This is a genomic window from Frateuria sp. (assembly GCF_035944355.1).
Classification (GTDB): domain Bacteria; phylum Pseudomonadota; class Gammaproteobacteria; order Xanthomonadales; family Rhodanobacteraceae; genus Frateuria_A.
Genome location: NZ_DASZBH010000002.1, coordinates 1 through 55,418 on the forward strand (window position 1 = coordinate 1; position 55,418 = coordinate 55,418).

Sequence of the window (55,418 nt, forward strand, 5' to 3'; positions counted from 1 at the left end):
GCGCATCGGCTACCACTTCATCTATCCCGGTGCCGGCTACGGCGGCTCGTGCTTTCCCAAGGACGTGCAGGCGCTGGAGCGCACCGCGCGCACGGTGGACTACCCGGCCCGGCTGCTGGGCGCGGTGGAGGCGGTCAACCACGCGCAGAAGGGCAAGCTGTTCGAGCTGATCGAGCGGCACTACGGCGGGCAGCTGCAGGGCAAGACGGTCGCCCTGTGGGGCCTGGCGTTCAAGCCCAACACCGACGACATGCGCGAGGCGTCCAGCCGGCGGCTGATGGAGCAGCTGTGGGCGGCGGGCGCCCGGGTGCGCGCGTTCGATCCGGAGGCGCGCAACGAAACCCGCCGCATCTACGGCGAGCGGGCGGACCTCACCCTGTGCGAGGACGCCTACGAAGCCCTGGAAGGAGCCGACGTGCTGGCGATCGTGACCGAGTGGAAGGCGTTCCGTGCGCCGGACCTGGCGCGCATCCGCAGCACGCTGAAGGAACCGGCGGTGTTCGACGGGCGCAACCTGTACGACCCGGCGCAGGTGGAGGAGGCGGGACTGGCCTACTACGGGATCGGGCGCGGGCGCTCGCTGAGGACGGCTCGTGTCTGATCTGCCCATGCCCGACTTGTCCATGTCCGAATTGAACCGCCGCCTGGAGGAACTGGAGGTTCGCCTCACCTTCCTCGACGACACGGTGAGCGCGCTGGCCGCGGCCGACGCCGAACAGGCGATGCGGCTGGTTGCGCTCGAGCGCGTGTTGCACGATCTTCGCGCCGAACTGGCTTCGTTGCGCACGGCGCAGGGCAGCGACCCGCACAGCGAGCCGCCGCCGCCGCATTATTGATGTTCTCGTTGCCGGCCGCTCGCGTGCCGGCTGTCAATGCAATCGACCGGAAGATCGATCATGGCCGACTCCCTCCGTGATCAGCTGCTCAAGAGCGGCATCGTCAAGCAGGTGCGCGAGGAACAGCGTCCCAAGCCCCCGCAGCCGTTCCGCGGCGCCCGTCCGCCGCAAGGCAAGGCCAGGCCACACGCGTCGCCAGCGCGCCGGGACAGCAGCGAAATGGATCTGGCCAAGGCCTACGCGATCCGCGCGCAGGCCGAGGCCAGCGAGCGCAAGCGCGCCGAGCAGGAGGCCGCCGAACTGGCGCGCATCAAGCGCGAGCGCAAGGCGAAGATCCAGAAGCTGCTCGAAGGCCAGGCACTCAACAAGGCCGAGGCCGACCAGGTGCGGCATTTCGAGTACGGCGGCAAGATCCGCCGGGTCCACGTCGATGCCGAGCAACTGGCGGCGCTGAACGAGGGCAGGTTGGGCATCGTGCAGCAGAACGGCCGCTACCTGGTGGTCGGCCAGGCGATCGCCGAGCAGGTGCGAGCCATCGATGCGCACCTGCTTGCGTTGCTGGTCGATCCGCAGGCCGCGGCCGATGACGACGGCGTGCCGGACGATCTGATGTGGTGATGCGCGATTAGCCCGACCCGAGGCTTGTGAGGGGCGGCAGGGCAAGGCCTCGCAGCCCGCGGGCTTCCCGCGATCAGGCGGCCGGCGACGCGAGCGCCGGCGAATCCCAACCCTGCTTGGGCAGGAAGCGTTCCCCGTGGCGCTGCGCCAGCTGCTCGAGGCGGGCCCGCACGACGCTGGCGCCCTCGCTGCGGATGTATTGGATGGGGCCGCCACGGAACGGCGCGAAGCCGGTGCCGAAGATCACCCCCGCGTCGAGCAGGTCGGCGTCGTCCACCACGCCGTCGGCCAGACAGGCGACCGCCTCGTTGACCATCGGCAGGATCATGCGGTCCTGGATGTCCGGCGGCGTAGCGTAGTCCGGGTCCACCTCAGGCTTCACCGGCTTGCCGTCCTGCCACACGTACAGGCCCTGGCCGTCCTTCTTGCCGCGCTTGCCGGCTTCGAGCTTGTCCTCGATGCCGGGCGGCAACTCCAGCCCCAGGAAAGGCGCCAGTTCCTTGCCCACCGAGGCGCACACGTCCAGGCCGACGGTGTCGGCCAGTTCGATCGGTCCCATCGGCATGCCGAATTTTTTCGCCTCGCGGTCGAGCACCGGGCCGGGCACGCCTTCGCTGTACAGGCGCAAGGCCTCCAGCAGATAGGGCATCAGGATGCGGTTGACCAGGAAGCCTGGCGTGCCCTTGACCGCCACCGGCACCTTGCCCAGCGCCTTGCAGAAAGCCAGCGCGCGCTTCTCGATCGCAGGGTCCAACCGGTCATGGCGCACCACTTCCACCAGCGGCATCTGCGCCACCGGGTTGAAGAAGTGCAGGCCGAGGAAGCGCTGCGGCGCCGCCAGGCCCTGGCGCAGCTCGTCCAGCGGGATGCTGGAGGTGTTGCTGGCGAGGATCTCCTGCGCCTTGAACTGCGGCTCGATCGTCGCGTACAGCTCGCGCTTGGCCTGCGCGTTCTCGTAGATCGCCTCGATCGCGAGGTCCGCCGTGGCGGCTCCCGCGCCCTCGACGTCCGCGCGCAGGCGGGCCATCGCCGCATCGACCTTGTCCGGGCTCTTGAGCTTTTTCGCGTAGAAGCCGCGGGCGCGGTCCAGCGCGGGCTGGATGAACTTCATCTCGCGGTCCTGCAGGGTTACCTCGTAACCCTTGTAGGCCGCCCAGGCAGCGATGTCGCCGCCCATCACGCCCGCGCCCACCACGTGTACGCGGCGGATGCCGGAATCGACGCCGCCGCCGGCGCCTTTCAGGCGCTCCTGCAGCAGGAACACGCGGATCAGATTGCGCGCGGTGGACGTCTGCGCCAGCTTGGCCACCGAACGCGCTTCCAGCTTGAGCCGTTGCTGCATGCTCGGGCCGCCGCGCTGCCACACGTCGATCAGCGCGAACGGGGCGGGGTAGTGTTCCTTGCGCACCTTCGCGGCGGTCTGCTTGGCGACCATCGGCGCCAGAATCTGGCGCACCGGCCACCAATTGGTGGCCCACGCCTTGGCCCTCCGCGCCACCGGGCGGACGTGCGGCCGGCGCAGCAGGGCGCGCGCCTCGGCCAGCAGCTCGGCCGGCGGCGCCAGGCGGTCGACCACGCCCAGCGCCAGCGCGCGCCGGGCCGACAGCGCCTTGCCAGTGAGCATCACCGTCAAGGCGTCGGTGGCGCCGATCAGCCGGGGCAGACGGGCGGTGCCGCCCCAGCCCGGGTGGATGCCCAGCATCACCTCGGGCAGGCCGATCCGGGTGTTTTCGTCGTCCGCCGCGATGCGCTGGCGGCAGGCCAGGATCAGTTCCGTGCCGCCGCCCATGCAGGCGCCATGCACGGCGGCGACGGTCGGGCAGGGCAGCCGGGCCAGCGACTCGAACACCTGCTGGCCGTGGCGGATGTTCTCCAGCACGCTGTCCTGCCCGGCGTAGCGCACGAATTCCTTGATGTCGGCGCCGACGGCGAAACCCGAGGGCTTGCCCGAATGGATGACCACCCCGGCCGGCTTTTCGATCCCCAGCCGCTCGACGATCTGTTCCAGCTCGTCCAGTACCGCCCGGGACAGGGCGTTGGCGCTGCTGTCGGCGCGGTCGAGCGTAAGGGTGACGATGCCGCCGTCGTCTACGCCCGTCTTCCAGTGATTGAAGCGCAATCCTTCGAACATTGGCTTTAACGAATCCAGCCGGTGGGTTCCGCACCATACCGCTGCGTGCGGATGAATGCGAGTTGATCACCGGGCACCGCCCGCCGGGCATTTTTCCGAACGGTGACGTGGCGCTATTGCGCTTCGCCCGGGACTGCGTAACGTACGCCCGATGAACCCCCTGCTGGCCTCCGCCCCGCCACCGCCCGGCATCGAGATCTTCGAGCGCATCCTGGCCGCACCGGCCGGATTGGTCCTGCTCGAGGGCTGCGACAGCCAGGCGCTGATCGAGCAGTTCCGGGCGATCGTGCGGCGCAGCGGGCAGGCCGTGTACCTGTGGCAGCCGGACCTTGGTCTGGGCAACCTGGTCGATGCCCATGCGCGCGTGCCGGGCAGCCAGCGTCTGGGCGCGGCCTTGCGCTACATGCGGCAGAGCATGCATTTCGGCGTTTACCTCCTGATGGGGCTGGAGCCACCGCTGTCGGCGATGGACAGCACCCTGCTTCGCCAGTTGGCCAAGCCGCCGGCGGGGCACGTGCGCCGGGTCGTGCTGCTGGATGCCTCGCCCGCGCTGGTCGACCACCTGGGCGACATGGCCTTCGCGCTGAAGGGTCAGCCGGACGCGCCGCTGCGGCCGCGCCTGCGCGACGGCCGCTGGCTTGTCGCCTGACGAGGCCCGCGTGAGCGCCGGCATCCTGGTGGTCGCCGCCCAGCGGGACTTGCGCCGGAACGTCTTCGACGCCCTGGATGGCGCCGGCCATCCCAGCATCCATACCGCACGCGGCGTGCCGCACGCCGAGTTGCTGCTCGATGGAAGGCCGCCGCTGGCGCTGGTGGTGGTGGCCTTCGACGGCGACGCCATCGAGGCGCGAACCTGCTGCGAGCAATTGCGGCGCATCCCGGCCTGCGCCGAGGCGCCGATCATCGCGGTTCTGGCCGACGGCGCGACGATCAAGCCGGCGGAACTGCCCGACGGGATCGCCGACTGGCTGTGCGCCTCGCAAGTCGAGTTGGAGCTGGTCGTCCGCTGGCGTCGTGCGCGGCCGCCGGCCTCGTTGCCGTCGCCAGCGGGGCCGGACCAGTACCGCTTCGCGTTCGAGGAGGACGCGAGCGAGTGGCTGATCGTCGACCCGCAGACGGAGCGGGTGCTGGAGACCAGTTCCGCCGTAGCGCGGCACAGCCACACGCAGATCGAGCAACTGGTCGGCCGCGGCCTGCGCGAATTGCTGGCTTTCGAGGGCATCGCCGCCGAACACGTGCTGCAGCAGGCCGATCGGCGCTGGTACGCCTGCCAGCGGCGCTCCAGCCGCGGCGCCGATACCGGCCAGGCCAGTGCACGCAGGATCCGCTACGGCGGCGGTGAAGCCATCGCGCTGATGTTCCGCAGCGACCGCGCCGACGTCCGCGCGGAGGCGGCGCTCAGCCTGCTTTCGCGCATGTTCGCCTCGGCCAGCGGCATCGACACGCAGAAGGTCGCCGCGCGCCTGCTGGTCGACGAACTGGGGCTGGACTACCTGGCGTTGTGGTCGGCGCGGCCGGAGGAGGGGGCCTCCTCGCCCCAGCTGCTGATCCAGCTGTGGCGTGGCGACGACCAGCCCTGGCCGTCGCCCGCCCAGCAGGGTGCGTTGCGCCAGGTGCTGGACGGCAAGGCGGTGCTGCATCCGGTTGATGCGCGCCGGTTGATCGCGGACGATCCGCTGGTGGAACTGCTGGGCGTATCCGGCTTCGCCGGGCTGCCGCTGTTCGACGAGCGGCGCGCCGTGCTGGGTGCCTTGCTGGTCGGCAGCCGCACGCCGTTCGGCGACGTGAGCCTGGTCGAACCGGTACTGCGCTGCGCGGCGGCACGCTTCGCCCATGCGCTGGAGCTGCGCCAGACCCGCGAGCAGGGCCGCGCCGAAGGCCTCATCGACGCGCTTACCGGCTTGCCCAACCGGCTCCTGTTCGCCGACCGCCTGGACACGATCATCCGCGAGGCGCACCGCACCGGCGAGACCTTCGCGGTGCTGTTCGTCGACCTGGACCGCTTCAAGGACATCAACGACACGCTCGGCCACGCCGCCGGCGACCAGGTGCTCAAGACGGTCACCCATCGCCTGTGTTCCAGCGTGCGCGCTTCCGACACGGTGGCGCGCTATGCCGGTGACGAGTTCATCGTGGTACTGCGCCACATCATCAAGAACGACGACGTGCTGCGCGTAGCCGAGAAGATCGTGCAGGTGATGGAGGCGCCGCTCAAGCTCAGCGACGAGGAAGAGCCGCTCAAGGTCACCGCATCGATCGGCGTGAGCTTCTTCCCCGACGACGCCAGCGACGCCGAAACCCTGCTCAAGCACGCAGACGAGGCGATGTACGCGGCCAAGCGGCAGGGTCGCAACAACTTCCACATCTACGAGATCAGCCCCGAGCAGGCGCAGCAGCACGACGTGCTGCTCAAGACCCGCCTGCGCCATGCCGAGGGCAATGGGGAACTGCGCGTGTTCTACCAGCCGCAGGTCGATGCCGAGAGCGAGGACATCGTCGGCATGGAAGCGCTGGTGCGCTGGGAGCATCCGGAACTCGGGCCGATCAGCCCGGGCGTGTTCATCCCGCTGGCGGAGGAGACCGGCCTGATCGTCTCGCTCGGCGCCTGGGTGCTGCGCACCGCTTGCCGCCAGGCGTGCGAATGGGAGGACAAGTACGGCCTCGGCCTGCGCCTGGGCGTGAATCTTTCGGCCGTGCAGCTGATGGAGCCGGACCTCTTGGAGACGGTGTCCGCCGCGCTGGAGGAAACCGGCCTGGATCCGCGCCTGCTGGAGCTGGAGGTCACCGAGAGCATCAGCATCAAGGCGGTGCCCAACCTGGTGGAGAACCTGCACGGCCTGCACCGCCTGGGCTGCCGCATCGCCATCGACGACTTCGGCACCGGCGCCGCTTCGCTGGACTACCTGCGCAAGCTGCCGGCCGACCGCATCAAGATCGACCAGAGCTTCGTGCGCAACATCGGCATCGACCCGGACGACGAGGCGATCGTGCGCGCCACCATCGAGATGGCCCACCGCCTCAAGCGCGGCGTGGTGGCCGAGGGCGTGGAGATCGAGCAGCATCTGAAGTTCCTGCGCGCCAACCATTGCGACGAGCTGCAGGGTTATCTGTTCTGCCGCCCGTTGCCGCACGCCAGCTTCGAGCGCCTGCTGGCCGAGCGCCAGCGCCTGCTGGTCGAGCCCCAGGCCATCGTGGCTTGAGCCGGACGCCTGCCGGCCCCATGACGGTTCGGCCCGGCCGGCCGTGACACCTGCGTGAACTTGCACCGCCACGGCTTGTCTGTAGGCGGCGCGTTACCATCCGGCTGGCGCCACGAGCGATCACGATCTTAAGGAGAACGGCCCGGATGGGCGAAAACGAACTGGATAGCGTGCTGGTCGAGCGTGTCCAAAACGGCGACCGGCGCGCCTTCGACCTGCTGGTGCGCAAGTACCAGCACAAGGTGATCGGCTTGATCTCCCGCTACGTCAACAACTACGCCGAGTGCGAGGACGTGGCGCAGGAGGCGTTCGTGCGCGCCTGGCGCGCGATCGGCTCGTTCCGCGGCGACAGCGCGTTCTATACGTGGATGTACAAGATCGCGGTCAACACGGCGAAGAACCACCTGGTGGCGATGGGCCGGCGGCCGCCGACCGACGACATCGCGGCGGAAGACGCGGTTTTCCTCACCGGCACCGACCGCATGCAGGAGAGCGCCACGCCCGAGCGCGAGCTGCTGCGGCAGGAAATTGAACAAACCGTCTTCGGCACTGTCCAAGCGCTGCCAGAGGAGCTCCGAACCGCCATCACGCTGCGCGAGGTGGATGGACTGAGCTACGAGGAAATCGCCGAGAAGATGGGCTGCCCCATCGGCACGGTGCGTTCGCGGATCTTCCGTGCGCGCGAGGCGATCGATCAGCAACTGCGGCCGCTATTGTCGGACCGCGAGGATCATTCGACATGACGCAAGCCCAACGTGAAGACCTTTCCGCCGGCATCGACGGCGAGCTCGCCCGCGACGAAATGCGCTTCCTGCTTCGTCGGTTCGAGCACGACGGCGAACTGCGGCAGGCATGGACGCGCTATCACCTGGCGCGCGATGGCCTGCGCCGGCAGTTGCCGGCGGTGGCATCGGCGGGCTTCGTGGAACGGGTTGAACGGGCGATCGCGCAGGAGGCGGCAGGCCGCGCCGCGCGCCGTGCACCGCACTGGCTGCGCTGGTCGGCCGGCGGCGCGATCGCTGCGGGCGTCGCGGTAGCTGCGTTGATGATCGCCCGGCCGGTGAGCGACGAGGACCATGTCGCGGCGAGCGTGGCGCAAACCAGCCCGGCCGCCGGAATGGCGCTGCCATCCCAGCCCGCCGCGCCGGCCGCGGTGCCGCCGTGGCTCAGCGCCGACAATGCATCGCGCTACAGCCAGCAGGCTGCAGCCACTTTGGGCGAGAGCTACGGCGAGGCGGCGATGTTGCCGTATGCGCGCAGCCTGTCACCCTACCGCCTGCAATCGGCACGCTCGCTCGACAACCAGAACGGCTACCTGCTGCTGGTCGATCCCCAGCAGGCGGCCGCCGCCGCCCGCTTCCAGCGCCAGGCGGCTGCCGGCGCCCGATGACCCGGTCCGCGTTGCTCCTGCCGCGGCCCATTTCCCTCTAGCTTCCGGCCGGCCCGCCTTGCGGGCCTGGCACGGTCGCGCCCGTATTGCTGCCATGAAGGAGGAATGTCCATGAATCGAATTCCGTTGCGTACCCTGGCCTGCTGCGTGCTCATGGGCCTGGTGGCCACCGGCTGTGCGCAGGCGCAGCCGCCGGACGCACAGGCGAACGCTCCGGCCGCCAGGTCGATGCCGGCGCCGGCCGCAATGGGCGCGAGCCTGCCCGACTTCACCGGCATCGTGCAGAGGAATGCGCCGGCCGTGGTGCACGTGGAGGCCAAGTACAACGGCCAGCGCCGCCAGCCGCGCATGCAGGCAGGCATGCCGGACGATCCGCAACTGGACCTGTTCCGGCGCTTCTTTGGCATGCCCATGATGCCCTCGCCCGAAGAGCAGGAGCACACCTCGCTGGGATCGGGTTTCATCCTCTCCAGCGACGGCTACATCCTGACCAACAACCACGTGGTCGACGGCGCCGATTCGGTCAGCATCCGCCTGCAGGATCGCCGCACGCTCACCGCCAAGGTAGTCGGCACCGACCCGAACTACGACATCGCGCTGCTCAAGGTCGACGCCAAGGGCCTGCCGGCGGTCGCCGTCGGCGACTCGCGTACGCTCAGGCCGGGCCAGTGGGTGCTGGCGATCGGCTCGCCCTTCGGCCTGGACTACACCGTGACCCAGGGCATCGTCAGCGCGATCGGCCGCAACCTGGGTTCCGGCGACCAGCCCTACACCTCTTTCATCCAGACCGACGTGCCGATCAACCGCGGCAACTCCGGCGGCCCGCTGTTCAACCTGCAGGGCCAGGTGGTGGGCATCAACTCGCAGATCTATTCCAATACCGGCGGCTACCTGGGGGTGTCGTTCTCGATTCCGATCGACGTGGCGATGAACGCCGTGCAGCAGATCAAGGAGCACGGCTACGTCACCCGCGGCCAGCTCGGCGTGACCGTGCAGCAATTGACGCCCGACATGGTCAAGGCGTTCGGGCTCGATCGCGGCCAGGGCGCGGCGGTGACCAACGTGCAGGATGGCAGCGGCGCGGCCAAGGCCGGCATCCAGCCAGGCGACGTCATCCTGAACTACAACGGCCAGCCGATCGATTCGGCCGCCGACCTGCCGCCGCTGGTCGGCATGACCAAGCCGGGCACCAAGGTGCCGGTAGAGATCCTGCGCAACGGCAGGAAGCAGACGCTGCAGGTGCCCGTGGGCGAGGCGCCTCACGGCAAGAGCGGATCGAGCGGCAGCGACCAGTCGTCGGCCCAGTCCGGTTCGGCCGCCCTGGGCCTGTCCGTGCGCGAGCTGGATGCTGACACTCGCCAGCAGCTCGGCTTGCCGGCGGGCGAGGGCGTGGTCATCGGCGACGTGACCGGCCCGGTGGCGGCCCGCGCCGGCCTGCAGCCGGGCGACGTGATCCTGCGGGTGAACCAGCAGGCGATCGGCAGCGTGTCCGCGTTCCAGGCGGCCACCCGCGGCCTCAAGGCTGGCGATACCGTGCTGTTGCTGGTGCGGCGCGGTGACCAGACACAATTCGTGGCACTGACGTTGCCGTCGGGGAAGTAGCCGCTGTCTCGCACGTCCGGTCGGCGAGCCTTCCCCCGCGTGGCGGGGGAAGGTTTCCGGGGCAGCCCCGCAGGCAGGCTCGCCCGACGGTCGTCGGGCTGCCATTCCATGCGACAATACCGGGTTCGTATCGCCATCCCGGCGGTCCGCGGCCTGCCAGCGCGCAGCCTGCGAAAGCCTGACCAGCGTATTCCATGGAACTGATCCGCAACTTCTCCATCATCGCGCATATCGATCACGGCAAGTCGACTTTGGCCGACCGCATCATCCAGATCTGCGGAGGCTTGAGCGAACGCGAGATGGAAGCGCAGGTGCTCGACAACAACCCGATCGAGCGCGAGCGCGGCATCACCATCAAGGCGCAGTCGGTGTCGCTGCCGTACAAGGCGCGCGACGGCAAGACCTACCAGCTCAACTTCATCGACACCCCTGGCCACGTGGACTTCTCCTACGAGGTCTCCCGCTCGCTGGCCGCCTGCGAGGGCGCGCTGCTGGTGGTCGATGCCGCCCAGGGCGTGGAGGCCCAATCGGTCGCCAACTGCTACACAGCGGTGGAGCAGGGCCTGGAAGTGGTGCCGGTGCTCAACAAGATCGACCTGCCCACCGCCGACCCGGAGAGGGTCAAGGGCGAGATCGAGGCGGTGATCGGCATCGACGCCGCCGATGCGGTGGCGATCAGCGCCAAGACCGGGCAGAACGTCACCGAGGTGCTCGAGGCGATCGTCGCGCGCATCCCGCCGCCCCAGCCACGCGATACCGACCGCCTGCAGGCGCTGATCATCGACTCGTGGTTCGACAACTATCTGGGCGTGATCTCGCTGGTGCGCGTGATGCAGGGCGAGATCAGGCCCGGTGACAAGCTGCTGGTGATGTCCACCGGCCGCGTGCACGAGGTCGACGACGTCGGCGTGTTCACGCCCAAGCGCAAGAAGCTGGACAAGCTCGGCGCCGGCGAGGTGGGCTGGATCAATGCCTCGATCAAGGACGTGCACGGCGCGCCGGTCGGCGACACGCTGACCTTGGCCGCCAAACCCGCCGAGAAGCCGCTGCCCGGGTTCCAGACCATGCAGCCGCGCGTGTTCGCCGGCCTGTTCCCCGTCTCGGCCGACGACTACCCGGCCATGCGCGAGGCGCTGGACAAGCTGCGCCTGAACGACGCGGCGCTGTTCTTCGAGCCGGAATCCTCCGAGGCGATGGGCTTCGGCTTCCGCTGCGGCTTCCTGGGCATGCTGCACATGGAGATCGTGCAGGAGCGGCTGGAGCGCGAGTACGACCTGAACCTCATCACCACGGCGCCGACGGTCGTCTACGAGGTGCTCAAGACCGACGGTTCGGTGCTGGCGCTGGACAATCCCGCCAAACTGCCGCCGGTGCCGCAGATCGATGAGATCCGCGAGCCGATCATCCTGGCGAACATCCTCACGCCCCCCGACTACATCGGCAACATCATCACCCTGTGCGAGGAAAAGCGCGGCGTGCAGCGCTCCATCCAGTACCTGGCCACGCAGGTGCAGATCAGCTACGAAATGCCGCTGGCCGAGGTGGTGCTGGACTTCTTCGACCGCCTGAAGTCGGTCTCGCGCGGCTACGCCTCGATGGACTACCACCACGAGCGCTTCGAGGCGGGCCCGTTCGTGCGCGTGGACGTGCTGATCAACGGCGACCGCGTGGACGCGCTCAGCCTGATCGTGCACCGCAGCCATGCCGACCGCCGCGGCCGCGAACTGGTCGAACGCATGAAGGACCTGATTCCGCGCCAGCAGTTCGACGTGGCCATCCAGGCCGCCATCGGCGCGCAGATCATCGCCCGCTCCACGGTCAAGGCGCTGCGCAAGAACGTGTTGGCCAAGTGCTACGGCGGCGACGTCAGCCGCAAGAAGAAGCTTCTGGAAAAGCAGAAGGAAGGCAAGAAGCGCATGAAGCAGGTCGGCCGCGTGGAAATTCCGCAGGAGGCCTTCCTTGCCGTGCTGAAAGTGGATAAATAGTGAAGCGGGCAACGGGGAACGGGGAACGGGGAACGATCGGGTCGCACTACGGCTCGCGTTCCCCGTTCCCCGTTCCTTAGTTTCCCGCTCCCATAGGAGCCCCGCATGGAATTCGATTTTTCGGCCATCCTGCTCGCCCTGACCGTGCTGTTCGGCGTGGTGTGGGGACTGGACCGGCTGTTTCTCTACAAGAAGCGCAAGGCGCGCCTGGATGCGGCCGGCGAGGCCTATCGCGACCCGGCGCCGGTGGACTGGGCGCGCTCGCTGTTCCCGGTGGTGTTCGTGGTGCTGGTGCTGCGTTCCTTCGTGGCCGAGCCCTTCCGGATTCCCTCCGGCTCGATGATGCCGACCCTGGACGTGGGCGATTTCATCCTGGTCAACAAGTTCGCCTACGGCCTGCGCATGCCGGCGTTCAACGACAAGTTCCTCAGCCTGGGCGAACCCAAGCGCGGCGACGTCGTGGTGTTCCGCTTCCCGGGCTATCTCTGCCAGGACGACAACGGGAAATGGACGCGCAGCGGCGACATCAGCTGCTCCGATCCGCACGCGCCGGTGCCCAACCAGAACTGGATCAAGCGGGTGATCGGCCTGCCGGGCGACACCATCGAGTCGCACGGAGACCAGTTGCTCATCAACGGCAAGCCCGTCGCCGCCGACCTGATCGGGCCGTTCCAGGGACGCCCCAACGGAGACGAATCGCGGCTGATGCGCGACTACGGCGCCACCGTGTGGACCGAGCACCTGCCGCGCTCCACCGGCGCGGGCAACATCGACCACATGATCGCCCGCATGCCGGCCTATTCGATGCCGTTCTCGATTCCCAACGACAAGGTGCCAGCCAAGGTCCCGGCCGGTTGCTACATCGTGATGGGCGACAACCGCTACAACAGCACCGACAGTCGCTGGTGGGGCTGCCTGCCTGAGCAGAACCTGGCCGGCAAGGCGTTCCTGATCTGGCTGAGCTGGAAGGGCGCCGGCAACGGCTGGATCGACTTCCCCCGCATCGGCAAGATCATCCACTGAGGCAGGACGTGACGGGCGCCGCTTTGGCGCCCATGACGGCCGCCGGCGCGGTGCACGAGAATCACCCACAGAGCGAGGCAAGCCGCCCGGGCGGCATAGCGAGGGGACTATGAAGAGCAAGCAAGCGGGCATCACCCTGATCGGGTTCCTGGTCGTGCTGGCCGTGGTGGCCTTCTTCGGCTACATGGCCATGAAGCTGGTGCCGGCCTACACCGAGTTCATGGGCGTATCCAAGGCGATGAACCAGATCGCCACCAGCGGCACGGAAGGCAAGTCGCTGGACGACATCCGCCGCGACCTGATGTTCAAGATGGGCTTCCAGTACGTGGACGACGCCACCATCCGTCCGCAGGACATCACCATCGACCGCTCCAGTGGCACCAGCGTGCTGCACGTGAGCTACGAGAAGCAGATCCCGTTCGTCTACAACATCGATTTCCTGCTGCACTTCGACAAGAGCGTGCCGCTGCGGGGCAACGTGGCGCTCTGACCGCACGTGAAGCTGGACTACCGTTTCCGCGATCCCGCGCTGGCCGAACTGGCCCTCACGCACCGCAGCGTGGGCCGGCCGAACAACGAGCGGCTGGAGTTCCTCGGCGATGCGCTGCTCGGCGCGGTCGTCGCGGAGATGCTCTACGAGGCGCACCCGCGGGCCAGCGAGGGCGAGCTTTCCAGGCTGCGCGCGCAGCTGGTCAACGGACAGGCGCTGGCGGTGCTGGCGCGCGAGCTGGAACTGGGCGAGCGGCTCAAGCTCGGTCCGGGTGAGCTCAAGAGCGGCGGCTATCGGCGCGATTCGATACTTGCCGACGCCTTCGAGGCGTTGATAGCGGCGGTCTACCTCGATGGCGGCTTCCAGAGCTGCCGCGCCATCGTCCGCTCCCTGTTCACCCAGCGCGTGGCGGACCTGCCCAGGTCGTCCAAGGATGCCAAGACGCGCTTGCAGGAATGGCTGCAGGCACGCGGCCTGCCGCTGCCGCTCTACGAACTGATCGGCAGCCAGGGCGACGACCACGCGAAGATCTTCGACGTCGCCTGCAGCATCGCCGAGCCGTCGCCGCTGCGGGTCCATGCGAGCGGTCCCAGCCGCCGTGCGGCCGAACAGGAAGCCGCCGAGATGGTGCTCGCCTATCTGGACGACTTGCAGCCGCCCGCCTGAACCCTTCATTCCCTGCCGCTGGCGCCGAGGGCCTGGCGGCGCCATGCTCCGTTACCCGCCAGCCAGGCTCCATCCCCATGAATGACCCCATCGAAGCCGGCGATCTGCCGCATCAGGATTTCCGTTGCGGCGCCGTCGCGCTGGTCGGCCGCCCCAACGTAGGCAAGTCGACCCTGCTCAATGCGCTGATCGGTTTTCGCCTGTCCATCGTCAGTCCGCGCCCGCAGACGACCCGCCACCGCATCCTGGGCATCGCCACCGGCGAGGCGGGCCAGGTGATGTACGTGGACACGCCCGGCCTGCACCGCGGCGCCAAGCGCGCCATGAACCGCAGCCTGAACCGCGCCGCACGCACCGCGATGGCCGAAGTGGACCTTGCCGTGCAGCTGATCGAGGCCGGCCGCTGGACCGACGAGGACGAAGCGCTCTACGCGGCGCTCGTCGAGCAGAACGTGCCGCGCCTGCTCGCCATCAACAAGGTCGACCTGGCCAAGGACAAGGGCGCGCTGCTGCCGTTCGTCGCCGAGCTCACCGCCCATCACCAGTTCGAGGACATCCACTACGTCAGCGCGCTCAAGCAGAAGGGGCTGAAGGAGCTGGAGCGGGCGATCCTCGAACGCCTGCCGGTGCGTCCGCCGGTGTTCGGCCCGGACGAGATCACCGACCGCAGCGAGCGCTTCCTCGCCGCGGAAATGGTGCGCGAGCAGCTGATGCTGCGGCTGGACCAGGAGCTGCCCTACGCCACCACGGTCGAGATCGAGCAATTCACGGACCGCGACGACGGCGTGGCCGAAATCCACGCGGTGATCTGGGTCGAGCGCGACGGCCAGAAGGCGATCGTGATCGGGCAGGGCGGCGCGCAGCTGAAGGCCATCGGCAGCGCCGCGCGCCGCCACATGGAGCGGCTGTTCGAGCGCAAGGTCTTCCTCAAGCTCTGGGTGAAGGTGCGCGAGGGCTGGGTGGACGACGAGGCGATGCTGAAGAAGCTGGGGTACACGGATTGAAGCGGGGAATAGGGAACGGGGAACGGGGAACGCGAAGCCTTCCGGCGAGTTGGCTTCGTTGACCGGGTTGGTTGAAGATCAGCCCGTTCCCCGTTCCCCGTTCCCCGTTCCCCGTTCCCCGCCATGCTCCTCTCCCAGCAGCCCGCCTACGTCCTGCATTCGCGGCCTTACCGCGAGACCTCGCTGCTGCTCGAATGCCTGACACGCGACCATGGCCGCCTCGGCGTGGTCGCGCGTGGCGTGCGGCGCGAGCGCGCACGGCTGCAGCGGGCCCAGCTCGAGCCGTTCCAGCCGGTGGCGCTGGACCTGCTGGTGCGGGGCGAGCTGGCGACCCTGCGCGGTGCCGAGCCTGTCGGCGCGCCCCTGCGGCTGGTTGGCGACGCCGGCCTGGCGGGGCTCTACCTCAATGAACTGGTGGTGCGCCTGACCGGCCGCCAGGACCCGCAGCCGGAACTGTTCGAGGCCTATGCGCGCACGCTCGCGCGGCTGGCCGTGCCCGACGCGCTCGCCTGGCAGCTGCGGCGGTTCGAGCGCGACCTGCTCGGCGCCATCGGCTATGCGCTGCAACTGGAATACGAGGCGGACAACGGCGAGCCGCTCGCGCCGGAAGGCTGGTACCGCTACCAGGTCGAACATGGCGCGGTCGCCTGCGCGGCAGGCGCGACGAGGGCGCTGCGCGGCGCCCACCTGCTGGCGCTGGCGGCGGACCGGTGCCCGGACGCCGCCGGCCTGGCGGCGCTGCGCCGCCTGATGCGCGAAGTGATCCGCTTTCACCTGGGCGGCGGCGAGTTGCACGCCTGGCGCGTGCTGGCCGCTGCGATGTCGCGCCGCTAGCGCCAGTTTCTTCAGCGATCGAGCGCCGCCAGGGTCACAGCCAGCGCTCGTCGGAACCGATCTTGCGCGCCCAGGGCGACCGATCCGTCGGCCTCGACCTGGCGCTGCAGGTGCATGGCTTGCGCCGACAAGGCCGGCGCGCCGCAGAATCCGCAGGCCGAGCGCAGGCGATGCAGCCGCTCCACCAGCCGTGCCGGCTCGGTGCAGAGGCGGTCGAGTTCCTGCAGCAGCGCGGCCAGCTCCTCACGCAGCAGGCCGCGCAGGGCCTGCATGGTGCCGGCGTCGCCACTGCTGGCGAGTCCGGCCGCGTCGTCCAGCAGCGGCGCGTGGCGTCCGCTGCTGCGCGCCAGCGCGATCAGCGGACGCAACGCATCCAGCTGGCAGGGCTTGAGCAGTACGTCGCTGAAGCCGGCGGCCAGCAGTTGCCGACGGTCCTCGGGCGAGAGCTCGGCGCTGGTGGCCACCGCCAGCGCGTCGGCCGAGCGGGCCTGGGCGTCGGCGCGCAACGCCACGAGCACCTCGCGCGCTCCGGCGCCCGGCATCCGGCAATCGAGCAGCAGCAGATCGAAGGTTTCGATGGCCGCCTGCGCCAGCGCCAACTGCCCGTCGGCGCATTCGCGCACCTGCGCGCCCAGTGCGCGCAGGCCGTCGCCGAGGAAACGGCGGCTGGCCGCATCGTCGTCGGCCACCAGCACGTAGGGAAGGGGAAGGCGCGCTGCGGGCGCATGGCGCAGGGGAGCGGCGGTGGGCATGACACGATCCATGTCGTTCAGCTGTCTTTGGCAAAATGATGGCACATGCTCCCCTTTGTCCGCCGCCTGCTGCTGTGCATGGGTCTGCTGTTCGCCGCGGCGTGGGTCGTGCCGGCCCGCGCGGACGTCGAGCTGAGCGCCAGGGTGATCGCCGTGCCCGGCGTCGAGCTGCAGCAGGTCAACCTGCACGTCGGCGAGGACGGCAAGGGCGGCTTGTCGCTCAAGCTCCACGCGGGGCGGGCGGACGTCCCGTCGATGGGCTGGCGTCGCGTCGGGCTGGATCTGCAGGGATCGCTCTCGCGCGACATGCAGATGCGCTGGCTGCTGGACGGCACCCTCGCGCTGCGCGGGGCGCCGGGCAACGCCCTGGGCAACGCGGACGTGCGCCTGGTCGTCGATGCCCGCGCCAACACGCTGCAGGCCGACCTCACCCAGGCGAAGGCGCGCGCCAGCGCCTGGATGCCGCTGGACCAGACCAGCCACGCCCAGATCACCCTCAAGAACCTTCCGGCCAACTGGCTGGCCGGGCTGCTGGGCACGGTGTGGTCGGGCCGGCCCACCGGCGGCCGGATCGACGCGGAACTGGCGCTGGACGTGCATGACGACGGCATCCAGTCCTCCGGCGAGTTCGGACTGGCGGGGGTGGGCTTCGATACGCCGGCGGGCACGCTGGCCGGGCAGGGCGTGAGCGGGAGCGGGCGGCTGGGCATCGACACGCAGGGCGGCCCGGCGCGGATGACCCTGGATGCGACGCTGCGCGGCGGCGAGCTGCTGCTCGGTCCGCTCTACGCGAAGCTGCCCGGACACCCGGTCCAGCTGAACGTCGCGGCGACCGCCGCCAGCGGCACGCTGGACATCGGCCGGCTGCGCGTCAACGACCCTGACGCGCTGCAGCTGGACGGCGCGCTGGCCTTCGACGCCAGGGGCAACCTGGCCAAGCTGCGCCTGGAACGCTTCCAGGCGCGTTTCCCGGCCGCCTACGAACGCTACGGCTCGGCCTGGCTGGACACGCTGGGCATGCACGATGTCCGCACGACCGGTGCGCTGAGCGGCAACCTCGACCTGCGCGCCGACGGCCCGCACGGTTTCGCCTTTACCGCCGACCACCTGGGCCTGGCCGCCGCCGACGGCCGCGTGGCGATCGACGACCTCAACGGCGGCCTGGACTGGTCGGCGCAAGCGGATCGCCCGGCCACCGTGCTGGGCTGGCGCGGGCTGCAGCTGTACCGCCTGCCGTTCGGCCCGGCGCAGGCGCAATGGCGCAGCCAGGGCGGCGCGCTTGCCTTGGCCGAGCCGCTGGCGATGGCGCTGTTCGGTGGCGCGGTGCGCGTGGGCGAACTGGACTGGCGGCCGGCTGCCGCCAAGGGCCAGCGGCTGGAGACCTCGCTGGCGGTCACCGGGGTGGACATGGCCGCCTTCAGCAAGGCGATGGGCTGGCCTCAGTTCCCGGGCACGCTGGGTGGCGCGATCCCGTCGCTGCGCTGGGTGGACGACACCGTGGAGCTGACCGGCGGCCTGTCGGTCAACGTGTTCAACGGCTTCGTCGACATCACCCGGCTCGCACTCGCGCAGCCGCTCGGGCCCAGTCCAGTGCTCGCCGCGGACGTCAGCCTGCGCCAGCTGGACCTGGCCGCGATCACCAGCGTGTTCGACTTCGGCAGCATCACCGGGCCGCTGCAGGGCAGCATCGACAACCTGCGCCTGGTCGACTGGAAGCCGGTGGCGTTCGACGCGCGCCTGCTCGCCGACCAGGGCGGGCGGATCAGCCAGCGCGCGGTCAACAACCTCACGTCGGTGGGCGGCGGCGGCATCGCCGCCGGCCTGCAGGGCGCGGTGCTGAAGCTGTTCAAGACCTTCGGCTACAAGCAGATCGGCCTCAACTGCACGCTCACCGGCACGGTGTGTCACATGAGCGGACTGGAAAATACCGGCGACGGTTACACTATCGTCGACGGCAGCGGCCTGCCGCACCTCGACGTCATCGGCCACCAGCACGAGGTCGATTGGCCGACCCTGGTGAACCGACTGAAGGCGGCCACCGAAGGTGGCGGGCCGCAAATTCGCTGACCTACGGGAGTTCCCCATGCGCAAGCTCGCCTGCACCCTGCTCATCGCGATGGCGGCCGCCCTGGTCGGCTGCGTCACGATCAACGTGTATTTCCCCGAGGCCGCCGCGCAGAAAGCCGCCGACCGCTTCATCGGCACCGTGATCGACCAGGGCGCCGCGCCGGCCAAGGACGCCAAGCCCGCGCAGCCGGCGCAGCCGGCGCAGCCGCCCGCGCAGCCTTCGGCCATGCTGCTGGACCTGCTGGTGCCGGCCGCCCAGGCGGCCGAAACGCCGGACATCCGTGTGCAGACGCCTGCGGCCGAGGCGATCCGTGGACGCATGCAGGCGCGCTTCGCCGTCACCCTCAGGGCGCTGCTCGACGCCGGTGCGGTGGGTTTTACCCGCGACGGGCTGGTCGCCGTGCACGATGCCGGCAAGATTCCGCTGAGCCAGCGCGCGCAGGCTTCCGCGGCGGTGGCCGAAGAGAACAACGACCGCAATGCGCTGTACCGCGAGGTCGCGCGAGCCAACGGCCACCCGGAGTGGGAGCCGCGGATCCGCGATACCTTCGCCAAGGGCTGGATCGAGCGCGCGCACGCCGGCTGGTATTATCAGGACGCCTCGGGCGCCTGGAAGCAGAAGTAGCCCACGCCCGTCCTTCCCTTGCCGATGCTGCGCCCGGGTCGCCCGATCCGGGCGCAGGTGTTTTCACGAGTGCCATGAAAGAGTTCGAAGCCACCATTACCGACCTGGCCCATGATGGCCGCGGCGTCACCCGCATCGATGGCAAGACCGTCTTCGTCAGCGGTGCGCTGCTGGGCGAACAGGTCCGCCTAGGGATCCGCAAGCGCCATCGCAACTTCGACGAGGCGCAGACGCTGGAGGTGCTCGAGCGCTCGCCCCACCGCGTCGAGCCGCGTTGCGCCCACTTCGGCCAGTGCGGCGGCTGCTCGCTGCAGCACCTGGACGCGCCGGCGCAGATCCAGGCCAAGCAGCGCGTGCTCTCGGACAATTTCGCGCGCATCGGCAAGGTCGAGCCTACGCGCTGGCTGGAACCGCTCAGCGACGCGCCCTGGGGCTATCGCCGCAAGGGGCGCCTTTCGGTCCGCGCCGTGGCGAAGAAGGGCCGCGTGCTGGTCGGCTTCCGCGAGGAATCCAACCCGCGCTTCGTGGCGGACATCGCCCACTGCGACGTCGTGCATCCGGCGCTCGGGGAAAAGATCGGCCTGCTCGCCGAACTGATCGGCGCCCTGGACGGCGCGAACGACATCCCGCAGATCGAATTCGCCGCGGGCGACGACACCATCGCCCTGGTGGTGCGCCACCTCGCGCCGCTGAGCGAGCGCGACACGCAGGCGCTGGTCGCCTTCGGCCAGGCGCACGGCTTCGCGATCTACCTGCAGCCGGGCGGCGTCAGCAGCGTGCATCCGCTGTGGCCCGAGCAGCCGCGGCTGACGTTCCGGCTGCCGGCGGGCGAGAGCGTGGCCGATGTCGAGCTGGAATTCGAGCCGCTGGATTTCGTGCAGGTCAATGCCGGCATGAACCGGCGCATGCTCGCCCGCACCATGGAGCTGCTCGATCCGCAGCCGACCGACCGCGTGCTCGACCTGTTCTGCGGCCTGGGCAATTTCACCCTGCCGATCGCGCGCCGCGTGGCCGAGGTCGCCGGCGTGGAAGGCGAGCACGGGCTGGTCGAACGCGCTGGGGCCAACGCCGGGCGCAACGGCATCGCCAACGCGCATTTCCACGTCGCCAACCTGTTCGAAGACCAGCGCGGCAGCGCCTGGGCGCGCGCGTCCTGGGACAAGATCCTGCTCGATCCGCCGCGTGCCGGCGCCGAACAGGTGCTGGACTACCTGCCGCGCAAGGGCACCGACCGCATCGTCTACGTGTCCTGCCACCCGGCCTCGCTGGCGCGCGACGCCGGCCTGCTGGTGCACCGCCATGGGTTCAAGCTCGCCGCCGCCGGCGTGATGGACATGTTCCCGCACACCGCACACGTGGAATCCATCGCGCTGTTCGAACGGCGCTGATTGCCCGATCCTTGTTCCATGGAACGCGCCCGACCTGCCGGCGCAAGGGGGCGAAGTGGCGAAGCCGGCGCCGACGGGGCGAGCGCCGTGGACGGCGTGGGTAAGGGCAAGCGGCTGGCTTGCCCCGCCATCGCGCCCAAGAGCGCTCCGTCCGCCCGTCGTCATCTTCCCCGCGTCGCGGGTGAAGGACCGGAAACGAACATCGAGGAAGGCCGGGTTGCTCGCCATGACGCGCCGCAGCGCCTATCCTTGTCGACCCCCTTGGGCTTGCGCTGCGATGGCCACCGAGATCGAACGCAAATTCCTGTTGGCCGACGAGCGTTGGCGCCAGGCCATCGTGCGCAGCGAGCGAATCGCGCAGGGCTACCTGGTCGGCGCCAGGGCGCTGCACCAAGGTCAGGCCCGCGCTTCGGTGCGCGTGCGGCGCGCGGGCGAGCGGGCGTGGCTGAACGTCAAGAGCGCCACGCTGGGCATCGAGCGCGCCGAATTCGAGTATCCGGTGCCGCTGGAGGATGCCCAAGCCATGCTGGCCTCCCTCTGCGACGGCGTGCTCGAGAAGATCCGCCACTACGTCGAGGTCGAAGGCACCGTGTTCGAGGTCGATGAATTCCTGGGCGACAACGTCGGCCTGGTGGTCGCCGAGGTCGAGCTTCCCGCCGCGGATGCCGCATTCCCGCGTCCGGCCTGGCTCGGCCGCGAGGTCAGCGCGCTGGCGCGCTACTACAACGTCAACCTGGTCGCGCACCCGTTCGCCCGCTGGTCCGACGCGGAACGCGCCGCTGCCGACGGAGAACCCCCATGTTGCTGATAGGCCTGGCCGGGCTCGAGCTCCAACCGCGCGAGCGCGGCTGGCTGGCCGCGCCCGGCATAGCCGGTGCGATCCTGTTCGCGCGCAACTATGCCGACCGCGGACAACTGATGGCGCTGGTCGAATCCATCCGCGAGGCGGGCGGCGAGCAACTGCTGGTGGCGGTCGACCAGGAAGGCGGCCCGGTGCAGCGCTTCCGCGACGGCTTCACCCGGCTGCCGGCCCTCGCGAGGATCGGCGCGGTCTATGCCCGCGACCCGGAGAACGCCGTGCGCCTGGCCGAGGAGCACGCCTGGGTGATGGCGAGTGAACTGCGTGCCTGCGGCGTGGATTTCAGCTTCGCGCCCGTGGTGGACCTGGCCCGCGGTAGCGCCGCGATCGGCCCGCGCGCCTTCCACGACGACCCGGCCATCGCCGGCGAACTGGCCCAGGCCTACGTGCGCGGCATGCATCTGGGCGGCATGGCGGCGGTGCTCAAGCATTTCCCCGGCCACGGCTCGGTGGCGGCCGATACGCACAAGGCACAGGCGATCGACCCGCGTCCGCTGGAGGTGATCCGTGCGGTCGACATGCATCCGTTCGCCGAGGCGATCGAGGCGCACGCCGAGGCGGTCATGATGGCGCACGTGATCTATCCGGACGTCGACGCCCAGCCGGCGGGCTACTCGCGGGTGTGGATCCAGGACATCCTGCGCGGCGAGTTGGGGTTTTCCGGCGTGGTGATCAGCGACGACATCAGCATGGCGGCCGCGGGCGCCGCCGGAGGCGTGCGCGCGCGCGTGCAGTCGCATCTGGCCGCCGGCTGTGATCTGGTGCTGGCTTGCTTCCCGGACGTGGTGGAGGAGGCGATCGCCGCGCTGCCGCCGCGCTCCGACGAGGCCATGGAACGGCTCGCGCCGCTGCGCGGCGCCATCGGCGCGACCTGGGCAGGTCTCCTGGACAACCCGCAACGCGACCGCTTCATTGCGCGCATCGGCGCGCTCGACGAACCCGAAGAAAACGCATGAGCACTCCGCTCCCCCCGCTGGCGCAAGCGCTGGCCCATGCCGAGGTGCTGTTCGAGCGCGCCGAACTGGAAACCGTGATCGCCGATCTGGGCCGGCGCATCGACGCCGCCCTGGACGGCGAGCGGGCGGTGTTCCTGACCGTGATGAACGGCGCGCTGATGTTCGCCGGGCAGCTGGCGCTGGCTATCCGCACCGACCTGGAATTCGACTACGTGCACGCCACCCGCTACCGCGGCGCCACGGCCGGCAGCGACCTGTGCTGGCTGCGCGAGCCGCAGGCGGCGCTGGCCGGACGCACGGTACTGCTGGTCGACGACATCCTGGACGAGGGGCACACGCTCAAGGCGGTGCGCGACGACTGCATGAAGCGCGGCGCCCGTCGCGTGCTGATCGCCAGCCTCTGCCGCAAGCTGCACGACCGCTGCGTGGCCGGCATCGCCTCGGACTTCAATGGCGTGGAGCTGCCTGATCGTTACGTGTTCGGTTACGGCATGGACTACCACGAGCAGGGCCGCAATCTGCCGGCGATCTATGCGCTGAAATCCGAATGAGCACGGGAGCGGGCATGACCGAAGCGAACATCGACCTGGCCGTCATCGGCGGCAGCGGCCTGTACCGATTCCCCGGACTGGAAAACGTCAGCCGGCGTGCGCTGGAAACCCCCTACGGCCCGGCATCGGGCGAAGTGGTGCTGGGCGATTTCGCCGGCAAGCGGCTGGCCTTCCTGGCGCGCCACGGCGAGAGCCACACCCTGGCGCCACACCGGGTGAACTACCGCGCCAACCTGTGGGCCTTGCACGCCCTCGGCGCGCGCCGCGTGGTCGGCGTCAACGCGGTCGGCGGCATCCGGGCGGACATGGGGCCGCGCACCGTGGTGGTGCCCGACCAGCTGATCGACTATACCCATGGCCGCATCACCAGTTTCTGCGACAGCGAGGGTGTCGAGGTCAGGCACATCGACTTCAGCGAACCCTATACCGCCTCGTTGCGCCAGGAGCTGCTGGCGGCCGCGGGGAAGGCGGGTATCGCCGTGATCGACGGGGGCTGCTACGGCGCCACCCAGGGTCCCCGGCTGGAGACCCGCGCCGAGATCGTACGCATGAAGCGCGACGGTTGCGACCTGGTGGGCATGACCGGGATGCCGGAAGCGGCCCTGGCGCGCGAACTGGATCTCCACTATGCCTGCCTGGCCCTGGTCGCCAACTTCGCCGCCGGTTGCGGCGAAGAGGCCGAAATCAGCATCGAGGAAATCTTTGCCCACCTGGCGGCCGCCACGGCGCAGGTCCCGGTATTGCTCAAGGCGATGCTGTCCTGATCAGGTATTTCCTGGCGCTTGGCTTCAGGGCAATGCGTTCGCAGGGTGGGGTTATTACCGCCGCCCCGCGGCCATACGATCGGCCGGCATCGAAATTAAACCCGCATATTGCGCTTTGCCCATAAACATGTTGATACTTTCGCCCGTGCCAGGGGCGGCTGACCAAGGGGAAACGGCGGTCCAGCGCAAAGCCTTGGTGCATCCAGTCCTAGTCAGAGGTTCACGCAATGCGTTTCGGTACGGTCAAATGGTTCAACGACGCCAAGGGTTTCGGTTTCATCGCGCCTGAGGACGGTGGGGAGGACGTGTTCGTCCATTTCTCGGCCATCAACTCCAAGGGCTTCCGTAGCCTGCAGGAAGGCCAGCGCGTGAAGTTCGAAGTCACCACGGGCCCCAAGGGTGCCCAGGCTTCGGGCGTGGAAATCGCTGCCTGATTGCGTTGTGAGCGTCCTGATGTAGAAAAGCCCCATGCTTCGGCATGGGGCTTTTTATTGCTCGCGGGCCCATGCGGTAGCGAAGCTCGCTACCGCACATGAGTCGGGGATTCAGCCCATCAGGTTCTGCTGGTCCAGCCAGCGCTCCGCGTCCAGCGCCGCCATGCAGCCGAAGCCGGCCGAGGTGATGGCCTGGCGGTAGACGTGGTCGGCCACGTCGCCGGCGGCGAACACGCCCGGCACCGACGTCATCGTGGCCATGCCGCTGGTGCCGCTGCGGATCTTGATGTAGCCGTCGTGCATCTCCAGCTGGCCTTCGAAGATGCCGGTATTGGGCGTGTGGCCGATGGCGACGAAGAAGCCGGTCGCTTCGATGTCGCGGGTGGCGCCGGAATTGACCTCCTTCACCCGCACGCCGGTCACGCCGGAGGCGTCGCCCAGCACTTCGTCGATGGTGCTGTTCCAGACCAGCTCGATCTTGCCGGCGGCGGCCTTCTCGAACAGCTTGTCCTGCATGATCTTCTCGGCGCGCAGCTTGTCGCGGCGGTGCACCAGGGTGACCTTGCGCACGATGTTGGCCAGGTACAGCGCCTCCTCCACGGCGGTGTTGCCGCCGCCGACCACGACCACGTCCTGCTCGCGGAAGAAGAAGCCGTCGCAGGTGGCGCAGGCGGACACGCCACGGCCCTTGAACTTCTCTTCGCTGGCTATCCCCAGGTACTTGGCGGTGGCGCCGGTGGCGATGATCAGCGCGTCGGCGGTGTACTCGCCCGAGTCGCCCTTGAGCCGGAACGGGCGCTGGCCCAAGTCCACCTGGTGGATGTGGTCGAAGATCATCTCGGTATGGAAGCGTTCGGCGTGCTCGGCCATGCGCTGCATCAGCGCCGGGCCCTGCAGGCCTTCGACGTCGCCCGGCCAGTTGTCCACTTCCGTGGTGGTCATCAGCTGGCCGCCCTGCTGCAGGCCGGTGACCAGCGTCGGCTTGAGGTTGGCACGCGCCGCATACACCGCAGCGGTATAGCCCGCGGGGCCGGAGCCGAGGATCAGCAGGCGGCTGTGCTTGGGGGTGGTCATCGCTATAATCCTTCGGTTTGCTGGCGGCTTTGGTCGAAAGTTCGCTCCCGATGGCCGCGGCGTTACCTGCCGCACCGAGGGGCTGGCGCTTGGAACCCGCAAGGATGGGGAAGGGCGCACCGCGATTCAAGGCTTGCCGCTCGTGTTTCCCCATCGTCGACGCCTTGCGCCGGCCCAACTCCACAGGACAAGCCAAACCATGCGTATCGGTATTCCTTCCGAAACCAAGACCCTCGAAGGTCGCGTCGCCCTCGTTCCCGCCGCCGCCGCCGACCTGGTCCGCCGCGGCCATGAGGTGTTCATCCAGTCCGGCGCGGGCGAGAAGAGCGGCTTCTCCGACGAGGCCTACACCAAGGAAGGCATCAAGGTCGTCCCCGACGCGGCCGCGCTGTACGAAAAGGGCGAGCTGATCGTCAAGGTCAAGGAGCCGGTCGCCGGCGACCTGGCCCTGCTCAAGAAGCACCACCTGCTGTTCTGCTACCTGCATCTGGCGGCCGAGCCGGAACTCACCAAGCGCCTGCTCGAGATCGGCCTGACCGGCGTCGCGTTCGAGTCGGTCGAGGAGAACGGCGGCCTGCCGCTGCTGCTGCCGATGTCGGTGATCGCCGGCCGCATCGCCACGCAGATCGGCACCACGCTGCTGCATCGTCCGCAGGGCGGCAAGGGCAAGCTGCTGGGCGGCATGGCCTCCACGCCGCGCGGCAAGGTGGTGGTGCTGGGCGCCGGTGCCGCCGGTGGCAACGCCGCCGCGCTGGCCGCGGCCGCCGGTGCCAACGTGGTGGTGTTCGACAAGCGCCAGGACCGCCTCGCCGAGATGATGGCGATGGGCCCCAACGTGACCGCGCTGTACGCCTACGAATCCTCGGTGGCGCAGGAAGTGCGCGACGCGGACCTGGTGGTCGGCGCGGTGTTGATCCCCAGCGCCAAGGCGCCGCGCGTGGTCACCGAGGACATGGTCAAGACCATGGAGAAGGGCTCGGTGCTGGTCGACATCTCGATCGACCAGGGCGGCTGCTTCGAGACCTCCAAGCCCACCACCTGGAAGGAGCCGATCTACGACGTGCACGGCGTGACGCATTTCTGCGTGACCAACATGCCGGGCGCGGTGCCGCAGACCTCGTCGGTGGCGATCTCCGCCGCGATCCTGCCCTACGTGCAGCGCCTGGCGGCCGGCAACCAGTGGCGCGAGCACGCTCCGCTGGCCGGCGGCATCAACGTCGACGGCGGCAAGCTGGTGCATCCGGCGCTGCAGGGCATGGTCTGAGCCGTAGCGCGTGAACTCGCATCCCTTCCCCCGCGGGTGAGGGTGTCTGCAGGCGGATGAGGGGGCGGGCGGAGCGTGACAGTGCGCCCCGCCCGGACCCTTACCCTCGCCCTTCTCCTGGCGGGAGAAGGGCGACTCTCGAAACTGCGCCTTTCCAGAAAAATCAAGCTTCTACCCCCTCACCGCCCTGTGTAGACTGGGGCGAAATCTCGAGGGGAATCCACTCCGGTGGCGCGAAGCGCAGCAAACGTAAAGAAGGCGACCCAGTCCACTGGCCTGAGCGAAGAAGCCAAGCGCCGTCTGCGCGAAGCCGGCGCCTTGCTGCTGCTGCCGTTGGCGGTGTACCTGCTGGTCTGCCTGGCCAGCTACAACGACCAGGATCCGAGCTGGGGCCATGTCGGCACGGTCGATCACGCGCGCAACTTCGGCGGCGCCGTGGGCGCCAACATCGCCAACCTGCTGCGCTACATCTTCGGGCTGGTCTCCTACTGCTTCCCGCTGCTGCTCCTGCTGCTGGGCGTGCAGGTGCTGCGCCAGCGTGGCGAGCAGGCCGAGCACCCGTGGGAGTCCTCGCTACGCCTGATCGGTTTCGTGTTTTTCTTCATCACGGCGCCGGCGCTGCTGTACCTCAACTTCACCGAGGCGGTGCTGCCGCAGGGCGTGGGCGGCATCATCGGCCAGTGGGTCGGCCACGGCCTGCTGCAGGCCTTCGGCGAGAAGGGCGCCCCGCTCCTGTTGCTGGCGCTGTTCCTGATCGCGGTGACGCTGGCCACCGGCCTGTCGTGGTTCAAGGTGATGGACTGGACCGGGCAAGGCACGCTGATGCTGGTCGGCTGGCTGCGCGGCAAGCTCAAGCAGGCGCCGGAAGTGGCCAAGGCACAGCAGGCGCGCGCCGAGCGCGAGGTGGTCAAGAAGGCGGAGGCGGTCAAGCAGGCCAAGCGTGAGCCGGTGCGCATCGAGACGCCGCCCGCGCCGGTGGCCAAGAGCGAGCGTGCGAAGCTGGAGACGCAGATTCCGCTGTTCGTCGGTGCCTCGCAGCCCGGCGAGCTGCCGCCGCTGTCGCTGCTGGACGAGGCGCCGGAGCAGGGTCCGGGCTATTCGGAAGAAACGCTCGAGGTGCTCTCGCGCCAGGTGGAGCTCAAGCTCAAGGATTTCCGCATCGAGGCCAAGGTGGTCGGCGTCTATCCGGGTCCGGTGATCACCCGTTTCGAGCTGGAGCCCGCCGCCGGCGTGCGCGGCTCGCAGGTGTCCAGCCTGGACAAGGACATCGCCCGCGGCCTCTCGGTGGTGAGCGTGCGCGTGGTCGACGTGATCCCTGGCAAGAATGTGATCGGTCTGGAGATCCCCAACGCCAAGAAACAGATCGTGTACCTGTCCGAAAGCCTGCGCTCGGACAAGTACGACCAGATGAAGTCGCCGCTGGCGCTGGCGCTGGGCAAGGACATTGGCGGCCGTCCGGTGGTGGCCGACCTGGCCAAGATGCCGCATCTGCTGGTGGCCGGCACCACCGGTTCGGGCAAGTCCGTCGCGGTCAACGCGATGGTGCTCTCGCTGCTCTACAAGGCGAGCCCGAAAGACGTGCGCATGATCATGATCGACCCGAAGATGCTGGAGCTTTCGGTCTACGAGGGTATCCCGCACCTGCTTGCGCCGGTCGTGACCGACATGAAGGAGGCGGCCAACGCGCTGCGCTGGTGCGTGGCCGAGATGGAGCGCCGCTACCGGTTGATGGCCGCGGTGGGCGTGCGCAACCTGGGCGGCTTCAACAAGAAGGTCAAGGACGCCGAGGCGGCCGGCCAGCCGCTGCTGGATCCGCTGTTCCGGCCCAACCCCGAGATGCCCAACCTGGCGGCCGAGCCACTGGAGCCGCTGCCCTACATCGTCATCATCATCGACGAATTCGCCGACATGATGATGATCGTCGGCAAGAAAGTGGAGGAGTTGATCGCGCGCCTGGCGCAGAAGGCGCGCGCCGCCGGCGTGCACCTGGTGCTGGCCACGCAGCGGCCGTCGGTGGACGTGATCACCGGCCTGATCAAGGCCAATATCCCGACCCGCATAGCCTTCCAGGTGTCGAGCAAGATCGACTCGCGCACGATTCTCGATCAGTCTGGGGCGGAAGCGCTGCTCGGCCACGGCGACATGCTCTACCTGCCGCCCGGCACCGCCACGCCCGAGCGGGTGCACGGCGCCTTCGTCGACGACCACGAGGTGCACGGCGTGGTCGCCTGGCTCAAGGCGCAGGGCGCGCCGCAGTACATCGAGGGCGTGCTGGAGGAAGTGCAGGCCACCGCCGACGGCAAGTTCATCAACGACTCGGGCCTGCCGCAGGACGGCGAGGAAGGCGGCGACGCCGACGCGCAGCTCTACGACAAGGCCGTGGCCGTGGTCACACAGACCCGCCGCGCCTCGATCTCCGGCGTGCAGCGCCACCTGCGCATCGGCTACAACCGCGCCGCGCGGCTGATCGAGCAGATGGAACAGGACGGCGTGGTCAGTGCGCCGCAGCACAACGGCAACCGCGAGGTCCTGGCGCCGCCGCCGCCGAAGTGATGCTTCATTCTTCTCCCGCCTGTGGGGACGTGCCCGAAGAGCGGATGGGTAGTCCGGAGCGAAGGCTGACGGCTTGTCGCGAGCGCCCCTTGCGTGGAAGCCACCCGCTGCGTCCGCCCCCTACAATCACCTTGAGCCCCGATTAAGCAACTGCCACCCAAACTCGCCGCACGTTCTCAAGGGACAGGGTCCATGAACCGCCTCGCCGTTACCTTTCTCGCTACGTTCGCGCTGTCCCTGGCGAGCCTGGCCCATGCCGCCGCGGGCCCTGCACGCCAACGGCTGGACGCCTTCGCCAATGGCCTGCATTCGCTCAAGGGTCACTTCACGCAGACCCTCACCGACGCCAGCGGGCAGGGCGCCAAGACCAGTTCCGGCACGCTCGCGCTGGAGGCCCCGCGCGAATTCCGCTGGGACACCGTGGCGCCCTACAAGCAGACCATCGTCGCCGACGGCAGCCGCGTGTGGCTGTACGACCCGGAGCTGGAGCAGGTCACCGTGCGCGTGCAGAGCACCGAGGAGGCGCACAGCCCGCTCACCGTGATCACCGACGTCAAGCAGATGGACCGCGACTTCAAGGTCACCGAGCAGGGCGAGCGCGACGGCCTGACCTGGCTGCGCATGACCTCCAAGGCCAAGGATCCGCAGTTCGACTACGCCGACCTCGGCTTCGACGCGCAGGGCCTCAAGCGCATGGTGTTCCGCGACCAGCTCGGCGCGATCACCGACATCCGTTTTTCCGACTGGCAGCGCAACGTCGAACTGCCGCCCTCGACCTTCAACTTCACCCCGCCGCCCGGCGCCGACGTGATCGGCGACTTGCCGGTGATGACCACCCACCCGCTCAAGGACTGACCGGCCATGCCCGTGCTGCGCCAGTTGCCGCGCTGGGCGTGGATCGGCGGCGGCGCGCTCGCCTTCGTCGCCGGTCTGATCAACGCCGCCGGCTACATGGGCTTCCGGCACCAGTCGATCAGCAACCTGACCGGCTCGACCACGCTGCTGGGCATCTCCGTGGGTACTGGCGACGGCCGCGAGACGCTGCATTGGGCCCTGTCGTTGCTGGCCTTCATGCTCGGCGCCATGGCCAGCGGCGCCATCGTGCAGAAAAGCACGCTCAAGCTGGGCCGCCCGTACGGGGGCGCGCTGCTGCTCGAATCGCTGCTGCTGTTCGCCGCCGTGCCGCTGCTGGACCGGGAATGGTCCGTGGGGCTGTGGCTTGCCGCGATGGCTTGCGGCCTGCAGAACGGCTTGGTCAGCGCCTATAGCGGCGCGGTGTTCCGCACCACCCACGTCTCGGGCATGTTCACCGACCTCGGGATCTACCTGGGCCATCGCCTGCGCGGGCTGGAGGTGGATGCCCTGCGCGTGCGCGTGTGCGTGCTGGTGATCGGCAGCTTCATGTCCGGCGGCCTTGCCGGCGCGCTGCTGTTCGAGCGCCTGCGCGAACGCAGCCTGCTGATCCCGGCGGTACTGACCGGCCTGTGCGGCGCGCTCTACAGCTTCTACAGCCAGCGCAGCGCAGCTTCCTAGGAAGCCCCTGTTCCAGGTGACAGCTTGTGCGCAGCCGGGCCGCTATATCATTCCCCGGATGCCCGATACCGCTTCCCTGTTTCCCGAATCCGACGCGCTCAAGCCGCTGGCCGAGCGCATGCGGCCGCGCAGCTTCGACGAGATCGTCGGCCAGCCGCGCCTGACCGCCGCCGATTCGCCGCTGCGCCGCGCGCTGGAGGCGGGCAGGGTGCATTCGATGGTGCTGTGGGGGCCGCCCGGCTGCGGCAAGACCACCCTCGCGCTGCTGGTGGCGCGCTATGCCGACGCCGATTTCCGCGCCATTTCCGCCGTGCTATCCGGCCTGCCGGACGTGCGCAAGGCGCTGGCCGAGGCCGAGGCCAACTTCGCCCAGGGTCGCCGCACCGTACTGTTCGTGGACGAGGTGCACCGCTTCAACAAGGCGCAGCAGGACGCTTTCCTGCCGCACATCGAGCGCGGCGTGATCGTGTTCGTGGGCGCCACCACCGAAAACCCGTCCTTCGAGCTCAACTCGGCGCTGCTCTCGCGCTGCCGCGTGCACGTGCTGGAGGCGGTGTCCGCCGAGGCCATCGTGGCCGCGCTGGAGCGCGCGCTGGTCGACGGGGAACGCGGCCTGGGCCGCTTGCACCTGAAGGTCGAGGCCGAATCGCTGCAGCTGATCGCGCGGGCCGCCGACGGCGACGTGCGCCGCGCGTTGACCCTGCTGGAGATCGCCGCCGAACTCGCCGACGAGGGCCGCATCGACGACGCCACCCTGACTCAGGTGCTGGCCGACCGCACGCGTCGCTTCGACAAGGGCGGCGAGCAGTTCTACGACCAGATCTCGGCGCTGCACAAATCGGTGCGCTCCTCCGACCCGGACGCCGCGGTCTACTGGCTCTGCCGCATGCTCGATGGCGGCTGCGATCCGCTCTATCTGGCGCGTCGCATGACCCGCATGGCGGTGGAAGACGTCGGCCTGGCCGAGCCACGCGCCTGGCGCATGGCGCTGGACGCCTGGGATACCTACGAACGCCTCGGCAGCCCCGAGGGCGAGCTGGGGCTGGCGCAGCTGGCCATCTGGCTGGCCATCGCGCCCAAGAGCAACGCCGCCTACATGGCCTACAACAAGGCCCGCGCCGCCGTGCGCGAAACCGGCACGCTCGAGGTGCCGATGCACCTGCGCAACGCGCCGACCAAACTCATGAAGGGCCTGGGCTACGGCAAGGGCTACCAGTACGACCACGACGCCGCCGGCGGCGTCGCCCTCGGCCAGCAATGCCTGCCCGACGCGCTGGACGGTACCGTGTTCTACGAACCAGTCGACCGCGGCCTGGAGCAGAAGCTGCGCGAAAAGCTGCTTTCCCTGCGCGAAGCCCGTCGCCAGGCCCGCGAGAAATAAGCGCCCGCTCCCGTTGGCTGGAAAAAGGATGGGGCAGAGAGATCCGGTCCCCGCTACCCGCCGCCAGAATGCGCTCCGGGTTTGCTCGCTCACATCACCCGCGGCGATAATCCGAGGTTCAATCCTCCAACGGATCGCCCTCATGCTGGACCCGACCCTGCTGCGCTCTCGCCTGGCCGAGACCGCCGCGCGCCTGAAGCAAACCCGCGGTTTCGAGCTGGACGTCGCCGCCGTCGAGGCGCTGGAGGGCGAGCGCAAGCGGCTGGCCACCGAGACGCAGGACCTTCAGAACCTGCGCAACACCCGCTCCAAGGCGATCGGCCAGGCCAAGGCCAAGGGCGAGGACGTGGCGCCGCTGATGGCCGAAGTCGCCGGCATCGGCGACAAGCTCAAGGCTAACGAGCAGGCGCTGGGCGAGGTGCAGTGCAAGCTCGCCGGCATCGCGCTCGGCATCCCCAACCTGCCGCACGAGACCGTGCCGCTGGGTCGGGACGAGCACGACAACCAGGAGATCACCCGCTGGGGCGTGGTGCGCACGTTCGATTTCCCGGTGAAGGATCACGTCGAACTCGGCGAGCGCCACGGCTGGCTCGACGGCGACGCCGGCGCGCGGCTCTCCGGCGCGCGTTTCACCGTGCTGCGTGGCCAGCTCGCGCACCTGCATCGCGCGCTGGCGCAGTTCATGCTCGATCTGCACACCGCCGAACACGGCTACCTCGAGTGCAACGTGCCGGTGCTGGTCAATGCCGACAGCATGCAGGGCACCGGCCAGCTGCCCAAGTTCGAAGACGATCTGTTCGCTACCCAGGTGGGCGAGTCCAGGCGCTACCTGGTGCCCACCGCCGAAGTGCCGCTGACCAACCTGGTGCGCGACACCATCTTGGATGCCGATGCGCTGCCGGAGCGCTTCGCGGCGCATACGCTGTGCTTCCGCGCCGAGGCCGGCAGCTATGGCCGCGACGTGCGCGGCATGATCCGCCAGCACCAGTTCGAGAAGATCGAGATGGTGCAGATCGCCCGGCCTTCCGAGTCCTACGCGCAACTGGAGGAGTTGGTCGGCCACGCCGAGAAAGTGCTGCAGCTGCTCGGCCTGCCGTACCGCAAGGTGCTGCTGTGCACCGGCGACATGGGCTTCGGCGCCGCCAAGACCTACGACCTGGAAGTGTGGCTGCCCAGCCAGAACACCTACCGCGAAATCTCCAGCTGCTCCAACTTCGAGGACTTCCAGGCGCGCCGCCTGCAGGCCCGCTGGCGCAACCCGGAAACCGGCAAGCCCGAACTGGTGCACACCTTGAACGGCTCCGGCCTCGCCGTCGGCCGTACCCTGATCGCGGTGATGGAGAACTACCAGAACGCCGACGGTTCGATCACCGTGCCGGAGGCGCTGCGGCCCTACCTGCGCGGCCTGGAACGGCTGGTCTGAAAAACACGCGGGGCGCCCAAGCGCCCCGCGGGTCCGATCAGGTCGGCGTGGCCTCAGTGGCCGATGTCCTTGCTGACTTGGTTCTCCTGCTGGTTCAGCGTGCGCTGCTCCTGCTTGGTGAGGTGGCCTCCGTTCTGCTTGGCCATGTCGCGCTCCTCCTGGCGGATCTGACGATCGTCCTTGTGCATGGCAGCCGCCTGGCTCTTGGTGAGATCGCCCTCCTTGCGCTCCTCGTGGATGCGCTTGTTCTGGTGCTGCAGGCGATCGTTGACCTGGTCGCGGCGCGGGTGGGTCTTGGCCCAGCGGCCGTCGGCGTGGGCGGGCGAAAGGATGGCGCCGGCAGCGAGCAGGGCAACGGTGCACAGGATCGGCTTCATGTTCATGGGAACCCCCGAGTGGTGGATATCGGCAAGCGACCGCCGCTGGCCGTGGGACGCATCCTAGGCGAGCCGGGGTTCCCCGCAAGATGGCTCGAACGTTCGCATACGGCCGCCGCTCAGCTATCCCGCGAGCCGCTAAACGCAAGAACCTGCACGCCTTCGAGGCCGTCAACCAAAGCGCCGATCGCGCGTGCCGCCGCGATGGACAAGATCCCCGTCGACCGTACAATGCCCCGGTCCATCGCCGGCCAGCAGGCCGGCGGAGCTGTCCACCGGAGAGATGGCCGAGCGGTTTAAGGCACCGGTCTTGAAAACCGGCGAAGGGTCAAACCTTCCGTGGGTTCGAATCCCACTCTCTCCGCCATAATGTGCGATAAGCCTTTGCTTTCATTAATTTTTCGAAATGCTGTGGCATTTAGGCTATACGTCACCCCATACATAGCGAAATGATAGCCTTCCAGCCCGTTCGGGCGAACCCAGGAGAGGCAAATGTTGGGAGAAACAGTCGCCGCGCTTGGTGGGGTGAAGTCCGCCATAGAAATCGTTAAGACCATTTTGCAGGCGAAGTCCGAGTCGGACCGCCTGTCAGCGATAGGCGAACTTCAGGCGGCTCTGATCGAGATCCAGCAGCAAGCTATGGCGCTGCAGGCCACGGTGGCGGAGTTACAAGACAAGGAAGCGGGTTTGCGTCGAGAGAACGAGGCTCTTCGACAAAGAGCGTCGGATCTATCCAGGTATCAGCTCTTACAATTTCCCGAAACCGGAGCTATTGCCTACGAATTGAAGGATGAGCTTCGGACGCAGGGCGAGGTCCGACACTTCCTCTGCGCCAACTGCTACCAGAAGGGAGAGAAAGCCATTTTGCAGCAGCATGAGCGTTCTTTGGTTTGCCAGTCCTGTACGAATAGGATCTACACCAAAAAGATGCCGCCACTCCGGATATCGTCACCAGACTTTTAGCTCGGCGAACTCGATCTGAGCGGGACCAGCACCAAAACGGTCATCGCGCATCAGTTCGCCCCTCGCTACGAATCTCGCTCGCGGGTCGCCACGCCTGAGGCAGCAACGGCTTAGCCTCTTTGTCATTGGCCCGACGAGTTCCCCGCGCAAAGTCGTTCTCCTTCGACCTCCAGGCCGACTGGCGCCCGTTCGCCGATCCGCCAGCAGAGGGCAGCGATTGGATCTACTACGGAACGGCCACGCTCAATGGCGAGACAGGCGCGCTTGCCTGGCCCAGGCACGGCGTGCCGCGGTTCGTGATCCGGGGTCGCGCCTCAGTCGAATTGCAGCTGTGGGAGCGCATAGACCTGCACAGGGCCGTGGATATGAAGACGGCGCCAGGCTGGGAGGGCGTGCCGCGGTGGCCGTCGTCGCGCGGCGAGCCTTGGGCTAGATAGCTTGGACCGTCGCAAGTGCTTGGTTGTCCCTGTTCTCGACTGCATGATTGAATATGTGCTGCGAAGATTGGGGGCCGCGTATGCGCATGGTTTCGTCCGCGTTAGTTGCGTTTTTCTGCGTTTGGCCGGTTTCCGGTTTCGGCGCTCAGAATGCTGACGTACTTCCCGGGGCGGTCTATAAATGCCAAACGCCGGGCGGCAAAGTGGTTTACAGCAATGTGTTTACCGGCGAGAAGCATTGTGCGGCCCTATTTACCTATCTCGTTCTAAACACCGCGAGGCCTGGCCTCGCCGGCTGGAGGCCGTTCTATCGGGACGATGACATAGCGTTGCTGATATACGACGACCGCACAGTTGTTCTGGGCACGTCCGCATCTAGCTGGGTCATGTACAGCCTTACGAAATCCAGCCTCGCTCCAAGAAGCCACAGGCCTTACACGCGCGCGATCGCGAAGGTAACTGCTGATTGCGTGCGCCATAACCTAGACACTTCGACCATCCAGTATTGGGATGTAACCGGTCCGAACATCACGGCCGTAGAGGTCGGCGTTGGGGGGCACGAAGAGGTTGCACCCAACACGAGTGAGGATCTCGTCGTGGCTGAGGTGTGCAAAGGCCCACCCAAGAAGGATAAAGGCAAAAGCCAGAAGTAGCGCCCGGCCTGGCGCAGCGTCTGGTGTTGGAAGAGCATCGCCGTGATCGCGCCCACCATGGGGACGGCCAATCAATGGGTGGTCAGTAGCTCTGCAGCGAAGTGCACTCCGCCGCCTGCCTTTCCCACAGTGACCGCTTGCTGTCACGAATTAGGCGTAGGATGGCTCTCCCGCGGTCGCTGGATGCATGACCATGGCACATGACGAGCAGATCCAGGCGAGGTTGGCGCTGGCCCACCGTTTGCTGGCGCTGGAGATCGAGCATCGGGAGCGCGTTCGCGCCGAACGCCTGGACGATTCGGACGCCGAGAAGGCGGTGCGTTTGCGACAGGCGGGTATCGAACGGATGCAGCGGGTGCTGGCGCGGCGCCAACCGGCCGTCCATTTGCGGGCCGGTTGATCCGCGCCGGTGCGCGGCGGCGGGTGCTACCGCACCCGCGTGATGTTGCCTTGCGCGTCCACCTGGACGATGTCGCCCTCGCGGATGCCGGTGGCGTCGGCGACCTGCACCGACGTCGTCGTGCCGTTGCCCATCTTCAGGTGGACGATCCAGGCATCGTTGCCGTTGCCGGTCCGGTTGCCGATGGCATGACCGGCGAAGCCGCCGCCCACCGCGCCGCCGACGGTGGCGAGTTCGCGGCCCTTGCCCCTGCCGATCTGGTTGCCGAGCACGCCGCCGGCGATCGCGCCGATGACGGCGCCGGCGGTGCCGTGGCCGCTGCCCTGGTTGACGGTGTGTTCGATGCTCTGCACGGTGCCGCACTGGTCGCAGCGAACGTAGATGCCGTCGGAGCGCACCAGCACGCCGCTGCGTGCATAGGACGATTGCGCCTGGGCCATCGGCGCGGTAGCGAACGCAAGCGCGGCTGCCAGTAGGACGAGGATCGCTTTCATGGCCAGTGCTCCTGCCAGGAGGGAATGGAACCTTGGCCGACCGCGCCTGAAACGGGCGTCAAGGTTCGGGCAAGACGCTGGCTTCACCGCGCTCGCCTGGAGCTTTCCCGATCTTTCAGCGCCCGCGGCAACCTGGCCAGCAGCCTGCGCGCGGGGTCTGCCCGGGCGTCAGAGGCTGATGCCTGCCGCCCTCAGACGCCGTTGAGGGCCAGGTGCAACGCGATGCTCGCTGCATAGCCGAGCGCGATCGCCCAGCTCCAGCGCAGGTGGCTCATGAAGGTGTAGCGCCCGCCGGAGGCGCCCATCAGCGCCACGCCCGCCGCCGAGCCGACCGACAGCAGGCTGCCGCCGACGCCGGCGGTGAGCGTGATCAGCAGCCACTGCGACCCGTCCATGGGCGGGTTCATCTGCAGCACCGCGTACATGATCGGGATGTTGTCGACCACCGCCGAGAGCACGCCCATGCCGGCGTTGGCGAGGGTGGCGCCGGACGCGCCGTAGAACGCGTGCGAGGCGAGCTCGAGGTAGCCCAGCGCCGCCAGCCCGCCCACGCAGCCGAATACGCCGTAGAAGAACAGCAGGGTGTCCCACTCGGCGTTGGCGATGATGCGGAAGATCGAATAGGGCTCCTCCTCGATGCCTTGCGCCAGCGCGTAACCGCGCTGGCGACGGTCGATGCGCGAGGCCAGCAGATTGAGCAATGCCAGGCCGGTGAGCATGCCGTAGGCCGCCGGCATGCCCAGCCACTGCTTGCCGATCACGGTGAGGGCGATGGTCAGTGCGAAGGTGAGACAGATGCCGATGCCGCCCGGTTTGACGCGCACCTGCCCGGGCACGTGTTCGGGCCATCCGCCGGGCAGCGCGAAGTGCATGACGAGGGCCGGTACCAGCCAGTTGACGAGGGCGGACGGGAACAGCCGGAAGAATTCGAAGAACTCGGCCTTGTGCGCCTGCCACACCATCAGCGTGGTGATGTCGCCGAACGCGCTCCAGGCGCCGCCGGCGTTGGCCGCCACCACCAGGTTGACCAGCGCCAGCGTGGCGAAGCGCGGCTGGCTGCCGCCCACCGCCAGCACCACGGCCGACATCACCAGCGCGGTGGTGAGGTTGTCCAGCACCGGCGACAGAAAGAAGGCGAGGGCGCCGGTGATCCAGAACAGCGCACGGTAGCCCAGCCGCCGCTGCGTCAGCTGCGCACGCAAGGCCTCGAACACGTTGCGCTCGCCCAGTGCGGTGACGTAGGTCATCGCCACCACCAGGAAGAAGAAGATCTCCGCGTACTCGAGGAACATCGCCTCGAACGCCCCGCGCGCAGCGGTCGAGTTCTCGCCGCGCGTCTGCCAGGCGATCAGCCCCCAGATCAGCGCTGCGGCGAGCATCACCGGCTTGGACTTGGCGATGCGGATGTGCTCCTCGAGCATCACCGCCACGTAGGCCAGAACGAACAAGGCCAGCGCGAGCCAGCCGACCGGGTGGCCGGTCAGGTGGAAATTGGCGCCGGCTTCGGCGGCGGCAGCCGGCACGGGGAACAGGCCAGCCAGCACGGCCAGCAAGGGGAACAAACGCATGGATGGCTTCCCGGAAAACGCCCGCCAAGGTTAGCAGGCGCAACCGCGCCGTCCGGTTCAGGCCTCGGCGGCGGCCGGCTGGCGGGCAGGGCGGGCGGCGCTCAGCCGGCCGAACACGCGGCTGGCCGAGGCGGTGACCGCGGCGAGGATCAGCACGGTCCAGCGGAACGCCGCCACGTAGTCGCTGTGCGCGTGCCCCTGCAGCAGCGACTCCATCAGCAGCGTGGCCAGCGCGATGCCGAAGCTCATCGACAGGTACTGCGCGGTGGACGCCATCGACGAGGCCATCGAGGCGTGCTTGATGTCCAGGTCGTGATAGATCAGCGTGTTCATCGCCGTGTACTGCATGCCGGCGAAGGCGCCGTAGAGGAACACCATCAGCGCGATCAGCCACATCGGCGTGCCGCGGCCGAACAGCGCGAACGAGGCCAGCAGCAGCGCGACCAGCAAGGTGTTGCCCAGCAGCAGCCGGCGGTAGCCCAGCCGCGCCAGCGCGCGGTTGACCAGCCACTTGGCGCTGATCGAGCCGAGCGCCTGCGGCACCATCATCAGGCCCGCCAGCAAGGGCGACCAGCCGCAGCCGACCTGCAGGAACAGCACCAGCAGCAGGAACATGCCCGAGATGCCCAGCCGCGTGAACAGGTTGCCGGCCAGCGCCACCCACACGCTGCGCACCTTCAGCAGCGACAGGTCAGCCACCGGGAACGCGGCGCGCCGGCTGTGCCAGACGTAGATCAGGCCGATCAGCAGCGCCAGCGCGGTGTACTCGCCGACACGCCCCCACGCCACGTGTTCGGCGCCGAGCAATTCGGAGGCCGTCAGCAGCAGCGCGGACGCGGCGCCGAACAGCAGAAAGCCGGGCAGGTCGAAGCGGTTGGCGTGGCGCAGCCGGTAGTCGGGCATGTCCTGCTTGTTCATCCACAGGCCGGCGATGCCGACCGGCACGTTGATCAGGAAAATCAGCCGCCAGCTGGTGAACTCCACCAGCGCGCCGCCCAGCAACGGCCCGAGCACGGAGCCGAGCAGGCCGAAGGTGGCCACCGTACTCATCACGTGCACGAACTCGTGCTTGGCGATGCTGCGCACCAGCACGTAGCGGCCCACCGGCATCAGCGCCGCACCGCCGACGCCCTGCGTCACGCGCGCGGCGACCAGTTCGGGCAGCGTCCGGGAAACGCCGCAGAACAGCGAGCCCAGGCCGAACACCGCGATCGCGGCACCGAACACGCGACGGGTGCCGAAGCGGTCGCACAGCCAGGGGCTGGCGGGGATCAGGATCGCCAGGGTCAGCACGTAGCTGGTCAGCGCGCTGCGCATGCCCAGCGGGGTGACCGCAAGCGCGTCGGCCATGGCAGGCACGGCCGTGTTGACGATGGTCGAGTCCAGCGCCTGCATGAAGAACGCGGCCGCGACCAGCCAGATCAGGCCGCGATAGCGCTCGCTCGTGGGGATGTCCGATGGGCCTTCAGTCGCTGCGGGGAGAGGAACGGGAGCGGCGGCATCGGGCATGACGGCCATGTTACCCGCTGGGGCGGCTTGCTTTCCCTGGGTTGCGACACCAAAGTCAGACGACGTTTCATTCCGAAACGCACTCACGAACCCATCACACGCGCTGGAACGTGCGCGCTCCGGCGCGCGTGCTCATCTCCAGGAGACCTCGCCATGAGTCGGCCCGCCATCACCTTGTCCCGCCTGGATGTGGAGCGCATCGAGAACCTGCTCGACCGGCTGCCGCCCGAACAGGCCCAGCAGCACGCAGCCCTGCGCGACGAGCTGGACAGGGCCGAGCTGTGCGAGCCCGAGGCGGTGCCGCCGGACGTGGTGACCATGAATTCCACCGTTACCTTCGGCGACGAGCAGGCCGATGACCGGCTTACCGTGACCCTGGTCTATCCGGCGGCGGCCGGCAAGCCGGGCACCGTTTCGGTGCTGGCGCCCGTGGGCAGTGCGCTGCTCGGGCTGGCCAGCGGCCAGGAGATCGACTGGCCGATGCCCGGCGGCCAGCCGCGCCGGCTGCGTGTGCTCGATATCGCCTACCAGCCCGAAGCGGCGGGCGATCTGCACCGCTGACGTCGATCGCTGGTCGTTCAGGGCTTGAAGTGATGAACGAAGCCCACGCTGAAGCCGCCCGGCAACCAGCCCACGATCAGCGGCGAGTCGCGGTGCGAGGCCCAGATGCCAATGCCGGTGCCGATCGCCGCGCCCGCCAACACGTCGCTCTGCCAGTGGCCGCGCACCTTCATGCGCGCCACTGCGTCATAGGCCGGCAGCAGGGCCAGCGCATAGACGGCCGGGTGATCCTGGCCATAGTTGGCGATGAAAGGAGTGACCGCGGCCGAGATGGCCGCCACCTCGCCGCTGGGGAAACTCTGGGAGTGGCCCTTGAAGAAGCGGTTGGGGTCGTCGGTCTGCGAGGGCCGCTCCCGGCGGAAGGTGTACTTGAGCGCTTCGGTACTGACGCCGGTGATCACCATGGCGTCGACCGAGCGCCAGAAAGTATCGCCCAGCTTGTCCTGGTCGCCGAACGCCAGCGCGCCCACGCCGACCGTGACGATCGTGCCGTACATCAACGCGGTCTGGTTGCCACGCTTCCAGATGCCGCTGTTGTCGTAGTGCAGGCGATGGTCGATACCGAACGGACCACCGCCGGCTGTGGCGGTGCCTGAAACGGCCAGGGTGAGCAGGCAAAGGAACAATCGCAAAGCGCGCATCGCACACCTCCCACGGAACGAGCCCCCGCCGCCCGCCTCACGGCACGCTAGCTCGGCGGCCTTTCGGTTCCCTTAGCGTCCACATGCCGGCGTGATGGGCGTGTCGCTAAACTTCCGGCCATGCACCCGAAACCTTCCACATGGCAGACCCGCGCCGCCGAACTGCGCGAGCGCATCGAGCAGGCCAACTACCGCTACCACGTGCTCGACGACCCGGACATCACCGACGCCGAGTACGACCGCCTGATGCGCGAACTGGAAGCCCTGGAGGACGCCCACCCGGAGCTCGCCGGCACCGATTCGCCGACGCGCCGCGTCGGCGCACGCGCGCATGGCGGCTTTGCCGAGGTGCGCCACGCGCTGCCCATGCTGTCGCTGGCCAATGCCTTCGAGCAGGAAGGCGACAGCGAACGCGAGCGCTTCCGCGAGATCGCCGAGTTCGAACGGCGGATCGAGCAGGCGCTGGACCGGCGCGAACCCTCCTTCTCGGTCGAACCCAAGCTCGACGGCCTGGCGATCAGCCTGCGTTACGAGCAGGGCGTGTTCGTGCAAGGCGCCACGCGCGGCGACGGCGAGACCGGCGAGGACGTCACCGCCAACCTGCGCACGGTGCGCGCGATCCCGCTCAGGCTCCGCGGCAGCGGCTGGCCCGGCGTGCTCGAAGTGCGCGGCGAGGTGATCATGCTGCGCAGGGATTTCGAGGCCTTCAACGACTACGCACGCACGCACGGCGAGAAGCCGCTGGCCAACCCGCGCAACGGCGCCGCCGGTTCGCTGCGCCAGCTCGACCCGGCGGTGACCGCACGGCGCCGGCTCAGCTTCTTCGCCTATGCGGCCGGCGTGGTCGAGGGCGGACAGCTGCCGCCGACGCACTCGCAGACGCTGGCGAAACTGCGCGAGTGGGGCTTCCCGATCTCGCCGGAGGCCGACGTGGCACGCGGCTTCGACGGATTGATCGCCTACTACACGCGCATCGGCGAGCGGCGCGACGCCTTGCCCTACGACATCGACGGCGTGGTCTACAAGCTCGATGACTACGCCGGCCAGCGCGAGATGGGCTTCGTCTCGCGCGCGCCGCGCTGGGCCATCGCGCACAAGTTCCCCGCGCAGGAGCAGAGCACGCAGGTCGAGGCGATCGAGATCCAGATCGGCCGCACCGGCGCAGCCACGCCGGTGGCGCGGCTCAAGCCCGTGCAGGTGGCCGGCGTCACCGTCACCAACGCCACGCTGCACAACGCCGACCAGATCGCGCGGCTGGACGTGCGCGTGGGCGACACGGTGATCGTGCGCCGCGCCGGCGACGTGATTCCCGAAGTGGTGCGCGTGCAGGCCGAAAACCGCCCGGCCGGCGCACGGCCCTGGAGCATGCCGGCGCAGTGTCCGGTCTGCGGCTCGGCGCTGATGCGCGAGGAGGGCGAGGCCGCCTGGCGATGCAGCGGCGGCCTGGTGTGCCCGGCGCAGCGCAAGGAGGCGCTGATCCACTTCGCCTCGCGCCGCGCGATGGACATCGAGGGCCTCGGCATCCGCTTCGTCGATGCGCTGGTCGAACTGGACTACGTGCGTACGCCGGCCGACATCTACGCTCTGACCGTCGAGCGCTTCGTGGCGATGAAGCAGGCCATCGACGAGCGCGAGGGCACCACGCCCGAGACGGTCAAGGCCGGCAAGATCGCCACCAAGTGGGCAGAGAACCTGGTCGCCGGGATCGACGCCAGCCGCCGCACCACCCTGCCGCGTTTCCTGTTCGCGCTGGGGATCATGCACATCGGCGAGAGCACCGCCAAGACGCTGGCCACCTGGCTGGGCCGCCTGGACCTGGTGCGCAGCATGCCGGCCGCCGTGCTGCGCGTGCTGCCGGACATCGGCGAGGAGGTCGCCTCTTCGATCGCCGGCTTCTTCGCGCAGGAAGGCAACCAGCGCGTGGTCGACGCGCTGCTCGCCGCCGGCGTCACCTTCAGCGACGAGGCGCCGCCTTCGCCGCGCCTGCGCGAGAGACTGGGCCTGGCCGTGCTGCTGGACCACGCCAAGGTGCGCGATCTGGGCCCCAAGCGCACGCGCCAGCTGGTCGAGCACTTTCCGACGCTGGAGCGCCTGCTCGCCGCCGGCCCCACGCACTGGATCACCGCCGGCCTGCCGCAGGCGGCGGCCTCCCACCTCGAAGCCTTCCTGGCCGACGAGGCCCGGCTTGCGCCGCTGCGCGAGGCCGAGGCGGCCATCGAGCGTCTGCTCGCCGCCGTGCCGCAGGCCGATGCGGCCAGTGCGCCTCTGGAGGGCCAGACGGTGGTGCTCACCGGCACGCTGCCGACGCTGAGCCGCGACGAGGCCAAACAGCGGCTGGAGGCGCTCGGCGCCAAGGTGGCCGGCTCGGTGTCCAAGAAGACCTCGTTCGTGGTGGCGGGCGAAGCGGCCGGCTCCAAGCTGGACAAGGCGCAGGAGCTGGGCGTGCCGGTCTGGGACGAGGCGCAGCTGCTGGCCTTGCTGGCGGAGCATGGCGGGTGAGAAGCCAAGGCCTCCCCCTCTCCCCAGCCCTCTCCCCCGGTTCAGCCGGGGGAGAGGGAGCAGGATGCGGCGAGCTTTTAACTCCCTCTCCCCCGGCGCCGCCGGGGGAGAGGGCTGGGGAGAGGGGGAGGCCTTTAAACCAGGGAGAAGACGCGATGGACCGCGCCAAACAACTACGCAAGACCCAAACCGACGCCGAAGCCAAACTCTGGTCCCGCCTGCGCGCCGCCCAACTCGGCGCCAAGTTCCGCCGCCAGCACCCGGTCGCCGGCTACTACGCCGACTTCTGCTGCGTGGAGCACCAGCTGATCGTGGAGCTCGATGGCGGGCAGCATGGCGAACAGCGGGCGTATGACGCCCGTCGTACGAGCATGCTCGAGCAGGCCGGCTTCAAGGTGCTGCGCTTCTGGAACGATGAGGTGTCGTTGCGGACGGACCACGTGTTGGAGGCGATCGTTCATGCTCTGGGCGAAAGGCCTCCCCCTCTCCCCAACCCTCTCCCCCGGCGTCGCCGGGGGAGAGGGGGCCAAAAGCTTGCCGCACATGACTCCCTCTCCCCCCGCGCGGCGGGGGGAGAGGGTTGGGGAGAGGGGGAGGCCCTGGCTTCCGCCCTGCGCCTGCGCGCCCACGTGTATCGCCTGGTCCGCGACTTCTTCGCCGATCGCCACGTGCTGGAAGTGGAAACCCCCATTCTCTCCGCCGCCGGCAACACCGACCCGAACATCGAAAGCTTCAGCACCATCTTCAGCGGCCATGTCGACGCGGGCGCGCGCGAACGCTGGATGCGCACTTCGCCGGAGTTCCCGCTCAAGCGCCTGCTCGCCGCCGGCGTGGGCGACTGCTACGAACTGGGCCGGGTGTTCCGCAACGGCGAGGCGGGCGGGCGGCACAATCCCGAGTTCACCATGCTCGAGTGGTACCGGGTCGGCTGGGACCATCGGCGACTGGCGGACGAGGTCGTTGACCTGGTGCAGGCGGCGCTCGGCGTCGTCGGCCGCCGGGCCCAGGTGCAGACCTGGAGTTACCGGGAGCTGTTCCTGGACCGGCTGGGACTGGACCCGCTCAGCGCGCCGCTGGACGCGCTGCAACGGCCGCTGGCCCAGTCCAACATCGATCCGCAGGGGCTCACCCGCGACGACTGGCTGGACCTCTTGATCACGCACCGCCTGCAGCCGGCCTTTCCGCGCGACCGCATCACGGTGATCCGCGACTACCCGGCCAGCCAGTGCGCGCTTGCCCGCATCCGCCCCGACGATCCGCCCGTGGCGGAACGCTTCGAGCTTTACCTGGGGCCCCACGAACTGGCCAACGGCTACCACGAACTCAACGACGCGGCCGAGCAGCGGTCCCGCTTCGAACGCGACAACGAAGTACGTCGCCTCCGTGGCCTGCGCGAAGTGCCGCTCGACGAACGGCTGCTGGCCGTGCTGGATGCGATGCCGGCCTGCGCCGGCGTCGCGCTGGGCATCGAACGGTTGCTGATGTGCCTGGCCGGCACCGATGCCATCGCCGACGTGCTGGCATTCCCTTTCGCCGAGGCCTGAGCCGCCATTGACGCTGCGCCCGCGCCTGCGCACAGTGGCCGCTTCCCGCTACCACGAGAAGCAATCCATGCGCCCGAGCGTGCCCGGCATCCTCCTGATCGTGATCGGCCTCCTGTTCCTGCTGCGCAATTTCGGCTTCGACCTGCACCTGGGGCAGTTGCTGGCGACCTGGTGGCCGCTGGCGGTGATCGCCGTGGGCGTGAGCATGCTGTTCAAGAACAAGCGTTACTGAAGGCGGCCCGGGCAGATGAACGCCACGACGCTTCCCCTGGACGCCGGCCGCCCGCTGGGCAGGGCGGACGCGCGCACCCTGGCGCTGGCTGCGCTGGGCGGCGCGCTGGAGTTCTACGACTTCGTCGTCTTCGTATTCTTCGCGGTGCCGCTCAGCCAGTTGTTCTTTCCGCCGGACAGCGCGCCGTGGCTGGCGCAGCTCAAGGTCTACGGCATCTTCGCCGCCGGTTACCTGGCCCGTCCGCTGGGCGGCATCGTGATGGCGCACTACGGCGACAAGCTCGGACGCAAGCGCATGTTCACCCTGAGCGTGTTCCTGATGGCCGTGCCGACGCTGGGCATCGGCCTGCTGCCGGTGTATGCGCAGGTCGGCATGCTGGCGCCGCTGCTGCTGTTGCTGTTGCGGGTCGTGCAGGGCGTGGCGGTGGGTGGCGAGGTGCCGGGGGCGTGGGTGTTCGTGGCGGAGCATGTGCCGCCGCGGCGTATCGGTTTCGCCTGCGCGAGCCTCACCTCGGGGCTGACCGTGGGCATCCTGCTCGGCTCGCTGGTGGCGGCGGGGATCAACCGTGCGCTGGCGCCGGCGGCCTTGCTGGACTACGGCTGGCGGCTGCCTTTCCTGGTCGGGGGCGTGTTCGGATTTTTCGCCGTTTGGCTGCGCCGCTGGCTCAGCGAGACCCCGGTGTTCGAGGCGATGCATGCGCGGCGCGAGTTGGTCGACGGCTTGCCGCTGGCGCGGGTGGCGGCAAGCCACCGGCCCGCGGTCGTGCTGTCGATGCTGGTGACCTGGATGCTCACCGCGGCGATCGTGGTGCTGATCCTGATGACGCCCTCGCTGGTGCAGACCGTGTTTCATGTGGCACCGGCGCGGGCCTTCCTGGGCAACAACGTGGCTTCCTTCGCGCTGGCGCTCGGCTGCCTGTGCTTCGGCGCTCTGTCCGACCGCATCGGACCGGAGCGGGCGTTGCTGTTCGGCGCGGCCGCGCTGCTGCTGGCCGGCTACGCGCTGTACCTGGATCTCGCCGCCGGCGGTGCGCATTTCATCGGGCTGTACGCGCTGGCCGGTTTCGCGGTGGGCGTCGTCGGCGTGGTGCCGGTGTTGATGGTGCAGGCGTTCCCGCCGGCGGTCCGCTTCTCGGGGCTGTCGGCGTCGTACAACCTCGCCTATGCGCTGTTCGGCGGCTTGACGCCGCCGTTGATCGGGTTGCTGGTGGCGCGGTTCGGCGTGCTTGCACCGGCGCACTACGTGGCGGCGACCGCCGTGCTCGGCATGGCGGTGGCGCTGGTGCTGCTCAGGCGCCAGCGGGTGGCTCGCTAGGCGACGCTAGAACTCGAGTTCCTGCGCCGCGCACAGGTAGTCGATCATCGGCGCCACGCGCCGGAAGCTCTCGACCACCCAGGGCAGCAGCTCCGAGGAGCAGGCGAACGCGTCGTCGAAGTTCTCGCCGGCGGCGAAGTCCTTGCGCTTGAGGTCTTCGATCAGCTCGTGTTCCGGGTCGAACCCGCGCGGCGGGCGGCTCAGCGATTCGCCCCAGAAGCTCAGCCGCTCGCGGAAGGCCTTGCCCTGGGTGGCACGCTTCCAGGCGCCCGGGTTGTCGGCGAGGAAGGCGCGGATGTTCTTCAGCGTGTCCGGCTCCGGGTGCCACATGCCGCCGCCGGCGAAGCAGTCGCCGGGCTCGATGTGCAGGTAGAACGAAGGCGCCGGAATCTCGTGCCGCCGCGCGTGGAAGAAACGCGAGCCCTGCCAGGTCTTGTAAGGCAGCTTGTTGTTGGAGAAGCGCGTATCGCGATGGATGCGGAACAGCGAGCCGCCGTTCCTGCGCGCATCGGCGCGGTAGTGCGCGCTGATCCCGGCGAGCGGCGCGGCCATGTCGGCGATCAGCGCGAGAAAGGGCTCGCGTACGTGGCGTTCGTAGTCGGCCTTGTGCGCGGTAAACCATTCGCGGCTGTTGTTGCGGCCGAGCGCGCGCAGGAAGCGGAAGGTGGCGGGGGTGAAGTAGGTATTGGGCATGCGCCCATTATCGGCGAATACGGGAGCGCGCTCCTGTCCCGGGTCAGCCCAAGGCCGGCGCGGGCAGGGGCGCCAGTTCGTGGCCCCAGGCCTCCAGCGAATCGAGCAGCGCGGTCTGCTCGGGCCGTTCCTGGCGCAGCACGGCGATACGCGCGAAGTACTCATCCAGCGTGCGTGCGGTGAGCGGAGTGGGGCGGGTCAGGCGCGAGATCCTGAAGGCCTCCCAGCGGGCGCGCTCGTCCGCGTCCAGGGTGTCGGGCCAGTTGCGGGCGCGGTAGCGGAACAGCAGTTCGGCGTAGCGCGGGTCGCGGAACGGGAGGCTCTGCTGGCCCAGTTGGCCCGGTGGCGTGGCGCGCACCTGGGCCAGCAGGCGCTTGTCCGCATCGGGCAGGAAGCCGCCGTAGAGAGCCAGCTCCGGATCTTCCGGCGGCGCCAGCTCGGCGGCGCGGGCAAACACGCGGCGCAGCTTGTCGACCAGGCCCTCGGCGGCGCGCAGCAGGGCGTGGTGGCGCAGGCAGCGCTCCAGATCCAGCTTGAGCCGACCGTGGTCGACGTCCCTCAGCACCGACAGCGGCGCCAGCGCCGGTGCACGGTTGGCGCGCACGGTGCGCAGTGGGATGCGTTCGATGCCCTCGGGCAGATCCGCGCGCGCCGTGAAGATGCGGTCGGCGATGTCGTCCTCGTCCAGTTCCAGCCAGGGCGCGGGGTCGCTGTCCAGGTCGTAGACGATCACCTCGCCCGGCCGGGAGGGATGCGGCGCCAGCGGCGCGATCACCGCCAGGCAATGGCGGCTGGCCGGGTAGCGCGAAGAGACGTGTACCAGCGGCGTCATCCCGGCCACGTCGAGCAGGCCGAACACCTTCTGCTTGCGGCGCAGCTCGAAATGCCAGTCCCATAGCCGCGGCTGGCGCGCGCGGATCAGCCGCGCCAGGTCGATCAGGGCGTACACGTCCGACAGCGCGTCGTGCGCACGGTCCTGCTTCAGGTGGTTGGCGGCGGCCAGGTGTTCGAGCCTGAAGCTGGGCGTGCCGTCCTCGCGGGTCGGCCAGGCGATGCCCTCGGGACGCAGCGCCTGGCACATGCGCACCAGGTCGATCAGGTCCCAGCGCGAATTGCCGTTCTCCCACTCGCGCGCGTACGGATCGTAGAAATTGCGGTACAGCAGTTGACGGGTGAACTCGTCGTCGAAGCGCAGCGAGTTGTAGCCCACGCCGCAGGTGCCCGGCTGCGCGAGCTGCTCGTGGACGCGGGCGGCGAACTCCGCTTCGCCGACGCCCTCGCGCTCGGCCTGCTGCGGCGTGATGCCGGTGATCAGGCAGGCATCGGGGTCCGGCGCCATGTCCCGCGGCGGACGGGCGAAGAACATCACCGGCTCGCCGACGATCTCCAGTTCGGCGCTGGTGCGGATGCCGGCGAACTGCGACGGGCGGTCGCGGCGGGTATCGGCGCCGAAGGTCTCGTAGTCGTGCCAGAGGAAGGTCTGCATCGCCCGATGATCGCATGGCGCCGGGCCGGGCTGCGCTAGACTGCGCCCTCCAAGGAGGATGCATGAGCCATTCGAACGAAGACAATCTGATCTGGATCGATCTGGAGATGACCGGCCTGGATACGGACAACGATTCGATCCTCGAGATCGCCACGATCGTGACCGACAAGGACTTGCACGTGCTGGCCGAAGGCCCCGTATTCGCGATCCGCCACGAGGTCGACCGGCTGGAATCGATGGACAGCTGGAACCGCAACCAGCACCGCAAGTCGGGCCTGTGGCAGCAGGTGCTCGAATCGACCACCGACCACGCCCAGGCCGAGCAGGCCACGCTGGACTTCCTGAAGGACTGGACGCCGCCCGGCAAGTCGCCCATGTGCGGCAACTCGATCTGCCAGGACCGGCGCTTCCTGCACCGGCAGATGCCGCGACTGGAGCGCCATTTCCACTACCGCAACCTGGACGTCTCCACGCTCAAGGAACTGGCCCGGCGCTGGGCGCCGGCCATCGCGCGGGGCCTGAGCAAGGAATCGGCGCACACCGCGCTGTCGGACATCCGCGATTCGATCGACGAGCTGCGCTATTACCGCCTGCACATGGGCACGCTGGGCGGGCAGGACTGAGCGATCGATATGTTCGCCGATCCCTTTGCCACCGTGCTCGATTGCGCCGGCCGTCCGCTGGCGCTCGACCGCCCGCGCGTGGTCGGCATCCTCAACGTGACCCCCGATTCGTTCTCCGACGGCGGCGCCTTCGCCGATACCGATGCCGCCGTGGCGCACGGCCTGGCGATGGCGGAGCAGGGCGCCGACATGCTCGACGTGGGCGGCGAGTCCACCCGTCCGGGCGCGGCCGAGGTGTCGGTGGAGGAGGAACTGCGGCGTGTCATCCCGGTCATCGAGCAGCTGGCCGCGCGCACCACGCTGCCGATCGCGATCGATACATCCAAGCCCGAAGTCATGCTCGCCGCGGTGGCCGCAGGCGCCGGCATGATCAACGACGTCTACGCGCTGCGCCGCGAAGGCGCGCTCGATGTGGCGGCCGAGCTGCGCGTGCCGGTGTGCCTGATGCACATGCAGGGCGAACCGCGCGGCATGCAGGACGATCCGCGCTACGACGACGTGGTGGGCGAGGTGCACCGTTTCCTCACCGACCGCCTGTTCACCTGCGAACTGGCCGGCATCGACCGGCGGCGCGTACTGGTCGACCCGGGCTTCGGCTTCGGCAAGACGCTGGAGCACAACCTGGCGCTGCTGCGTGCGCTGGAACGCTTCGCCGACCTCGGTGCAGGCGCCTACGTGGGCCTGTCGCGCAAGTCGATGATCGGCGCATTGACGGGCCGGCCGGCCGGCATGGCGCGCGCGTCCGGTTCGGCGGCGGCGGCCTTGATCGCCGTACAGCGAGGCGCGCGCATGGTGCGTGTACACGACGTCGCCGCGACCGTCGACGCGCTGGCCGTCTGGCGTGCGGTGCGCGAAGGCGAGGCGCCGCCGCGCCGCGACGCGGGGCCGCCGGCTCCACGCTGGCCCGACGAAGACTGAGCTACTTAAGGTGCCGTCCGCCCCGTGGCGTCACCACCAGGAACGATGATGAGCACACGCAAATACTTCGGTACCGACGGCATCCGCGGCCTGGTCGGGCAATGGCCGATCAGCGCCGACTTCATGTTGCGGCTGGGCCGTGCGGCGGGCGCCGTGCTGGCGCGCGACGCGCAGCGCAAGCCATTGGTGCTGATCGGCAAGGACACCCGTGTCTCCGGCTACATGTTCGAGTCGGCGCTCGAGGCCGGCCTGGTCGCTGCCGGTGTGGACGTGGGACTGCTGGGGCCGATGCCGACGCCCGCCGTGGCCTTCCTGACGCGCTCGATGCGTGCGGCCGCCGGCATCGTGATCAGCGCCTCGCACAATCCGCACCACGACAACGGCATCAAGTTCTTTTCCGCGCTGGGCGAGAAGCTTTCCGACGAAATCGAGCAGGCGATCGAGGAGGAAATCGAGGCCGCCTTCGCCACCGTGCCCTCGGAGCAGCTCGGCAAGGCCACCCGCGTGGCCGACGCGGTGGCGCGCTACGCCGAATACTGCAAGGCGACGGTGCCGGAGGAGTTCACCCTGCGCGGCACCCGGATCGTGCTGGACTGCGCGCACGGTGCGACCTACCAGGTGGCGCCCAAGGTGTTCGCCGAGCTCGGTGCGGACGTCACCGCGATCGGCAACACGCCCGATGGCTTCAACATCAACCGCGAGGTCGGCTCGACCCACCCGCAGACACTGCAGCAGGCGGTGCTGGCGCAGAGGGCCGATATCGGCATCGCCTTCGACGGCGACGGCGACCGGGTGATCCTGGTCGACCGCAACGGCACCATCGCCGACGGCGACGACATCCTCTACGTGCTCGCGCGCAGCCTGTTCGCGCGCGGCTGCCTGCGCGGTCCGGTGGTCGGTACGCTGATGAGCAACTACGGCCTGGAGCAGGCGCTGGCCGAACTGGAGGTTCCGCTGATCCGCGCCAACGTGGGCGACCGCTACGTGCTGCAGCAGCTCAAGGCGCACGGCGGCATCCTCGGCGGCGAGACCTCCGGCCACATCCTGTGCCTGGACCGCGCCACCACCGGCGACGGCATCATCGCCGCGCTGGCGGTGCTGGAGACGCTGGCCGCCTCCGGCCAGGACCTGGCGCTGGCTCGCCGCGGCCTGCAGAAGCTGCCGCAGGTGATGGTCAACGTGCGCGCCCAGGGCGCGCGCGAGGCGCTGGCCAGCAGCACCGTGCGCCATGCACTGACCGAGGTCGAGCGCACGCTGCAGGGGCGGGGACGCGTGGTGTTGCGTGCGTCGGGCACCGAGCCGTTGGTGCGCGTCACCATCGAGGGCGCCGATGCGGGTGAGGTGCAGCAGTTGGCCGGCTGGCTTGCCGACGCCGTAAAATCCGCCGCGCACGTGCACATGACGGAAAATCCATGAGGCAAGTCCCCACGCTCGACATCCGCCGCTACGACTCCGATCGCGACGCCTTCGTAGCCGAACTCGGCGCCGCCTACCGCCGGTTCGGTTTTTGCTGCATCAGCGGGCACGGCATCCCGCGCGAACTGATCGACGGCGCCTACCAGGCCTTCGAGCAGTTCTTCGCTCTGCCGACCGAAACCAAGATGAAGTACCACGTGCCCGGCTCCGGCGGCGCGCGCGGCTACACCCCGTTCAAGGTGGAAACGGCCAAGGACAGCCGCTATCCGGATCTCAAGGAATTCTGGCACGTCGGCCGCGAGATCCCGCGCGATTCGAAATTCGCCGAGGTCATGCCGCCCAACCTGTGGCCGGAGGAAGTGCCGCAGTTCAAGCCCTGCGGCTATGGCCTGTACGAGGCGCTGGACCAGCTCGGCACCCGCGTGCTGCGTGCGCTGGCGTTGCACATCGGCCTGCCCGAGGACTATTTCGAGGACAAGACCGACCAGGGCAACTCGATCCTGCGCCCGATCCACTACCCGCCCATCATTGATGAGAGCAGCATTGACGAGAGCCGCACTCAGGCGAACATCCCCAACGTACGCGCGGGGGCTCACGAGGACATCAACTTCATCACCCTGCTGGTCGGCGCCAGCGCCGAGGGCCTGGAAGTGCTGAGCGAGGGCCAATGGCTGCCGATCACCACCGAGGGCGACGCCATCGTGGTGAACATCGGCGACATGCTGCAGCGGCTGACCAACCACGTGTACCCGTCCACTTCGCATCGCGTGGTCAACCCGCAGAACGAGAACGCGCGCAAGCCGCGCTACTCGGTGCCGTTCTTCCTGCATCCCAATCCCGACGTCGTGCTCGATCCGCTGCCCGAGTGCGTCACTGCGGACAACCCCAGCCGCTATGACACCTCGCTCACCTCGCACGAGTACCTGATGCAGCGGCTGCGCGAGATCAAGCTGATCTGAAGCGCCTCGCTCGCTTTCCCTCGGCAAGGGACGGACCCGCTCGTGTCTCGAGGCGCATGACTTCCGATCGATGCGCCGGATCACTTCGCCACCTAGCGTTGCCTGGGCTCCCATGGAACAGGCAACGCCATGCGCTACTTCCCCTTGTTGTTTCTGCTGGCCACAAGCTCGGCCGGCGCCGTCGAGTCGCCCATGCGCGCCCTGGATTACTTCCAGGGCAGTTGGCGCTGTGAAGGCGTGTTCCCGGCGAGCGGCCGGCACATCGCCTCGCAGATGCGTTACGCCGGCGACCTGCAGGGCGCCGCGCTGGTCAAGCACCACGAGGACCGCGCTCCCGCCAGCTACCGTGCCATCGAAGCCTGGGGCTACGACGTCAAGGGCGGGCGTTACCAAGCGGTGCTCCTCGACAATTTCGGCGGCACCCGCCGTTTCGCCTCGACCGGCTGGCAGCACGGCAGGTTGACGTGGGATTCGGCGACCGAGGTGGTTCCGGCCCAGCGCTTCGTCTACGCCAGGCTGGACGCGCAGCATTATCGGGTCGACTGGGAGGTCGACCGCGACGGCAGGGGTTTCGCAATCGGTGACACGCTGACCTGTACGCGCGAAGGGTGAGCGCGATCTCCGTCGCGACCCGGCGAGCGCCCACGCCGTCCACAGGAAGACCGCCCTCATCCGCTTGCCGGCGATGCCTTCCAGCCTCGGTACCCGCTCGCGCTGTGGACGATCTCGCGCGGACGCACGGAAGCGGTGGCGCAGGCGGCGCGACCGCGGGTTGTCAATCGAGCTGGCGGTAGCGTCTGGATTCGCGCGCCGACACCCACAGCGCCAGGCGGTCCGGCATCAGCTTGGCCAGCGCCTTGATCGTGCGGTTCACCCGGCCGGTCACCTGCACCACGGTACCCCGCTCGACGGCATCGATGCCCTCGCGAACCACCGCGCCGGCGTCCTGCCACATGATGCGGGGCAGCTTACCGACCAGCGCGCGCGTGCCGGTCACGTCGTGGAATTCGGACCAGGTGAAACCCGGGCAGAGCGCGCAGACGTGCACGCCCAGGTGGCGGTTCTCCAGCGCCAGCGACTGGGAGAACTTGATCAGGTAGGCCTTGCTTGCCGCATACAGCGTATGTCCGGCCGAACCCGGCACATGGCCCGCCAGCGAAGCGATGTTGACGATGCGGCCGTAGCCGCGCTCGCGCATGCCCGGCAGCAGTCGCCATGCCAGCTCGGTCGGCGCGTGGAGCAGCACCTGCAGGAAATCGGCATGCACGGACCAGTCGCTGGCCTCGAAGGTGCCGGGTACGCCGTAGCCGGCGTTGTTGACCAGCCAGTCCACGGCCAGGCCCTCGCGCTGCAGTGCCTCGGCCAGCCGGCGCGGCGCGCCGGGATCGGCCAGGTCCGCCGGCATGACATGGACGGATACGCCGTGCCGGTCGCGCAGTTGGCCTGCCAGGGCGTGCAGGCGCTCGGCCCGCCGCGCCACCAGCACCAGGTCGTGGCCGCGCACGGCCAGCTCCTGCGCGAAGGCGGCGCCGATGCCTGCCGAGGCGCCAGTGACCAGGCTCAATGGACGTTCGGCAGGCATCGGGCAGGTGTCCTGGTGGAAAGGCGCTCCATCATGGCCGAGTGTCCGTCCACCGGCCAGCACGCGTTTGCCGCCCTGCAGGGCGATCGCTATCCTTGCCGTTTTCAACGGATGGCTTCGCATGCGCAGGAAACTCATTGCCGGCAACTGGAAGATGCACGGCAGCCGCTCGATGGCCGCCGCCCTGGTTGACGACATCGCCGCGCAGCGCCCGCAGCATGCCGACGTGCTGGTGTTCCCGCCGTTCCCCTACCTGGCCGAACTGGCCTCGCGCGCCGGTAACAGCGGTATCGGCTTCGGCGGCCAGGACGTCAGCGAGCACGAAGGGCAGGGTGCCTATACCGGGGAAGTTTCCGCCGCCATGCTGGCGGACGTGGGTGCGCAATGGGTTCTGGTCGGCCACTCCGAACGCCGCCAGTACCACCGCGAGAGCGACGAGCTGGTGGCCCGCAAGTTCGCTGCCGCCTGCGCCGCGGGACTCACGCCCATCCTGTGCATCGGCGAGACGCTGGAAGAGCGCCAGGCCGGGCAGACCGAGACGGTGCTGACCCGCCAGCTCGGCGCGGTAATCGCCCGTTCGGGCATCGCGCCCTTCTACACGGCTGTCGTCGCCTATGAACCGGTGTGGGCGATCGGCACCGGACACACCGCCACGCCCGAGCAGGCGCAGCAGGCGCACGCGTTCATTCGTAGCCAACTGGAAACCGAAGATGCTATGATCGCCCGTCTGACCCGGCTGCTTTACGGCGGCAGCGTCAAGGCGGCGAATGCCGCGGCATTGTTCGCGCAGCCGGACGTGGATGGGGGCCTGATCGGCGGTGCCTCGCTCACCGCTGGCGATTTCCTCGGCATCTGCGCCGCGGCGCATTGAAGCCCTACGGACTCCTAAGAACATGTTTGTCATCTTCAGCGTGTTTTACATTCTGATCGCCGCGGCGATGATCGTGCTGATCCTGATGCAGCGCGGCGCCGGCGCCGATGCAGGCTCGGGTTTCGGCGGCGGCGCATCGGCGACGGTGTTCGGCGCGCGCGGTTCGGCGAGCTTCCTCACCCGCGCCACGGCGGCGCTGGCGGCGCTGTTCTTCCTGCTCAGCCTCGGCATGGGTATCTACCTGAGCCGCAACGGCGCGCCGCAAAGCGCGCAGT

53 protein-coding genes, 1 tRNA gene and 1 pseudogene (1 of these 55 running past the window's edge) are annotated in these 55,418 nt (G+C 68.8%); 44 read left to right on the forward strand and 11 right to left on the reverse strand.

The window, feature by feature from the left end; all coding sequences use genetic code 11:
* The 3 genes from VGU03_RS00680 to VGU03_RS00690 form a co-directional block, all read left to right on the forward strand.
* Positions 1–601: UDP binding domain-containing protein (locus VGU03_RS00680; RefSeq protein ID WP_327477778.1), on the forward strand; the 601-nt coding region annotated here is incomplete at its 5' end.
* A 7-nt stretch (positions 602–608) separates the two neighbouring features.
* Positions 609–836 carry a SlyX family protein gene (locus VGU03_RS00685; protein WP_327477779.1) on the forward strand — a complete coding sequence of 76 codons (228 nt, stop codon included), beginning with the start codon at positions 609–611 and terminating at the stop codon, positions 834–836.
* A gap of 60 nt (positions 837–896) precedes the next feature.
* Positions 897–1,454: a DUF2058 domain-containing protein gene (locus VGU03_RS00690; RefSeq protein ID WP_327477781.1), complete on the forward strand. Its 558-nt coding sequence runs from the start codon at positions 897–899 to the stop codon at positions 1,452–1,454.
* 73 nt (positions 1,455–1,527) lie between these two features.
* On the opposite strand, the gene VGU03_RS00695 is transcribed toward VGU03_RS00690, so the two are convergent.
* The gene (locus VGU03_RS00695) at positions 1,528–3,585 is read right to left on the reverse strand and encodes a 3-hydroxyacyl-CoA dehydrogenase NAD-binding domain-containing protein (protein WP_327477783.1); all 2,058 of its coding nucleotides are present in this window, start codon (positions 3,583–3,585) and stop codon (positions 1,528–1,530) included.
* Between the two features lie 151 nt (positions 3,586–3,736).
* Here VGU03_RS00695 and VGU03_RS00700 point away from each other — a divergent pair, with 151 nt between their 5' ends.
* The 11 genes from VGU03_RS00700 (at position 3,737) to recO (ending at position 15,779) form a co-directional block, all read left to right on the forward strand.
* Complete coding sequence (locus VGU03_RS00700) at positions 3,737–4,234, forward strand: hypothetical protein (RefSeq protein ID WP_327477784.1); 498 nt, start codon at positions 3,737–3,739, stop codon at positions 4,232–4,234.
* Positions 4,235–4,244: 10 nt separating this feature from the next.
* On the forward strand, positions 4,245–6,785 hold the full coding sequence (locus VGU03_RS00705; protein ID WP_327477785.1) for a putative bifunctional diguanylate cyclase/phosphodiesterase: 2,541 nt from the start codon (positions 4,245–4,247) through the stop codon (positions 6,783–6,785).
* A 146-nt stretch (positions 6,786–6,931) separates the two neighbouring features.
* Complete coding sequence (gene rpoE / locus VGU03_RS00710) at positions 6,932–7,528, forward strand: RNA polymerase sigma factor RpoE (RefSeq protein WP_327477786.1); 597 nt, start codon at positions 6,932–6,934, stop codon at positions 7,526–7,528.
* Positions 7,525–8,175 (forward strand): sigma-E factor negative regulatory protein, encoded by a 651-nt coding sequence (locus VGU03_RS00715; RefSeq protein WP_327477787.1) that lies wholly within the window; start codon positions 7,525–7,527, stop codon positions 8,173–8,175. The genes rpoE and VGU03_RS00715 overlap by 4 nt, the downstream gene beginning before the upstream one ends.
* A 111-nt stretch (positions 8,176–8,286) precedes the next feature.
* Positions 8,287–9,777, forward strand: a complete 1,491-nt coding sequence (locus VGU03_RS00720) for a DegQ family serine endoprotease (RefSeq protein ID WP_327477788.1) — start codon at positions 8,287–8,289, stop codon at positions 9,775–9,777.
* 194 nt (positions 9,778–9,971) lie between these two features.
* A complete protein-coding gene (gene lepA / locus VGU03_RS00725; protein WP_327477789.1) occupies positions 9,972–11,762 on the forward strand; it encodes a translation elongation factor 4 in 1,791 nt (596 codons plus the stop codon).
* Positions 11,763–11,867: 105 nt separating this feature from the next.
* A complete protein-coding gene (gene lepB / locus VGU03_RS00730) occupies positions 11,868–12,785 on the forward strand; it encodes a signal peptidase I (protein WP_327477791.1) in 918 nt (305 codons plus the stop codon).
* A gap of 109 nt (positions 12,786–12,894) precedes the next feature.
* Complete coding sequence (locus tag VGU03_RS00735) at positions 12,895–13,275, forward strand: DUF4845 domain-containing protein (protein WP_327477793.1); 381 nt, start codon at positions 12,895–12,897, stop codon at positions 13,273–13,275.
* Between the two features lie 6 nt (positions 13,276–13,281).
* Positions 13,282–13,941, forward strand: coding sequence for a ribonuclease III (rnc, locus tag VGU03_RS00740; protein ID WP_327477794.1), 660 nt, complete (start codon positions 13,282–13,284; stop codon positions 13,939–13,941).
* A 77-nt stretch (positions 13,942–14,018) separates the two neighbouring features.
* A complete protein-coding gene (gene era / locus VGU03_RS00745; RefSeq protein ID WP_327477795.1) occupies positions 14,019–14,945 on the forward strand; it encodes a GTPase Era in 927 nt (308 codons plus the stop codon).
* Between the two features lie 123 nt (positions 14,946–15,068).
* On the forward strand, positions 15,069–15,779 hold the full coding sequence (gene recO, locus VGU03_RS00750) for a DNA repair protein RecO (protein ID WP_327477796.1): 711 nt from the start codon (positions 15,069–15,071) through the stop codon (positions 15,777–15,779).
* An 11-nt stretch (positions 15,780–15,790) separates the two neighbouring features.
* Here recO and VGU03_RS00755 read toward each other — a convergent pair whose 3' ends face one another.
* A complete protein-coding gene (locus VGU03_RS00755) occupies positions 15,791–16,531 on the reverse strand; it encodes a response regulator (RefSeq protein WP_327477797.1) in 741 nt (246 codons plus the stop codon).
* A 45-nt stretch (positions 16,532–16,576) separates the two neighbouring features.
* Here VGU03_RS00755 and VGU03_RS00760 point away from each other — a divergent pair, with 45 nt between their 5' ends.
* From VGU03_RS00760 to VGU03_RS00795, 8 genes are all read left to right on the forward strand, one after another.
* Positions 16,577–18,598, forward strand: a complete 2,022-nt coding sequence (locus VGU03_RS00760; protein WP_327477798.1) for a hypothetical protein — start codon at positions 16,577–16,579, stop codon at positions 18,596–18,598.
* Between the two features lie 16 nt (positions 18,599–18,614).
* Positions 18,615–19,223 carry a YdbL family protein gene (locus tag VGU03_RS00765; RefSeq protein ID WP_327477799.1) on the forward strand — a complete coding sequence of 203 codons (609 nt, stop codon included), beginning with the start codon at positions 18,615–18,617 and terminating at the stop codon, positions 19,221–19,223.
* Positions 19,224–19,297: 74 nt separating this feature from the next.
* Positions 19,298–20,611 (forward strand): 23S rRNA (uracil(1939)-C(5))-methyltransferase RlmD, encoded by a 1,314-nt coding sequence (gene rlmD / locus VGU03_RS00770; protein WP_327477801.1) that lies wholly within the window; start codon positions 19,298–19,300, stop codon positions 20,609–20,611.
* Positions 20,612–20,888: 277 nt separating this feature from the next.
* Positions 20,889–21,419, forward strand: coding sequence for a CYTH domain-containing protein (locus VGU03_RS00775; RefSeq protein WP_327477802.1), 531 nt, complete (start codon positions 20,889–20,891; stop codon positions 21,417–21,419).
* Positions 21,410–22,426 carry a beta-N-acetylhexosaminidase gene (nagZ, locus tag VGU03_RS00780; protein WP_327477803.1) on the forward strand — a complete coding sequence of 339 codons (1,017 nt, stop codon included), beginning with the start codon at positions 21,410–21,412 and terminating at the stop codon, positions 22,424–22,426. The genes VGU03_RS00775 and nagZ overlap by 10 nt, the downstream gene beginning before the upstream one ends.
* Positions 22,423–22,977, forward strand: a complete 555-nt coding sequence (locus tag VGU03_RS00785) for a hypoxanthine-guanine phosphoribosyltransferase (protein ID WP_327477804.1) — start codon at positions 22,423–22,425, stop codon at positions 22,975–22,977. The genes nagZ and VGU03_RS00785 overlap by 4 nt, the downstream gene beginning before the upstream one ends.
* Before the next feature lie 14 nt (positions 22,978–22,991).
* Complete coding sequence (locus VGU03_RS00790) at positions 22,992–23,741, forward strand: S-methyl-5'-thioinosine phosphorylase (RefSeq protein WP_327477805.1); 750 nt, start codon at positions 22,992–22,994, stop codon at positions 23,739–23,741.
* A gap of 227 nt (positions 23,742–23,968) precedes the next feature.
* A complete protein-coding gene (locus VGU03_RS00795) occupies positions 23,969–24,175 on the forward strand; it encodes a cold-shock protein (RefSeq protein ID WP_036117760.1) in 207 nt (68 codons plus the stop codon).
* A 111-nt stretch (positions 24,176–24,286) separates the two neighbouring features.
* Here the strand turns inward: VGU03_RS00795 and trxB are convergent, their stop codons facing one another.
* Entirely contained in the window at positions 24,287–25,249 is a 963-nt protein-coding gene (trxB, locus tag VGU03_RS00800; protein ID WP_327477806.1) for a thioredoxin-disulfide reductase, read from the reverse strand.
* A 199-nt stretch (positions 25,250–25,448) separates the two neighbouring features.
* On the opposite strand from trxB, the gene VGU03_RS00805 reads away from it, so the two are divergent.
* The 6 genes from VGU03_RS00805 (at position 25,449) to serS (ending at position 33,403) form a co-directional block, all read left to right on the forward strand.
* Complete coding sequence (locus VGU03_RS00805; protein WP_327477807.1) at positions 25,449–26,513, forward strand: alanine dehydrogenase; 1,065 nt, start codon at positions 25,449–25,451, stop codon at positions 26,511–26,513.
* A 228-nt stretch (positions 26,514–26,741) separates the two neighbouring features.
* Positions 26,742–29,066 (forward strand): DNA translocase FtsK, encoded by a 2,325-nt coding sequence (locus tag VGU03_RS00810; protein WP_414655916.1) that lies wholly within the window; start codon positions 26,742–26,744, stop codon positions 29,064–29,066.
* 192 nt (positions 29,067–29,258) lie between these two features.
* A complete protein-coding gene (gene lolA, locus VGU03_RS00815; RefSeq protein ID WP_327477808.1) occupies positions 29,259–29,921 on the forward strand; it encodes an outer membrane lipoprotein chaperone LolA in 663 nt (220 codons plus the stop codon).
* Positions 29,922–29,927: 6 nt separating this feature from the next.
* Positions 29,928–30,599, forward strand: coding sequence for a YoaK family protein (locus VGU03_RS00820; protein ID WP_414655917.1), 672 nt, complete (start codon positions 29,928–29,930; stop codon positions 30,597–30,599).
* A 58-nt stretch (positions 30,600–30,657) separates the two neighbouring features.
* On the forward strand, positions 30,658–31,980 hold the full coding sequence (locus tag VGU03_RS00825) for a replication-associated recombination protein A (protein ID WP_327477809.1): 1,323 nt from the start codon (positions 30,658–30,660) through the stop codon (positions 31,978–31,980).
* Between the two features lie 142 nt (positions 31,981–32,122).
* A complete protein-coding gene (gene serS, locus VGU03_RS00830) occupies positions 32,123–33,403 on the forward strand; it encodes a serine--tRNA ligase (protein ID WP_327477810.1) in 1,281 nt (426 codons plus the stop codon).
* Between the two features lie 53 nt (positions 33,404–33,456).
* On the opposite strand, the gene VGU03_RS00835 is transcribed toward serS, so the two are convergent.
* Positions 33,457–33,786 carry a hypothetical protein gene (locus tag VGU03_RS00835; protein WP_327477812.1) on the reverse strand — a complete coding sequence of 110 codons (330 nt, stop codon included), beginning with the start codon at positions 33,784–33,786 and terminating at the stop codon, positions 33,457–33,459.
* 271 nt (positions 33,787–34,057) lie between these two features.
* On the opposite strand from VGU03_RS00835, the gene VGU03_RS00840 reads away from it, so the two are divergent.
* The 3 genes from VGU03_RS00840 (at position 34,058) to VGU03_RS00850 (ending at position 36,233) form a co-directional block, all read left to right on the forward strand.
* A tRNA-Ser gene (locus VGU03_RS00840) sits at positions 34,058–34,147 on the forward strand.
* 125 nt (positions 34,148–34,272) lie between these two features.
* A complete protein-coding gene (locus VGU03_RS00845; protein ID WP_327477814.1) occupies positions 34,273–34,743 on the forward strand; it encodes a hypothetical protein in 471 nt (156 codons plus the stop codon).
* A 1,277-nt stretch (positions 34,744–36,020) separates the two neighbouring features.
* Positions 36,021–36,233 (forward strand): hypothetical protein, encoded by a 213-nt coding sequence (locus tag VGU03_RS00850; RefSeq protein ID WP_327477815.1) that lies wholly within the window; start codon positions 36,021–36,023, stop codon positions 36,231–36,233.
* A gap of 26 nt (positions 36,234–36,259) precedes the next feature.
* Here the strand turns inward: VGU03_RS00850 and VGU03_RS00855 are convergent, their stop codons facing one another.
* From VGU03_RS00855 to VGU03_RS00865, 3 genes are all read right to left on the reverse strand, one after another.
* A complete protein-coding gene (locus VGU03_RS00855; RefSeq protein ID WP_327477816.1) occupies positions 36,260–36,727 on the reverse strand; it encodes a glycine zipper 2TM domain-containing protein in 468 nt (155 codons plus the stop codon).
* Between the two features lie 191 nt (positions 36,728–36,918).
* Positions 36,919–38,295 carry a sodium:proton antiporter NhaD gene (nhaD, locus tag VGU03_RS00860; RefSeq protein ID WP_327477817.1) on the reverse strand — a complete coding sequence of 459 codons (1,377 nt, stop codon included), beginning with the start codon at positions 38,293–38,295 and terminating at the stop codon, positions 36,919–36,921.
* A gap of 57 nt (positions 38,296–38,352) precedes the next feature.
* Positions 38,353–39,804: an MFS transporter gene (locus tag VGU03_RS00865; protein ID WP_327477840.1), complete on the reverse strand. Its 1,452-nt coding sequence runs from the start codon at positions 39,802–39,804 to the stop codon at positions 38,353–38,355.
* 153 nt (positions 39,805–39,957) lie between these two features.
* Between VGU03_RS00865 and rnk the strand changes: the two genes are divergently transcribed.
* On the forward strand, positions 39,958–40,365 hold the full coding sequence (gene rnk / locus VGU03_RS00870; protein WP_327477818.1) for a nucleoside diphosphate kinase regulator: 408 nt from the start codon (positions 39,958–39,960) through the stop codon (positions 40,363–40,365).
* Between the two features lie 17 nt (positions 40,366–40,382).
* Here the strand turns inward: rnk and VGU03_RS00875 are convergent, their stop codons facing one another.
* Positions 40,383–41,006: a phosphatase PAP2 family protein gene (locus VGU03_RS00875; protein WP_327477819.1), complete on the reverse strand. Its 624-nt coding sequence runs from the start codon at positions 41,004–41,006 to the stop codon at positions 40,383–40,385.
* A 120-nt stretch (positions 41,007–41,126) separates the two neighbouring features.
* Between VGU03_RS00875 and ligA the strand changes: the two genes are divergently transcribed.
* From ligA to VGU03_RS00900, 5 genes and pseudogenes are all read left to right on the forward strand, one after another.
* Entirely contained in the window at positions 41,127–43,505 is a 2,379-nt protein-coding gene (gene ligA / locus VGU03_RS00880; protein WP_327477820.1) for an NAD-dependent DNA ligase LigA, read from the forward strand.
* 155 nt (positions 43,506–43,660) lie between these two features.
* Positions 43,661–43,912 (forward strand): annotated as a pseudogene (locus VGU03_RS00885) (endonuclease domain-containing protein); the annotation flags it as partial.
* A 192-nt stretch (positions 43,913–44,104) separates the two neighbouring features.
* Positions 44,105–45,049 (forward strand): EF-P lysine aminoacylase EpmA, encoded by a 945-nt coding sequence (gene epmA / locus VGU03_RS00890; protein WP_327477842.1) that lies wholly within the window; start codon positions 44,105–44,107, stop codon positions 45,047–45,049.
* Positions 45,050–45,116: 67 nt separating this feature from the next.
* Positions 45,117–45,281 carry a LiaI-LiaF-like domain-containing protein gene (locus VGU03_RS00895; protein WP_327477821.1) on the forward strand — a complete coding sequence of 55 codons (165 nt, stop codon included), beginning with the start codon at positions 45,117–45,119 and terminating at the stop codon, positions 45,279–45,281.
* Positions 45,282–45,296: 15 nt separating this feature from the next.
* Positions 45,297–46,595 carry an MFS transporter gene (locus VGU03_RS00900; RefSeq protein WP_327477822.1) on the forward strand — a complete coding sequence of 433 codons (1,299 nt, stop codon included), beginning with the start codon at positions 45,297–45,299 and terminating at the stop codon, positions 46,593–46,595.
* Between the two features lie 6 nt (positions 46,596–46,601).
* Here the strand turns inward: VGU03_RS00900 and VGU03_RS00905 are convergent, their stop codons facing one another.
* Together VGU03_RS00905 and sbcB are read right to left on the reverse strand one after the other, a co-directional pair.
* Positions 46,602–47,288, reverse strand: a complete 687-nt coding sequence (locus VGU03_RS00905; RefSeq protein WP_327477823.1) for a DUF2461 domain-containing protein — start codon at positions 47,286–47,288, stop codon at positions 46,602–46,604.
* A 43-nt stretch (positions 47,289–47,331) separates the two neighbouring features.
* Positions 47,332–48,774, reverse strand: a complete 1,443-nt coding sequence (sbcB, locus tag VGU03_RS00910; protein ID WP_327477824.1) for an exodeoxyribonuclease I — start codon at positions 48,772–48,774, stop codon at positions 47,332–47,334.
* Between the two features lie 62 nt (positions 48,775–48,836).
* On the opposite strand from sbcB, the gene orn reads away from it, so the two are divergent.
* The 5 genes from orn to VGU03_RS00935 all read left to right on the forward strand — a co-directional run bounded on the left by orn (position 48,837) and on the right by VGU03_RS00935 (position 53,302).
* On the forward strand, positions 48,837–49,397 hold the full coding sequence (gene orn, locus VGU03_RS00915; RefSeq protein WP_327477825.1) for an oligoribonuclease: 561 nt from the start codon (positions 48,837–48,839) through the stop codon (positions 49,395–49,397).
* Between the two features lie 9 nt (positions 49,398–49,406).
* Positions 49,407–50,315: a dihydropteroate synthase gene (gene folP / locus VGU03_RS00920; protein WP_327477826.1), complete on the forward strand. Its 909-nt coding sequence runs from the start codon at positions 49,407–49,409 to the stop codon at positions 50,313–50,315.
* Positions 50,316–50,363: 48 nt separating this feature from the next.
* A complete protein-coding gene (glmM, locus tag VGU03_RS00925) occupies positions 50,364–51,731 on the forward strand; it encodes a phosphoglucosamine mutase (RefSeq protein ID WP_327477827.1) in 1,368 nt (455 codons plus the stop codon).
* Positions 51,728–52,690 carry an isopenicillin N synthase family dioxygenase gene (locus VGU03_RS00930; RefSeq protein ID WP_327477828.1) on the forward strand — a complete coding sequence of 321 codons (963 nt, stop codon included), beginning with the start codon at positions 51,728–51,730 and terminating at the stop codon, positions 52,688–52,690. Before glmM ends, VGU03_RS00930 begins: the two co-directional genes overlap by 4 nt.
* Before the next feature lie 129 nt (positions 52,691–52,819).
* Positions 52,820–53,302 carry a hypothetical protein gene (locus VGU03_RS00935; protein ID WP_327477829.1) on the forward strand — a complete coding sequence of 161 codons (483 nt, stop codon included), beginning with the start codon at positions 52,820–52,822 and terminating at the stop codon, positions 53,300–53,302.
* A gap of 163 nt (positions 53,303–53,465) precedes the next feature.
* Here VGU03_RS00935 and VGU03_RS00940 read toward each other — a convergent pair whose 3' ends face one another.
* Entirely contained in the window at positions 53,466–54,272 is an 807-nt protein-coding gene (locus tag VGU03_RS00940; protein ID WP_327477830.1) for an SDR family oxidoreductase, read from the reverse strand.
* Positions 54,273–54,393: 121 nt separating this feature from the next.
* Between VGU03_RS00940 and tpiA the strand changes: the two genes are divergently transcribed.
* Complete coding sequence (tpiA, locus tag VGU03_RS00945) at positions 54,394–55,143, forward strand: triose-phosphate isomerase (protein WP_327477832.1); 750 nt, start codon at positions 54,394–54,396, stop codon at positions 55,141–55,143.
* 22 nt (positions 55,144–55,165) lie between these two features.
* Positions 55,166–55,418, forward strand: the 5' portion of a protein-coding gene (gene secG / locus VGU03_RS00950) for a preprotein translocase subunit SecG (RefSeq protein WP_327477834.1). It continues 179 nt past the right edge of the window; only the first 253 of its 432 coding nucleotides appear in the window; its start codon is at positions 55,166–55,168; its stop codon lies off the right edge, out of view.

What these genes read in the sequence shown, in the direction of transcription:
- VGU03_RS00685 (WP_327477779.1), top strand. Translation starts at nt 609, where the DNA reads ATGCCCGACTTGTCCATGTCCGAATTGAACCGCCGCCTGGAGGAACTG.
- VGU03_RS00690 (WP_327477781.1), top strand. Translation starts at nt 897, where the DNA reads ATGGCCGACTCCCTCCGTGATCAGCTGCTCAAGAGCGGCATCGTCAAG.
- VGU03_RS00695 (WP_327477783.1), bottom strand. Translation starts at nt 3,585, where the DNA reads ATGTTCGAAGGATTGCGCTTCAATCACTGGAAGACGGGCGTAGACGAC.
- VGU03_RS00700 (WP_327477784.1), top strand. Translation starts at nt 3,737, where the DNA reads ATGAACCCCCTGCTGGCCTCCGCCCCGCCACCGCCCGGCATCGAGATC.
- rpoE (WP_327477786.1), top strand. Translation starts at nt 6,932, where the DNA reads ATGGGCGAAAACGAACTGGATAGCGTGCTGGTCGAGCGTGTCCAAAAC.
- VGU03_RS00715 (WP_327477787.1), top strand. Translation starts at nt 7,525, where the DNA reads ATGACGCAAGCCCAACGTGAAGACCTTTCCGCCGGCATCGACGGCGAG.
- VGU03_RS00720 (WP_327477788.1), top strand. Translation starts at nt 8,287, where the DNA reads ATGAATCGAATTCCGTTGCGTACCCTGGCCTGCTGCGTGCTCATGGGC.
- lepA (WP_327477789.1), top strand. Translation starts at nt 9,972, where the DNA reads ATGGAACTGATCCGCAACTTCTCCATCATCGCGCATATCGATCACGGC.
- lepB (WP_327477791.1), top strand. Translation starts at nt 11,868, where the DNA reads ATGGAATTCGATTTTTCGGCCATCCTGCTCGCCCTGACCGTGCTGTTC.
- VGU03_RS00735 (WP_327477793.1), top strand. Translation starts at nt 12,895, where the DNA reads ATGAAGAGCAAGCAAGCGGGCATCACCCTGATCGGGTTCCTGGTCGTG.
- era (WP_327477795.1), top strand. Translation starts at nt 14,019, where the DNA reads ATGAATGACCCCATCGAAGCCGGCGATCTGCCGCATCAGGATTTCCGT.
- recO (WP_327477796.1), top strand. Translation starts at nt 15,069, where the DNA reads ATGCTCCTCTCCCAGCAGCCCGCCTACGTCCTGCATTCGCGGCCTTAC.
- VGU03_RS00755 (WP_327477797.1), bottom strand. Translation starts at nt 16,531, where the DNA reads ATGCCCACCGCCGCTCCCCTGCGCCATGCGCCCGCAGCGCGCCTTCCC.
- VGU03_RS00760 (WP_327477798.1), top strand. Translation starts at nt 16,577, where the DNA reads ATGCTCCCCTTTGTCCGCCGCCTGCTGCTGTGCATGGGTCTGCTGTTC.
- VGU03_RS00765 (WP_327477799.1), top strand. Translation starts at nt 18,615, where the DNA reads ATGCGCAAGCTCGCCTGCACCCTGCTCATCGCGATGGCGGCCGCCCTG.
- rlmD (WP_327477801.1), top strand. Translation starts at nt 19,298, where the DNA reads ATGAAAGAGTTCGAAGCCACCATTACCGACCTGGCCCATGATGGCCGC.
- VGU03_RS00775 (WP_327477802.1), top strand. Translation starts at nt 20,889, where the DNA reads ATGGCCACCGAGATCGAACGCAAATTCCTGTTGGCCGACGAGCGTTGG.
- nagZ (WP_327477803.1), top strand. Translation starts at nt 21,410, where the DNA reads ATGTTGCTGATAGGCCTGGCCGGGCTCGAGCTCCAACCGCGCGAGCGC.
- VGU03_RS00785 (WP_327477804.1), top strand. Translation starts at nt 22,423, where the DNA reads ATGAGCACTCCGCTCCCCCCGCTGGCGCAAGCGCTGGCCCATGCCGAG.
- VGU03_RS00790 (WP_327477805.1), top strand. Translation starts at nt 22,992, where the DNA reads ATGACCGAAGCGAACATCGACCTGGCCGTCATCGGCGGCAGCGGCCTG.
- VGU03_RS00795 (WP_036117760.1), top strand. Translation starts at nt 23,969, where the DNA reads ATGCGTTTCGGTACGGTCAAATGGTTCAACGACGCCAAGGGTTTCGGT.
- trxB (WP_327477806.1), bottom strand. Translation starts at nt 25,249, where the DNA reads ATGACCACCCCCAAGCACAGCCGCCTGCTGATCCTCGGCTCCGGCCCC.
- VGU03_RS00805 (WP_327477807.1), top strand. Translation starts at nt 25,449, where the DNA reads ATGCGTATCGGTATTCCTTCCGAAACCAAGACCCTCGAAGGTCGCGTC.
- lolA (WP_327477808.1), top strand. Translation starts at nt 29,259, where the DNA reads ATGAACCGCCTCGCCGTTACCTTTCTCGCTACGTTCGCGCTGTCCCTG.
- VGU03_RS00820 (WP_414655917.1), top strand. Translation starts at nt 29,928, where the DNA reads ATGCCCGTGCTGCGCCAGTTGCCGCGCTGGGCGTGGATCGGCGGCGGC.
- VGU03_RS00825 (WP_327477809.1), top strand. Translation starts at nt 30,658, where the DNA reads ATGCCCGATACCGCTTCCCTGTTTCCCGAATCCGACGCGCTCAAGCCG.
- serS (WP_327477810.1), top strand. Translation starts at nt 32,123, where the DNA reads ATGCTGGACCCGACCCTGCTGCGCTCTCGCCTGGCCGAGACCGCCGCG.
- VGU03_RS00835 (WP_327477812.1), bottom strand. Translation starts at nt 33,786, where the DNA reads ATGAACATGAAGCCGATCCTGTGCACCGTTGCCCTGCTCGCTGCCGGC.
- VGU03_RS00845 (WP_327477814.1), top strand. Translation starts at nt 34,273, where the DNA reads ATGTTGGGAGAAACAGTCGCCGCGCTTGGTGGGGTGAAGTCCGCCATA.
- VGU03_RS00850 (WP_327477815.1), top strand. Translation starts at nt 36,021, where the DNA reads ATGACCATGGCACATGACGAGCAGATCCAGGCGAGGTTGGCGCTGGCC.
- VGU03_RS00855 (WP_327477816.1), bottom strand. Translation starts at nt 36,727, where the DNA reads ATGAAAGCGATCCTCGTCCTACTGGCAGCCGCGCTTGCGTTCGCTACC.
- nhaD (WP_327477817.1), bottom strand. Translation starts at nt 38,295, where the DNA reads ATGCGTTTGTTCCCCTTGCTGGCCGTGCTGGCTGGCCTGTTCCCCGTG.
- VGU03_RS00865 (WP_327477840.1), bottom strand. Translation starts at nt 39,804, where the DNA reads ATGCCCGATGCCGCCGCTCCCGTTCCTCTCCCCGCAGCGACTGAAGGC.
- rnk (WP_327477818.1), top strand. Translation starts at nt 39,958, where the DNA reads ATGAGTCGGCCCGCCATCACCTTGTCCCGCCTGGATGTGGAGCGCATC.
- VGU03_RS00875 (WP_327477819.1), bottom strand. Translation starts at nt 41,006, where the DNA reads ATGCGCGCTTTGCGATTGTTCCTTTGCCTGCTCACCCTGGCCGTTTCA.
- ligA (WP_327477820.1), top strand. Translation starts at nt 41,127, where the DNA reads ATGCACCCGAAACCTTCCACATGGCAGACCCGCGCCGCCGAACTGCGC.
- VGU03_RS00895 (WP_327477821.1), top strand. Translation starts at nt 45,117, where the DNA reads ATGCGCCCGAGCGTGCCCGGCATCCTCCTGATCGTGATCGGCCTCCTG.
- VGU03_RS00900 (WP_327477822.1), top strand. Translation starts at nt 45,297, where the DNA reads ATGAACGCCACGACGCTTCCCCTGGACGCCGGCCGCCCGCTGGGCAGG.
- VGU03_RS00905 (WP_327477823.1), bottom strand. Translation starts at nt 47,288, where the DNA reads ATGCCCAATACCTACTTCACCCCCGCCACCTTCCGCTTCCTGCGCGCG.
- sbcB (WP_327477824.1), bottom strand. Translation starts at nt 48,774, where the DNA reads ATGCAGACCTTCCTCTGGCACGACTACGAGACCTTCGGCGCCGATACC.
- orn (WP_327477825.1), top strand. Translation starts at nt 48,837, where the DNA reads ATGAGCCATTCGAACGAAGACAATCTGATCTGGATCGATCTGGAGATG.
- folP (WP_327477826.1), top strand. Translation starts at nt 49,407, where the DNA reads ATGTTCGCCGATCCCTTTGCCACCGTGCTCGATTGCGCCGGCCGTCCG.
- glmM (WP_327477827.1), top strand. Translation starts at nt 50,364, where the DNA reads ATGAGCACACGCAAATACTTCGGTACCGACGGCATCCGCGGCCTGGTC.
- VGU03_RS00930 (WP_327477828.1), top strand. Translation starts at nt 51,728, where the DNA reads ATGAGGCAAGTCCCCACGCTCGACATCCGCCGCTACGACTCCGATCGC.
- VGU03_RS00935 (WP_327477829.1), top strand. Translation starts at nt 52,820, where the DNA reads ATGCGCTACTTCCCCTTGTTGTTTCTGCTGGCCACAAGCTCGGCCGGC.
- VGU03_RS00940 (WP_327477830.1), bottom strand. Translation starts at nt 54,272, where the DNA reads ATGCCTGCCGAACGTCCATTGAGCCTGGTCACTGGCGCCTCGGCAGGC.
- tpiA (WP_327477832.1), top strand. Translation starts at nt 54,394, where the DNA reads ATGCGCAGGAAACTCATTGCCGGCAACTGGAAGATGCACGGCAGCCGC.